The organism is Thiothrix litoralis, from assembly GCF_017901135.1.
GTDB classification, from domain to species: domain Bacteria; phylum Pseudomonadota; class Gammaproteobacteria; order Thiotrichales; family Thiotrichaceae; genus Thiothrix; species Thiothrix litoralis.
This window is the reverse complement of the sequence record NZ_CP072801.1, coordinates 3,905,220-3,962,890: the sequence shown is the minus strand read 5'-3', so window position 1 is coordinate 3,962,890 and position 57,671 is coordinate 3,905,220. Positions and strand designations below refer to the sequence as shown.

At 53.0% G+C, this 57,671-nt stretch carries 55 protein-coding genes (2 of these 55 cut by a window edge); 26 read left to right on the top strand and 29 right to left on the bottom strand.

The window, feature by feature from the left end:
* A protein-coding gene (locus J9253_RS19180; protein ID WP_210222446.1) for an O-antigen ligase family protein crosses the window boundary here: on the top strand, window positions 1–222 show its final stretch. It extends 1,215 nt beyond the left edge of the window; 222 of the gene's 1,437 nt are visible here — the last part of the coding sequence; its start codon lies off the left edge, out of view; the stop codon is at window positions 220–222.
* Window positions 223–565: 343 nt separating this feature from the next.
* Entirely contained in the window at window positions 566–700 is a 135-nt protein-coding gene (locus J9253_RS21215; RefSeq protein ID WP_266097357.1) for a hypothetical protein, read from the top strand.
* A gap of 166 nt (window positions 701–866) precedes the next feature.
* On the opposite strand, the gene J9253_RS19175 is transcribed toward J9253_RS21215, so the two are convergent.
* From J9253_RS19175 to J9253_RS19145, 8 genes are all read right to left on the bottom strand, one after another.
* The gene (locus J9253_RS19175; protein WP_210222445.1) at window positions 867–1,220 is read right to left on the bottom strand and encodes an HVO_A0114 family putative DNA-binding protein; all 354 of its coding nucleotides are present in this window, start codon (window positions 1,218–1,220) and stop codon (window positions 867–869) included.
* Window positions 1,210–1,503, bottom strand: coding sequence for a toxin-antitoxin system TumE family protein (locus J9253_RS19170; protein ID WP_210222444.1), 294 nt, complete (start codon window positions 1,501–1,503; stop codon window positions 1,210–1,212). Before J9253_RS19170 ends, J9253_RS19175 begins: the two co-directional genes overlap by 11 nt.
* An 11-nt stretch (window positions 1,504–1,514) precedes the next feature.
* Window positions 1,515–1,640, bottom strand: coding sequence for a hypothetical protein (locus tag J9253_RS21210; RefSeq protein ID WP_266097356.1), 126 nt, complete (start codon window positions 1,638–1,640; stop codon window positions 1,515–1,517).
* A 124-nt stretch (window positions 1,641–1,764) separates the two neighbouring features.
* Window positions 1,765–2,865: an RNA-guided endonuclease InsQ/TnpB family protein gene (locus J9253_RS19165; protein ID WP_210222443.1), complete on the bottom strand. Its 1,101-nt coding sequence runs from the start codon at window positions 2,863–2,865 to the stop codon at window positions 1,765–1,767.
* A complete protein-coding gene (tnpA, locus tag J9253_RS19160; RefSeq protein ID WP_210222442.1) occupies window positions 2,855–3,115 on the bottom strand; it encodes an IS200/IS605 family transposase in 261 nt (86 codons plus the stop codon). Before tnpA ends, J9253_RS19165 begins: the two co-directional genes overlap by 11 nt.
* Before the next feature lie 93 nt (window positions 3,116–3,208).
* Window positions 3,209–3,364, bottom strand: coding sequence for a hypothetical protein (locus J9253_RS19155; protein ID WP_210222441.1), 156 nt, complete (start codon window positions 3,362–3,364; stop codon window positions 3,209–3,211).
* A 4-nt stretch (window positions 3,365–3,368) separates the two neighbouring features.
* A complete protein-coding gene (locus tag J9253_RS19150) occupies window positions 3,369–4,217 on the bottom strand; it encodes an Rpn family recombination-promoting nuclease/putative transposase (RefSeq protein WP_210222440.1) in 849 nt (282 codons plus the stop codon).
* Between the two features lie 94 nt (window positions 4,218–4,311).
* A complete protein-coding gene (locus tag J9253_RS19145; protein WP_210222439.1) occupies window positions 4,312–5,544 on the bottom strand; it encodes an ATP-binding protein in 1,233 nt (410 codons plus the stop codon).
* 89 nt (window positions 5,545–5,633) lie between these two features.
* On the opposite strand from J9253_RS19145, the gene J9253_RS19140 reads away from it, so the two are divergent.
* From J9253_RS19140 to J9253_RS19125, 4 genes are all read left to right on the top strand, one after another.
* Entirely contained in the window at window positions 5,634–7,175 is a 1,542-nt protein-coding gene (locus J9253_RS19140) for an ATP-binding protein (RefSeq protein WP_210222438.1), read from the top strand.
* A gap of 91 nt (window positions 7,176–7,266) precedes the next feature.
* Window positions 7,267–8,988: a type IV-A pilus assembly ATPase PilB gene (gene pilB / locus J9253_RS19135; protein WP_210222437.1), complete on the top strand. Its 1,722-nt coding sequence runs from the start codon at window positions 7,267–7,269 to the stop codon at window positions 8,986–8,988.
* A gap of 134 nt (window positions 8,989–9,122) precedes the next feature.
* Window positions 9,123–10,355, top strand: coding sequence for a type II secretion system F family protein (locus J9253_RS19130; RefSeq protein ID WP_228291435.1), 1,233 nt, complete (start codon window positions 9,123–9,125; stop codon window positions 10,353–10,355).
* A gap of 8 nt (window positions 10,356–10,363) precedes the next feature.
* Window positions 10,364–11,236, top strand: coding sequence for a prepilin peptidase (locus J9253_RS19125; protein WP_210222435.1), 873 nt, complete (start codon window positions 10,364–10,366; stop codon window positions 11,234–11,236).
* 12 nt (window positions 11,237–11,248) lie between these two features.
* Here the strand turns inward: J9253_RS19125 and J9253_RS19120 are convergent, their stop codons facing one another.
* Window positions 11,249–11,671, bottom strand: a complete 423-nt coding sequence (locus J9253_RS19120) for a hypothetical protein (protein WP_210222434.1) — start codon at window positions 11,669–11,671, stop codon at window positions 11,249–11,251.
* Between the two features lie 74 nt (window positions 11,672–11,745).
* On the opposite strand from J9253_RS19120, the gene ubiE reads away from it, so the two are divergent.
* Window positions 11,746–12,498 (top strand): bifunctional demethylmenaquinone methyltransferase/2-methoxy-6-polyprenyl-1,4-benzoquinol methylase UbiE, encoded by a 753-nt coding sequence (gene ubiE, locus J9253_RS19115; RefSeq protein ID WP_210222433.1) that lies wholly within the window; start codon window positions 11,746–11,748, stop codon window positions 12,496–12,498.
* On the opposite strand, the gene opgC is transcribed toward ubiE, so the two are convergent.
* Window positions 12,444–13,631: an OpgC domain-containing protein gene (opgC, locus tag J9253_RS19110; RefSeq protein WP_210222432.1), complete on the bottom strand. Its 1,188-nt coding sequence runs from the start codon at window positions 13,629–13,631 to the stop codon at window positions 12,444–12,446. The two genes, ubiE and opgC, sit on opposite strands and share 55 nt — an antisense overlap.
* Before the next feature lie 187 nt (window positions 13,632–13,818).
* Here opgC and J9253_RS19105 point away from each other — a divergent pair, with 187 nt between their 5' ends.
* The 4 genes from J9253_RS19105 (at window position 13,819) to J9253_RS19090 (ending at window position 18,280) form a co-directional block, all read left to right on the top strand.
* Window positions 13,819–15,345 carry a glucan biosynthesis protein gene (locus J9253_RS19105; protein WP_210222431.1) on the top strand — a complete coding sequence of 509 codons (1,527 nt, stop codon included), beginning with the start codon at window positions 13,819–13,821 and terminating at the stop codon, window positions 15,343–15,345.
* Window positions 15,346–15,415: 70 nt separating this feature from the next.
* Window positions 15,416–15,859 (top strand): hypothetical protein, encoded by a 444-nt coding sequence (locus J9253_RS19100; protein ID WP_210222430.1) that lies wholly within the window; start codon window positions 15,416–15,418, stop codon window positions 15,857–15,859.
* Window positions 15,856–17,883, top strand: coding sequence for a glucans biosynthesis glucosyltransferase MdoH (gene mdoH / locus J9253_RS19095; RefSeq protein WP_210222429.1), 2,028 nt, complete (start codon window positions 15,856–15,858; stop codon window positions 17,881–17,883). Before J9253_RS19100 ends, mdoH begins: the two co-directional genes overlap by 4 nt.
* On the top strand, window positions 17,858–18,280 hold the full coding sequence (locus J9253_RS19090; RefSeq protein ID WP_210222428.1) for an AAA family ATPase: 423 nt from the start codon (window positions 17,858–17,860) through the stop codon (window positions 18,278–18,280). The genes mdoH and J9253_RS19090 overlap by 26 nt, the downstream gene beginning before the upstream one ends.
* Here J9253_RS19090 and J9253_RS19085 read toward each other — a convergent pair.
* Together J9253_RS19085 and J9253_RS19080 are read right to left on the bottom strand one after the other, a co-directional pair.
* Window positions 18,259–20,439 carry a nitric oxide reductase activation protein NorD gene (locus J9253_RS19085; protein ID WP_210222427.1) on the bottom strand — a complete coding sequence of 727 codons (2,181 nt, stop codon included), beginning with the start codon at window positions 20,437–20,439 and terminating at the stop codon, window positions 18,259–18,261. The genes J9253_RS19090 and J9253_RS19085 overlap by 22 nt on opposite strands.
* Before the next feature lie 9 nt (window positions 20,440–20,448).
* Window positions 20,449–21,285: a CbbQ/NirQ/NorQ/GpvN family protein gene (locus J9253_RS19080; protein ID WP_210222426.1), complete on the bottom strand. Its 837-nt coding sequence runs from the start codon at window positions 21,283–21,285 to the stop codon at window positions 20,449–20,451.
* A gap of 164 nt (window positions 21,286–21,449) precedes the next feature.
* Between J9253_RS19080 and J9253_RS19075 the strand changes: the two genes are divergently transcribed.
* The 5 genes from J9253_RS19075 (at window position 21,450) to J9253_RS19055 (ending at window position 25,996) form a co-directional block, all read left to right on the top strand.
* On the top strand, window positions 21,450–21,980 hold the full coding sequence (locus J9253_RS19075; RefSeq protein WP_210222425.1) for a hypothetical protein: 531 nt from the start codon (window positions 21,450–21,452) through the stop codon (window positions 21,978–21,980).
* 3 nt (window positions 21,981–21,983) lie between these two features.
* On the top strand, window positions 21,984–23,435 hold the full coding sequence (locus J9253_RS19070) for an OmpA family protein (RefSeq protein WP_210222424.1): 1,452 nt from the start codon (window positions 21,984–21,986) through the stop codon (window positions 23,433–23,435).
* Between the two features lie 12 nt (window positions 23,436–23,447).
* Entirely contained in the window at window positions 23,448–23,951 is a 504-nt protein-coding gene (locus J9253_RS19065; protein ID WP_210222423.1) for a Rab family GTPase, read from the top strand.
* Window positions 23,944–24,996 (top strand): HD-GYP domain-containing protein, encoded by a 1,053-nt coding sequence (locus J9253_RS19060; RefSeq protein WP_210222422.1) that lies wholly within the window; start codon window positions 23,944–23,946, stop codon window positions 24,994–24,996. Before J9253_RS19065 ends, J9253_RS19060 begins: the two co-directional genes overlap by 8 nt.
* 100 nt (window positions 24,997–25,096) lie before the next feature.
* Window positions 25,097–25,996, top strand: a complete 900-nt coding sequence (locus tag J9253_RS19055) for a serine O-acetyltransferase (protein WP_210222421.1) — start codon at window positions 25,097–25,099, stop codon at window positions 25,994–25,996.
* 10 nt (window positions 25,997–26,006) lie between these two features.
* Here the strand turns inward: J9253_RS19055 and asnB are convergent, their stop codons facing one another.
* From asnB to msrP, 7 genes are all read right to left on the bottom strand, one after another.
* Window positions 26,007–28,061: an asparagine synthase (glutamine-hydrolyzing) gene (gene asnB, locus J9253_RS19050; protein WP_228291434.1), complete on the bottom strand. Its 2,055-nt coding sequence runs from the start codon at window positions 28,059–28,061 to the stop codon at window positions 26,007–26,009.
* The gene (locus J9253_RS19045) at window positions 28,036–29,100 is read right to left on the bottom strand and encodes an aspartate/ornithine carbamoyltransferase family protein (RefSeq protein ID WP_210222420.1); all 1,065 of its coding nucleotides are present in this window, start codon (window positions 29,098–29,100) and stop codon (window positions 28,036–28,038) included. Before J9253_RS19045 ends, asnB begins: the two co-directional genes overlap by 26 nt.
* A 304-nt stretch (window positions 29,101–29,404) precedes the next feature.
* The gene (locus J9253_RS19040; protein ID WP_210222419.1) at window positions 29,405–30,127 is read right to left on the bottom strand and encodes a cysteine hydrolase family protein; all 723 of its coding nucleotides are present in this window, start codon (window positions 30,125–30,127) and stop codon (window positions 29,405–29,407) included.
* Between the two features lies 1 nt (window position 30,128).
* Window positions 30,129–31,364 (bottom strand): Zn-dependent hydrolase, encoded by a 1,236-nt coding sequence (locus tag J9253_RS19035; RefSeq protein ID WP_210222418.1) that lies wholly within the window; start codon window positions 31,362–31,364, stop codon window positions 30,129–30,131.
* Window positions 31,365–31,446: 82 nt separating this feature from the next.
* Window positions 31,447–32,616: an ATP-binding protein gene (locus tag J9253_RS19030; protein WP_210222417.1), complete on the bottom strand. Its 1,170-nt coding sequence runs from the start codon at window positions 32,614–32,616 to the stop codon at window positions 31,447–31,449.
* Window positions 32,617–32,717: 101 nt separating this feature from the next.
* Entirely contained in the window at window positions 32,718–33,362 is a 645-nt protein-coding gene (locus J9253_RS19025) for a protein-methionine-sulfoxide reductase heme-binding subunit MsrQ (protein WP_210222416.1), read from the bottom strand.
* A complete protein-coding gene (gene msrP / locus J9253_RS19020; protein ID WP_210222415.1) occupies window positions 33,362–34,273 on the bottom strand; it encodes a protein-methionine-sulfoxide reductase catalytic subunit MsrP in 912 nt (303 codons plus the stop codon). The genes J9253_RS19025 and msrP overlap by 1 nt, the downstream gene beginning before the upstream one ends.
* Window positions 34,274–34,392: 119 nt before the next feature.
* Between msrP and J9253_RS19015 the strand changes: the two genes are divergently transcribed.
* Entirely contained in the window at window positions 34,393–35,004 is a 612-nt protein-coding gene (locus J9253_RS19015) for a ubiquinone biosynthesis accessory factor UbiJ (RefSeq protein WP_210222414.1), read from the top strand.
* On the opposite strand, the gene J9253_RS19010 is transcribed toward J9253_RS19015, so the two are convergent.
* Together J9253_RS19010 and J9253_RS19005 are read right to left on the bottom strand one after the other, a co-directional pair.
* Window positions 35,001–35,582, bottom strand: a complete 582-nt coding sequence (locus J9253_RS19010; RefSeq protein ID WP_210222413.1) for a beta-class carbonic anhydrase — start codon at window positions 35,580–35,582, stop codon at window positions 35,001–35,003. The two genes, J9253_RS19015 and J9253_RS19010, sit on opposite strands and share 4 nt — an antisense overlap.
* A 94-nt stretch (window positions 35,583–35,676) precedes the next feature.
* Complete coding sequence (locus tag J9253_RS19005) at window positions 35,677–36,429, bottom strand: cytochrome b/b6 domain-containing protein (RefSeq protein ID WP_210222412.1); 753 nt, start codon at window positions 36,427–36,429, stop codon at window positions 35,677–35,679.
* Window positions 36,430–36,576: 147 nt separating this feature from the next.
* Between J9253_RS19005 and J9253_RS19000 the strand changes: the two genes are divergently transcribed.
* From J9253_RS19000 to J9253_RS18965, 8 genes are all read left to right on the top strand, one after another.
* Window positions 36,577–36,780, top strand: coding sequence for a cold-shock protein (locus J9253_RS19000; protein WP_028490479.1), 204 nt, complete (start codon window positions 36,577–36,579; stop codon window positions 36,778–36,780).
* A 142-nt stretch (window positions 36,781–36,922) separates the two neighbouring features.
* Window positions 36,923–37,186: an RNA recognition motif domain-containing protein gene (locus J9253_RS18995; RefSeq protein WP_210222411.1), complete on the top strand. Its 264-nt coding sequence runs from the start codon at window positions 36,923–36,925 to the stop codon at window positions 37,184–37,186.
* 15 nt (window positions 37,187–37,201) lie between these two features.
* A complete protein-coding gene (locus J9253_RS18990) occupies window positions 37,202–38,032 on the top strand; it encodes a prolyl hydroxylase family protein (protein WP_210222410.1) in 831 nt (276 codons plus the stop codon).
* A 78-nt stretch (window positions 38,033–38,110) separates the two neighbouring features.
* On the top strand, window positions 38,111–38,680 hold the full coding sequence (locus tag J9253_RS18985) for a DUF2058 domain-containing protein (protein ID WP_028490476.1): 570 nt from the start codon (window positions 38,111–38,113) through the stop codon (window positions 38,678–38,680).
* Window positions 38,681–38,713: 33 nt separating this feature from the next.
* On the top strand, window positions 38,714–40,372 hold the full coding sequence (ubiB, locus tag J9253_RS18980; RefSeq protein WP_210222409.1) for a ubiquinone biosynthesis regulatory protein kinase UbiB: 1,659 nt from the start codon (window positions 38,714–38,716) through the stop codon (window positions 40,370–40,372).
* 73 nt (window positions 40,373–40,445) lie between these two features.
* The gene (locus tag J9253_RS18975; RefSeq protein WP_210222408.1) at window positions 40,446–41,882 is read left to right on the top strand and encodes an alpha/beta hydrolase family protein; all 1,437 of its coding nucleotides are present in this window, start codon (window positions 40,446–40,448) and stop codon (window positions 41,880–41,882) included.
* 64 nt (window positions 41,883–41,946) lie between these two features.
* Window positions 41,947–43,944, top strand: coding sequence for a DEAD/DEAH box helicase (locus J9253_RS18970; protein WP_210222407.1), 1,998 nt, complete (start codon window positions 41,947–41,949; stop codon window positions 43,942–43,944).
* A gap of 9 nt (window positions 43,945–43,953) precedes the next feature.
* Window positions 43,954–44,808: an ATP-grasp domain-containing protein gene (locus J9253_RS18965; RefSeq protein ID WP_210222406.1), complete on the top strand. Its 855-nt coding sequence runs from the start codon at window positions 43,954–43,956 to the stop codon at window positions 44,806–44,808.
* 39 nt (window positions 44,809–44,847) lie between these two features.
* Here the strand turns inward: J9253_RS18965 and J9253_RS18960 are convergent, their stop codons facing one another.
* The 7 genes from J9253_RS18960 to J9253_RS18930 form a co-directional block, all read right to left on the bottom strand.
* The gene (locus tag J9253_RS18960; RefSeq protein WP_210222405.1) at window positions 44,848–45,933 is read right to left on the bottom strand and encodes an RNA-guided endonuclease InsQ/TnpB family protein; all 1,086 of its coding nucleotides are present in this window, start codon (window positions 45,931–45,933) and stop codon (window positions 44,848–44,850) included.
* A 149-nt stretch (window positions 45,934–46,082) separates the two neighbouring features.
* Window positions 46,083–48,341 carry a FecR domain-containing protein gene (locus tag J9253_RS18955; protein ID WP_210222404.1) on the bottom strand — a complete coding sequence of 753 codons (2,259 nt, stop codon included), beginning with the start codon at window positions 48,339–48,341 and terminating at the stop codon, window positions 46,083–46,085.
* 121 nt (window positions 48,342–48,462) lie between these two features.
* On the bottom strand, window positions 48,463–49,737 hold the full coding sequence (locus J9253_RS18950) for a hypothetical protein (RefSeq protein WP_210222403.1): 1,275 nt from the start codon (window positions 49,735–49,737) through the stop codon (window positions 48,463–48,465).
* Entirely contained in the window at window positions 49,715–51,715 is a 2,001-nt protein-coding gene (locus J9253_RS18945) for an adenylate/guanylate cyclase domain-containing protein (RefSeq protein WP_210222402.1), read from the bottom strand. Before J9253_RS18945 ends, J9253_RS18950 begins: the two co-directional genes overlap by 23 nt.
* The gene (locus J9253_RS18940; protein WP_210222401.1) at window positions 51,705–53,906 is read right to left on the bottom strand and encodes a FecR family protein; all 2,202 of its coding nucleotides are present in this window, start codon (window positions 53,904–53,906) and stop codon (window positions 51,705–51,707) included. Before J9253_RS18940 ends, J9253_RS18945 begins: the two co-directional genes overlap by 11 nt.
* A gap of 124 nt (window positions 53,907–54,030) precedes the next feature.
* The gene (locus tag J9253_RS18935; protein ID WP_210222400.1) at window positions 54,031–54,834 is read right to left on the bottom strand and encodes a DUF4340 domain-containing protein; all 804 of its coding nucleotides are present in this window, start codon (window positions 54,832–54,834) and stop codon (window positions 54,031–54,033) included.
* Window position 54,835: 1 nt separating this feature from the next.
* Window positions 54,836–56,218, bottom strand: a complete 1,383-nt coding sequence (locus J9253_RS18930; RefSeq protein WP_228291433.1) for a GldG family protein — start codon at window positions 56,216–56,218, stop codon at window positions 54,836–54,838.
* Between the two features lie 147 nt (window positions 56,219–56,365).
* Here J9253_RS18930 and J9253_RS18925 point away from each other — a divergent pair, with 147 nt between their 5' ends.
* A complete protein-coding gene (locus tag J9253_RS18925; protein ID WP_210222398.1) occupies window positions 56,366–57,517 on the top strand; it encodes an RNA-guided endonuclease InsQ/TnpB family protein in 1,152 nt (383 codons plus the stop codon).
* Window positions 57,518–57,562: 45 nt separating this feature from the next.
* Here the strand turns inward: J9253_RS18925 and J9253_RS18920 are convergent, their stop codons facing one another.
* A protein-coding gene (locus tag J9253_RS18920; RefSeq protein ID WP_210222397.1) for an ABC transporter permease crosses the window boundary here: on the bottom strand, window positions 57,563–57,671 show its 3' end. 653 nt of this gene lie beyond the right edge of the window; only the last 109 of its 762 coding nucleotides appear in the window; its start codon lies off the right edge, out of view — the gene reads right to left on this strand; the stop codon is at window positions 57,563–57,565.

The following is a 57,671-nucleotide window of genomic DNA, read 5'->3' as shown; positions in this document are numbered from 1 at the left end:
GTACAGCGCTTCAGACTCCCAATAGAACTAAGCAGTTTATTGCTTATACCCGTCCTTTCATTGGCTATCATCACAACAATCCAGTGGATCAATATCGCACAATCGAATCAAGGACTTAGCTCTGCATTTACACCACGCTTTTGGCTGAATGGAAAAATCAGCCAAGATAATGAATTTCTCAATCCAACTCAAACAAAACGCCACAACGTGGTTTTAAGGTAATCCTCCGTCGCCTCAAACCCCGGCTCCGTACCATTGAACGCCCGCATCTGCGGAATCACCCTAAAACCAGACGGCGGAAGCTGTGCGCAAGCAATTCGGCGGGTTGTAGAAAAAAGGAATTGGGGGATCGTTCAGGGCGCGATAAATCGCACCCCTACGGTATTTCCCGGTAGGGGCGTGATTCATCACGCCCTCAAAAGTCACACGTTCATTCGCATTTCTGGCAGAATGTCAGCCGCATGATGAGTGAAGACCGAATATGACCAACACGGGCAATCACCTAAAAAGGGTGTTTTGTCCGTTGTTCAAACAGAGTCCATAGCATTGCCGCTACACTCACCCCATGCAAACCAAAGACATCACCAGCAAACAGCTCCTCAAACGCATGGCAGCAGACCTCGCCAACCCGCTGCTCAAGCTCGACATTGACCCGAAAAGCGTGGAACTGCTCAAAATCCAACACCAACGGGGGGAATAATGCCGAGGCGCAACCAGACATACGTAAAATCACATTGCGGACGCCTGAAATTCCTGTTATATGAAGACGAACGCGGTTTCGAGACGACAAAACCATTGCCGAAAAAACCGGCTTACCGGAGGAAGAAGTCAGCAAGCTCAAGCTGCACTGATGGCAGAAAAAGTATTCAAGCAGCTAGTTGCAGGTGGGTTTCAATGCTATCCCAAGGTACACAAACCCGCCCCTCTTCATCCTTCCCGATAAGGCCACACTCCATCAATGCCTTCACATCCGTATGCGTATTTTTGTAATCACGCTTCAAGATTTCCGACAGCTTTTTGATGCTTTGGTGGCCTTGTTGGCGCAACACCGTCAACAATTCCCAACGCTTGGGCGTCAGATAACTCAAAAAACCTGCCATTGACTCAAACGTCAGTTTATTGACCGGCTGTGCAGATTTACCACTTTCCCATGCCTCAATGACATCCACAAAATCATCGTCGATATTGCCGATGCTGATAAAGAGTGTGTTATTTAGCATCTTGTCGTACCTCTTGAATATCAGCGTAAAAATCACTGACTAGCTGCCGAATACCTGTAAATGAATAAGGATACTCAATTCCGCCAATGTGCTTATGGTCGCCCTTAGGCCGTTCATTATCGTAACCGACTATCCTCTGACTATTTTTCCCATAGAAAAAACGGTATTTATAGGAATGCTCACTCCCCAACACTGGCTTAGGCAACTCCCATATCACCATTTCACGAATTGCACCATCGTCGTAGCGGGCTTTACGTTGTAAAATCAGTTTCGCTTTACTCATTGTATGGCAGTCTATACCATACATGAAATACCCGCAAGCTCAAGCTGACTATCAACGGATAGGTTCAGGGTATCGGCGATAAACGCCGCATCCAAGCCTTTGTCAGACAAGGCAAGAATGACCTTGCGTTGCTCCATTCAGTACAAATTTATCCAATCGGTTCTTCTTTCGCTTGCCGCAAACCTTGCCTGTAGCCTTCTTCTCCCGCCGCTTCAATCATGTTTTTCAGGTCTCGGTAGTTTCTTGACATCCTCCCCACGGCTAAAGCCGGGGGATTCCTCCTGCGAGACGGCAATGTCCTGCCGTGAGAATGTTCCGGGCTGCATTGACATCTCTGTCGTGCAGCTCCCCACAGTCGGGGCATGTCCATTCTCTTATTCCAAGTCCTGCTCTACCTTTCGGACTGTTGACGGAAATGCTTCCGCAACACGAACAGGCTTGGGTACTGTACGCTTCGTTGACTTCGAGAAACACGCCTTGCATCGCTTTCGATTTTGCATCAAGTTGTGTTTTCAGCATTGACCACCCGGCATCCAATACAGACTTAGCCATATTGGTTTTGACGAGTGCCTTGCTGCTGACGTTGCCGACAACGATTAATGAATTTTCACGCACCAGCTTGGTGGTGAACTTGTGCAGGTGGTCAGCCCTGCGGTTTTTAACCTTAGCGTGAATAGCCTTGACGCGCTTCTTTTTGTTAGCGCGTTGAGCTACTGCCAGTTGCTTTTCAGCGTTGCGGTAGAACGGCTTTGATTCCAGTTTTAAACCGTTGCTACAAGTGGCAGTGTCTTTCAGACCAAGATCAATCCCGACTTCACCGCGCCCTGCGACTTCAACAACGGGAACTTGCACCACGACATTGAAATACCAACGTCCACGGGAATCCTCGGTGAAAGAGCCAGACCTGAAAGCGTATTGTGACAAGCCGTAACTGTCCCACACTTTGAAAAAATGTTTGTTGTAACGGACTTGTCCGTCCTTCCACACAGCAGCACCTGATTTGAAAGGAATCCAGCCCAGTGAACGACGGCTACCGCCAGACACACGCCAGCGTAGCTTGTCCGTCTTGAATTGCTTGCGGGCTTTAGCGTGGGTGGCAATGACTTCTTGAATGGTTTGCGAGTGCAATGTGAAGCCCCGTTCGCCATTGAAACCCTTCATGACCTTTTGCAGATCGAATGCCGTGAAGTGGTTACGAATCCAACCAACACCCGGAACAGGAACATAGCTGTAGTCTGCGGTGGTTGCATTAGCTTCATTCCAAACTTGGTTACACTCGAATGCCCACTGCTTTAGGACAGCAGCGTGCTTGTCCTTGACGCGGACTTTGAGTGTTTTCAGGATGGTGGCGTCAGCTTCCAACTATGCTTCTGCCCTTGATCTGTTTCACCAATCGGTGAATCCTGTATTGAGGGTCAACCGCAACCAAGAGATGGAAGTGATCGCCGTCCCCTTCCATCTCAAGGATGGTGGCGTTGCGTTCTTCACAAACGTCACTCACTATTTGCTTGAGAGCCACCTCAATTTCTGATGACAGTACCCTGCGGCGATACTTAGTACACCATACAACGTGGTACTTACAGTCGAAAGCGATGTTACCATTTTTTTCCATGTGCAATATTATACAGGCTTAAGCTATCTAGTGCGGCACGTATTTTGTTTTTAGCATAAGACGCTTATATCCCCATGCCTAAAGGCAGGGGCATTACGCGAATTTTGGTAAATTACTTTCGTAGACGTACCGCTCCGCTGGACTGAATTGGTCAACCACAGCATCATCCTGAATCTCAAAGTCGGTCAAGGTTCTCAGCAACTCCATTGTGCGCTTGGCAGACTGCTCCTTGTAGGCTTGTATATCCATCTGTTCACCTTGCACTTTCGATTATCTTTTTCACAACATCCAGCGGCAAAACCAGGTTCTTGGCAATGAACTCAGCATCAAAACCATTGCCAGCAATCGCCGAAATGGAACGCTGCCGCTCAAGATTGATACCTTCATCCAGTGTGGTGTCGATCACATTCTTCAAATCACGGTAATACTTCAAACTGTCTTCGTAAGCTTGACGTTCCGCCGGATTGAAACAGGCAATCTGCGCCGCCTCAAACAACTTGAGAAAGATTTCCCCTTGCAATACAGGCGGAATTTCCTGCAATTCATGCAAGTGCTTGAAGATATAAAACCACTTGTCCTGATCCGTCTGCAACTCTGCTAACGTTTTCTCGAAATACGGCAGCGTCAGGTAAATAAAGGTGAGTTTGTCGTAAAAAACATGCCCGCTTTGATTCTTGAGCTGAATAAAATGCATGACCTGCTTTTCCGCTGCCTCCCGATCTTCCTCAAACGTGAAATCAAGGATGCCAACAGTATACACCGCCGCCAGCTTGTAATCCCAATCACCCCGCTGCGCCTGCTCCTGAATCGGGAACGTGGCGTAATACAAGCTACGGTCTTTGAAATAATTCTGCTTGGCCTTCTGCAATTCGACAATGAAGCGTTCACCCGTCAGGCTAACGCAGCTCAAATCAAAGATAGCCTTACGGTCAAGGATGCTCGCCCCTTGCTGTTCATTACGGGTGTACTGCAAATCCTGAATCTGGTGTTTCTCAGGCAACAAGGTATTGAGAAAACTGATCAACAGCTCCTTGTGCGGCTCCTCCCCAAACAGCTTCTTAAAGCCAAAATCGGTGAAGGGATTGACGTACTTATCCTGCATAACAACGACCACGAATGATGACGATAAGGCAAGTGTAGCAGACCACCCAAAACCATACCGTAAGAACGGTACGTCCCTCATGCACTCGAATAGCTCATGATCGCCACAACGTCGTCTTCAAATAATCCTCTGTCGCCTCAAACCCCGGCTCCGTACCATTGAACGCCCGCATCTGCGGAATCACCTTGGTACGGATGCCCATCCCCCGCGCATCCACATACCCATAATCCCGCAACACTTCCACAATGATCGGGTTACGTGGTGAACGTTGCCCCGCCTTCATCTTCTCGATAGTCATGGAATTCTGCAACGCACCAGGGCTAATGATTTCAAGCCGGTCGGCATACACCCCAACCTCAATATCCACAAAGCGTGTCCAGTCACGGTGGGCGCAAGCGTTAATGACCAACTCCCGCAACGCATTCAACGGGTACATCCACCCCCGATCACGCCGCAAACTATTCGCATCCAACACATCACTTTCGTAAAAGATGAAAGGCCGCAGCACCGACAACAGTTTTTCAACCAAGCCATCCTCAATAATGGTGCGATTGCCTGCCTTGTCGTATTGAATACGCCCCAGCAATGCCACATCCAATGTTTCATCCAAACGCGCCTGATACGTCTTTTCCACCCCATCAAACACCATCACCCGAATACCCGCCTGCCGCAGATAACGACGCGGCTTGATACCAAACAACACCAAGCCCGCAATGGTACACATCACCTCACCCGTCGATGCCTGCACCAAAAACCCCAAGCCCAATAAACGTTCCTGCCAATCGGCGCGTGACTGTGGTACATCAGGGTCATTGATCACGGTTTGGATGTAGTTTTGCAATTTTGCCTGATCCAACGTTTCCATGGAGGTTCCCGGCACAGGCATCACTTCGGTATGCAACATCCCACCCAAGGCATAAAGCCGCGCCTGCTGTTCCCGCGTCGCCAGTTGCGAAGTGCTGCCAACCCGTAGGTAAATATCCTCCCGTCCCGAATGACGCACGACATAAGGCTTAGAAATTCCTTGGGTAAAACTGATCACCGCGACCCGCTTACCACCTTGCAGACTGATTTCCTCATAAAATGGCAGCATCATCGGGTGGATTTTATCCCGGAAAACATTCATCACCCACTCTTCCAACCCTGCCCGCTGGATTCCAGACACCGAGCCATCATCCTCGACCCCCAGTAGAATGCGCCCACCCTGAAAATTCGCCAAAGCCACCACCTCCCGTGCCAATTGCTCTGGGCGAATGTCATCCCGCTTGAACTCCACCCCGGAATTTTCACCGTTGGCTAATAACTCCAATAGCTCATCTTGCCGCATTGTCTTCCTGTTCCCATTCCCACCGATACCGTCCAGTCTAGCCCAACTGTGCTATCCTGTCCCCATGCACCCTGTAGAGCGGATCCACCATGTTGCAAAAACTCCCCGTCGGCATCCAAACCTTTGAGGAAATCATCGGCAAGGACTACTTGTACATCGACAAAACTGAAGCCATTCACCGCTTGATCATGAGTGGCAAATATTACTTCCTTTCCCGCCCGCGCCGCTTTGGAAAATCACTCACACTCTCTACTCTCAACGCCATTTTCAGCGGCAAACGCGACCTATTCAAAGGTTTGTGGATTGAAAATCAGCGGGACTGGAGTGACATTCACCCCGTTATTCACCTCTCCATGAATAAGCTGAACTACCAAGGGCGGGGTTTGGAGGAAGTGTTACGCCAAGCCTTACTGGACTTAGCCACAGAACACGGTATACCCCTCCCCCCCGATATGATGCTCAAGGACGTATTTTCCAACCTATTGAAAGCATTGGCAGAAAAATCGGGCAATGTCGTGCTGCTCATCGACGAATACGACAAGCCGCTGATTGACTACCTTGACGACATTCCACAAGCCAAGGCCAACCAGCAGGTGATGAAAACCTTTTACTCGGTGATCAAGGACAGCGACCCCTATCTGGAATTCTTCCTGATCACGGGCGTATCCAAGTTCAGCAAAGTCTCGGTCTTTTCCGACCTGAACAACCTCTACGACCTGACCCTAGACCATAAAGCTGCCACCCTGACCGGCTACACCCAAGCCGAACTGGAACATTATTTCACCCCCTACTTCCCCGCCGCTGAACAACGCCTAAAACTCAGCCATGACGAATTGCTGGCGAGCTTACGCCACTGGTACAACGGCTACTCGTGGGATACAGAACACTTTGTTTACAACCCCTATTCCATCCTCAGTTTTTTCAGTGCCAATGCATTTCGCAACTTTTGGTTTGAATCCGGCACGCCCACGTTCTTGCCCAAACTGATGCGCCGTGACGGGGTATACCAAGTGAGCGAAATGGAAGTCGATGAACTAGCACTCGGCAACTATGACATTGAACGCTTACAACTTGCCCCGGTACTGTTCCAAACAGGGTATCTCACCCTGAAAAGCCGCGACGAGTACGGCCTCTACCACCTTGACTACCCCAACCGCGAAGTACAAGCCTCCATGTCGATGTACTTGCTAGCGGAATGGGCGCACGAAGAGCCAGCCAACACCACGCCACTGGTGGTAAAACTACACAAAAGTTTCCTGAACAATGACTTACCCACGGTCATCGACATCATCAAAAGCATCTTCAAGAAAATCCCCTCACAGATTTTCCTCAAAGAAGCCGAAGCCTATTACCATAGCCTGATTTATTTGGTGTTTTTTTACCTTGGGCAGTACACCGAAGCGGAAGTTAATGACAGCACCGGGCGTATTGATTGCGTGGTGAAGACACCGACACATATCTACATTATCGAGTTCAAACTCAATAAAAGTGCCAAAGCCGCACTCAAGCAAATAAAAGACAGGGATTACGCAGGCGCGTACCGCACTGATCCGCGCCCCAAAATGCTGTTAGGCATCAACTTCAGCAGTAAAACCAAAACCGTGAATGACTGGCTAACAGAAAGTGCCTGAACACACTTAATGAATAAATTCATTTTATAGACGCTTTCGACGCGCTATCATGCTGATTACAGGTTTAATAACGATACCATAAAGCTGATCCATGATTCCCATGACATCCTCCATCCCCTTGCCGGGGCTAGCCAGACAATTGGTCGTGCAAGACTTGCTCGACAAGGAACTGGCTGCCCAAGCTGTGCAAAAAGCACGGGTAGAAAAAGTGTCGCTGGTCGAATGGCTCATCCGTTCCCGCGTGGTTTCCACTCAAGACGTTGCTTATGCCGCTAGCTTGGAATATGGCTTAAGCATGGTCGATCTCGATCAGGTCAATATCACATCCCTAGTCAACACCCTGCTAAGTCAGGATCAGATGCGCAAACTCAATCTGATCCCCCTGTTCCAACGCGGCAAAAATCTGATCGTGGGTCTGGCAGACCCCACCTACCTGACCAATCTGGATGATGTTAAATTCGCCACAGGGCTGATTCCCGAACCTGTGTTTGTGGAATTCGACAAACTGCACCGCTTCCTAAACGTTGATGATGGCATGATGGGGAGCGCCAACGCCCCCACCTCCGGCAAAACATCATCCTCAGCGGCTAACGCTCCTGCTGCCAAAGAAATTTCCCTCGATGTCCGCGACCTTAAAACCAAGGACGATGAAGACCCCGCCATCATTGAATTCGTCGACAAGCTGTTGGCACACGGTATCAAATCCAAAGCCTCGGACATCCACATCGAAGTTTTTGAAAAAAACATGCGCATCCGCTACCGGATAGACGGCATCCTGCAAGTTGTCGCTACCCCGCCCAACGACTCCGCGCAACAACTGATTTCACGTATTAAGGTACTGTCGCGAATGAATATTTCCGAACGGCGCGTGCCGCAAGACGGGCGTATCCGCTTCACCGTCAGTGACCAGAAAAAGATCGACTTCCGGGTCAACACACTGCCCACTCTCTTCGGCGAAAAGGTGGTCATGCGGATACTCGACTCCTCCAACGCCACGCTAGGCGTGGAAAAGCTGGGGTTCGACCCTAAACAAAAACACGATTTCATGAAGGCGCTGGAAAAACCCGACGGCATGATTCTGGTAACAGGCCCGACCGGTAGTGGTAAAACCGTCACCCTGTATACCGGCCTCGGCATCCTCAATACCCCGGAAAAAAATATTTCTACCGCCGAAGACCCGGCTGAAATCAATATGCCCGGCGTTAACCAAGTCAACGTCAACGCCAAAGTCGGCCTGACCTTTGCCGAAGCCTTGCGCTCCTTCCTGCGTCAAGACCCAGACATTATCATGGTAGGGGAAATCCGTGACCTGGAAACGGCTGAAATTTCCATAAAGGCGGCACAAACCGGGCACTTGGTATTATCCACCCTCCACACCAACAGTGCCCCGGAAACCCTCACCCGTTTGATGAACATGGGCGTACCACCCTTCAATATCGCCTCTTCGGTACACCTGATCATTGCCCAACGCCTTGCCCGACGCTTGTGTGAGAAATGCAAAAAAACATCTGATGTACCCAACGAGGTCTTATTGCAAATGGGCTTCAAGTCTGAAGAATTATCCAACCTAAAATTGTATGAACCCGTCGGTTGCTCGGAATGTTCACGCGGTTACAAAGGCCGGGTGGGGATTTATCAAGTCATGCCAATTTCAGGGGATATGGGGCGCATGATCATGAACGGCAGCAACTCGATGGAAATCGCCGAACAAGCACTCAAAGAAGGCATTCTGGACTTGCGCCAATCGGCCTTGAATAAAGTACGCCAAGGCATTACCTCGCTGGCAGAACTGGAGCGTGTCACCTCAGACTAACAATGCTGGAGGCAGACACTGATAGCCGATTATCCATAGGGCAGTCTTTCCAGCGCTTTCCTGTGTTAGACTTGCCCCTATTATAAAAATAACGCAGAGTCATCGACATGCAGAGCAAAACCCAAAGCAGAACCTTGAACAAGTCAACGCAGACCAAGGCAACACCCAGTGCGCCGCAAGCGGTCTACAGTTGGGAAGGCGTCAACCGCAACGGCGTCAAGATGCGCGGGGAAACCCAGGCGGTAAACCCCAACTGGTTACGCGCGGAACTACGTCGCAAAGGCATTAATCCGGGGCGCATTTACAAAAAACCCAAACCCTTATTCAAACCGGCGATCAAACCAGCGGATATTGCCCAGTTTGCCCGCCAGCTTACCACCATGATGCGCTCTGGTGTCCCGATGGTGCAGTCACTCGAATTGATGGCTTCCGGTGGTGACAATCCTTCGGTGCGTGACCTTGTAAAAAAACTAACCGCTGACATCGAAGGCGGCGCCAGCTTGGGAACAGCTTTGTCACGTCACCCCAAATATTTCGACAAACTGTTTGTGAATCTGATCAAGGCCGGTGAACAAGCGGGTACACTGGAAACTATGCTGGAAAAAGTGGCTACCTATAAAGAAAAAAGTGAAGCCCTCAAAGCCAAGGTCAAAAGCGCCATGATGTACCCTATCATCGTTGTGGTGGCCGCAACCGTGGTATCGGCTATCCTGCTGATCTGGGTTATTCCGCAGTTCAAGGAAGTCTTCAGTGGTTTTGGTGCTGACCTGCCCGCGTTCACCCTGTTGGTCATTTCCTTCTCGGACTGGCTGGTTGCCAACTGGTGGATGCCGATCGTTGCCTTTGTGGCTATTGGCACCAGTTTTAGCCAAGCACGACAACGATCCCCGGCATTCGACCGCTTTGTGGATAAAGCCTCGTTAAAAATACCCATCATGGGTAATATCCTCAACCTGTCCGCCGTGGCACGTTTTGCCCGTACCCTGGCCACCATGTTTGCGGCAGGTGTACCACTGGTGGAAGCGATGGACTCGGTAGCCGGTGCCACCGGCAACGCCCTGTATGAAGAAGCCTCGCGCCGCATTCAGGACGATACCGCACGCGGCGTACAGCTCAATACTGCCATGATGACCACCCAGTTATTCCCCAATATGATGGTACAAATGACCCGCATTGGTGAAGAGTCCGGGCGGTTGGAAGAAATGCTGGCGAAAGTCGCCGATTATTACGAAGCACAGGTAGACGCCTTGGTGGATACCCTTGCCAAACAGATTGAACCGCTGATCATGGCGGTACTGGGCGGTATTGTCGGCAGCCTGGTAATCGCCATGTACCTGCCCATCTTTAAACTTGGTTCGGTCGTTTAGGAAAACACATGGAACTCATTTATTTACTCAACACCAGCCAGGTCTGGCTGGTCAGCGTGGTTGGGCTGTTTTCACTGCTGGTGGGCAGTTTCCTGAATGTGGTGATTTACCGCCTGCCGATTATTCTGGAACGCCAATGGAAAAGTGACTGCAACGAATGGTTGGAAAAACAAGCAGGTGAGGATACCGGGGATTTCAACCTAGTCGTGCCACGTTCACAATGCCCTACTTGCGGTCACAAGATTACTGCACTGGAAAATATCCCGGTACTGAGCTACCTGTTCCTGCGGGGCAAATGTCGCGGTTGTAAAACCCCAATCTCCATCCAGTACCCGCTGGTGGAAATGGCGACTGCGGTACTCTCCATGTTGGTGGCATGGCGGGTAGGCTACAGTTTTGAACTGCTGGCCTTATTGGGTTTCACTTGGGTATTGGTGGCATTGTTCATGATCGACGCCCAAACCATGCTGTTACCCGACAGCCTGACCTACCCGCTGTTATGGGCAGGGTTGCTGCTCAATCTGAATGGCATGATTGTGCCGCTGCCTGATGCGGTATTGGGTGCTGCCTTCGGTTATCTGGCGTTGTGGTCAGTGTTTCACCTGTTCCGTCTGATTACCGGCAAGGAAGGCATGGGTTACGGTGACTTCAAATTGCTGGCGGCACTCGGTGCATGGGGGGGCTGGCAAATATTGCCTTTCGTCATTTTCGCCTCATCCGCGTTTGGCGCAGTGTTTGGCATTTTGTGGATGCTGGTTAAACGCAACAGCGAAAGCCTGCCGATGCCGTTTGGTCCATGGCTGGCAATGGCAGGCTTCGTGGCAATCGTTTGGCGCACGGAAATATTGGCGTGGATGACGCCTATCTTCATGCCCAACTAACATCACGCGCAGTTAGCGGATGTAACGGCACATCGGCGGCGCTTGCCCCACAATACGGTGGATGCGCGGCGGATGTTGTGCCACCGCATGGCGTTGCGGTACGTAATAGGCATACATTTGCACCGGACGGGCGGGCGCACGCACTAAAGGGGTACGCTTTAGCGGTGCTCGCCGCTGGAAGCTGTGCGGCACGACCCGCGCCGAACGTTGCCAGCCACTGGCCTGATTTGCCTGATGGCGACCACGCTGGTAGTTCAACGGACATTGCTGCCCACAGGACGCTTTTTCAACTTCAACGTGATAACGCTGAATACGCACAATCGGTCGGCTTTCATTCGCCCGCATGGTGCGCATATCGTCGATACCACCTGTCCACGCTTGGGCGGATGGAACCGCTAAAATCGTCAACCCCAAACCCGCTATCAACTTTTTCATAAACTGACTCCATGTAGAAATGGCGTTTGCCTGTTACAATGCCTGGAAACTTGAATCACACGGAAGCATGTCGCATGGCAGAACAGGAACAAACCACCCATTTCGGTTTTCAACAAGTACCCGTTGAAGAGAAAGCTAGTCGGGTTGCCGGGGTATTTCATTCAGTAGCCGATAAGTACGACGTAATGAACGACGTAATGTCATTCGGCGTCCATCGGCTATGGAAACGTTACACGATTGATGCAGCGGGGGCGAAGCGTGGTAACCGCGTACTGGATCTGGCAGGCGGCACGGGCGATCTGGCCGCGAAGTTTGCGCGGATCGTCGGGGAAGACGGTGAAGTGATCCTGTCCGACATCAATGCCTCGATGCTGGAACATGGGCGGGAACGCCTCACGGACAAAGGGATTGGTGGCAATGTGCGTTACGTGCAGGCGAATGCCGAATGCCTGCCGTTTGCCGACAACCATTTCGACATTATTACGATAGCATTTGGGCTACGCAATGTGACGGATAAGGATAAGGCTCTACGCTCCATGTACCGTGTATTGAAACCGGGCGGGCGGTTGTTGGTGTTGGAATTTTCCAAGCCGGTACTTCCCGGCCTGTCACCGCTTTACGACCAGTATTCGTTCAAATTTCTGCCGATGATGGGCAAGCTGATTGCCAACGATGCGGAAAGTTACCGCTATCTGGCAGAATCCATCCGTATGCACCCGGATCAGGCCACCCTCAAGGGCATGATGGAAGTCGCCGGGTTCGAGCGTGTCACCTATACCAATATGACCGGCGGTATCGTAGCGTTGCACAAAGGCTTCAAATTCTGAGCCTTCGCCTGTTTCTTGCGCTGCAAATAGGCTTTATGCCACAGCGCAGGCAGGCTTAAACTGGCAAGGAAAAACACCAGAACCACCCATTTTTGGTTATCAGTCAATGCCCACGCGCCCCAACGGAACGGAATGTAGCAATACAACACCACCAAATGGTAAGCAAACACCTGTAAGGAATGTTGCCCCAAAAACGCCAGCCAACGCCCCGGCAATGCCAGCCATTTAAACACATTGTAACGCTGGTGCAGGCTGATTATGCCCGCAATCACCACCACAAACGCTAGGAAATTCACCAACCGTAACCATGCCAAATTGTCACGCGCAATGTGGCGGTATTCCTGAAACCACGCTGCCACAGGCGACAGGTCATGAGGAATATGACCATGGCGTTGCCCATACAGCACCACCACGACTGCAAAACTGACCGACCACATCCAAGCATTCACCCGCAACCACGAGCCATTACCGGTACTCTTGCTACTAAAGCGTAGGAAACCAAGCACCATACCCAGTACAAATATCAGTTGCCACGCCATGAAGTCAAATGCGCCAACCCTGACCATAATGACCTTGGGCAACAACGTCAGCAAATCACGCCCCCAACCATATTGCGCCGCCAGCCAGAAACTAACGCTTCCCAGCAACACCATGGCCACCCCAATAAGCTGGTATTGCAGCATCAAGCGTAACGCAAAGGGGGCTGCCAACATGAAGGCAACATACATGGGTAACACATCTAACATCGGTGGCTGATACACCAATAACAGGCCGGACAGTAAACCCCGCGCAGGTTCCGCCTGCATCTCCTTGGCGAAACTCGTCCAATACGCCCCCGACCATTGCGTCGCTACCGTGAACACAAACACCGCCAACAATACAAGCAAATGGTAGAGGTAAATCGTGCCAGCACGCTGCCAGATGCGCTGTTCCAGCACCTGCCCGCCAACTGTGTAGTAACGGCTGTAGACCAAGGCGATCAGCATCCCGGACAGGAACACAAAGCCCTCTGCCGCGCTCACATAACCGGCAAATTCATACAGATGCTGAAAAACTGGCTCGCCAAAATGGTCGGATGCCATAATAATCAGCATCAAGCCTCGGAGTATATCCAGCGAAACGTCACGGTTCATGTAATGCTATGTCCTCGCCTTGCGGGCTGCTTGTTATTTCGGGTCGAACTATACGACCAAGTGACGGATATGCCAACAATATACCGCTGGACGCAACCTGTATTCTGCACTAGAATTTCTTTCCCAAGTCCCTTGATCACTCTTGGCAATCCACTCAGCACATAGCGTTCCTCGGTATCTCACCATCATGAAATTCAACCTCCCTGTCTGGCTCCTGTTTGTTGCACTGCTAATGCTGGTCAGCCTGTCCGTGCGTGCCGACGACGGCTGTTTCGCACACGCCAAACAAGTGGCGGAACAATTATCCAGCAAACCTTTCGTGCAAATGCCGATGATGCAGGTCGATACCGGACGCATCACTTACGACCATTACCAGCACATCAAGTTCAAAGGGAATCAGACTTTTTGGCGTGATGAAATGTTGCCATTCCAGCTTGAATTCATGCACCCTGGAATGCACTACATTCGTCCTATCGACCTGTCTGCATGGGAAAATGGCGCAGCCACCCCCATCAAGTTTTCCAGCAAGTATTACGATTACACCGAAGTCAAAGACTTACATCTAGAACAGGATGAAGACAAAATGGGTTTCACTGGCTTCCGTATTTTAGCAAAACTGGGCGGGAAAGATTCGAGCTATACCGAGACATTAGTCTTTCAGGGAGCCAGTTACTTCCGTGCTTTGGGGCTGGATCAGAAATACGGTCTTTCCGCCCGAGGTCTTGCTATCAATACCTCGCAGGAAGGGCAGGAAGAATTCCCCGATTACACCCAATTCTGGCTAGAAAAACCCGCCAAGGATGCCACCCAACTGGTGTTCTGCGCCTTGCTGGATTCACCTTCCACCACAGGTGCAACCCGGTTTGTGCTAACGCCCGGCAAAACCACCGCGATGGAACTCGACACCCAGCTTTACCCACGCAAGGACATCAGCGAAATCGGCATTGCCCCCTTGACCAGCATGTTCTTCCACGGCGAAAACTCCCAGCAACACTACGGCGACTACCGCCCGGAAGTGCATGATTCAGACGGCCTGATGATCCAGCAAGACAAAGACTGGACCTGGCAACCGCTGGTGGAAGTGCCTTATTTCAACTTCCAGTCCACCCCGGTCGACAAACTCTCAGGGTTTGGCCTGATACAACGCGACCGCGACTTCGACCATTATCAGGATCTGGAAGCGTGGTATCATGCCCGCCCTAGCGTGTGGATTGAGCCACTGGATGATTGGGGCAAAGGCAGCGTCCAGTTGCTGCGCTTGCACACCGAATCCGACATTGTTGACAATATCGTGGCATACTGGAAAAGTGATGCAGGACAAGCTCTCCGGCATTTCCGCTACCGCTTGTCATGGCGCTCGGATGAACCACCCGCCCACACCCTAGGCAAAGTGGTTGCCACGCGTGCCACCAACAAAGCCGTGGATAGTTTGCCCGGTCACCAAGGCCGCATCCGCTTTATTGTCGATTTCAATGATTTACCAAAGCTGGCAAAACCCCCGGTAGCAGAGGTAATATTAAACGGAGAGGTTCAGACCAAACCTGCCGTCGTACAGGAAAACCCCTATGTACAAGGCTGGCGGGTGATTGCCGCCGTGTTCCCGGAAACGTGTGACAAGCCCATGATGGCAACCATCCGCCTGACAGACGGAGGAAACTCTGTGAGTGAAACATGGTCTTACCCTATTCCCGAGTCATTGTGCAATGCACAGTGACCCAGGCAGTTCAATAACAACAACACAAAACATATTGACGTTAACAACCCTCACGAGGATTGAGACACAAATGACTGAACAACTAGCACAAACCCCATCCAGCCTGACAACGCCAGACTCGGCAGCTTCCAACAACACGTGGGTATTGGCAAAAAAACGCGCCAACGACTACCTGAAACTGCACCGTCTACCCGAAGCAGAACGCGAACACATGCTGGCTCGCATCACCAACAAACTGGCACGCGCCGGGTTGTTTAGCGAGCAAGAACTCATCCAATTGTTCATCAGCACCGCACAGGAAGAACTCGCCCTGATGCAAAGCGACGCCAAAGATGCAGCTTGCTGCCAAGGTAAAAAGCCCAGCGAATCAGCCAGCACTGTCCCGGAAGAACAGGATGCCAAAACCGACCGCACCCAGACCGGCCCGCGCTTTGAACGCAGCAGCATCCGCGTAGCGCCCCTGCAAGCGATTACCCTGCTACCCACATCGCGCCAACGTTTCGGCACTAAATGAGCCAGCACAGCGGTCAAGTCACTTGGCAGGAAACGGCCAAGCGGCGGCGAGTGGCCTTTTTCTCAGCCATTGGTTTGTTAACCGGGTTAGCAACCTTTTGGCTGGGAACCAACCTGCCCAGTGAACTGGCACTTATCTGGCAAGTGCTGGTGCTGCTTCCTTTTGCCGTGCTCTTTTTGTGGCTGGCATTGGGTTTCATGACCGCGATAGCGGGCTTATGGGTATTGAATTTCGGTGGGCAAAACCGCATTGCCAGTGCGCCCAGCTCGCCCTTGCCCCAATTGCAAACGCTGGAAACCACCGCAATTTTGCTACCCATTTACAACGAAGACATTGCCTACGTTTACGCTGGGCTACAAAGCATTTATCAGTCACTGGAAAAGACCGGGCAACTGGAACATTTCGAGTTTTACATCCTCTCCGATTCGGACGACGCCAGTAACTGGCTGCGCGAAGAAGCCGCATGGTCAGCACTGTGCCGCACCGTCGGTTCCACCGAGCGCATTCACTACCGCCGCCGCAAACACCGCACCAAAAAGAAAAGCGGCAATGTCATGGACTTTTGCCGCCGCTGGGGCAAGCGCCACCCGTATATGGTGGTGCTGGACGCTGATAGCCTGATGACCGGCGACGCGCTGGTGCGGCTGGTCGATGCGATGGATCGTAACGAGCGGGTCGGCCTGATCCAGACCCCGCTGTACACCATCGGGCTGGATACGCTCTACGCTCGCGGGCAGCAATTCGTCAACCGCATCTACGGCCCCATTTTCTTCGCCGGGTTGCATTGGTGGTGGCTGGGTGAAAGCCAGTACTGGGGGCACAATGTCATTATCCGCACCCAAGCTTTCATGGGACATTGCCACCTGCCCAAACTCCCCGAAGGCGGCGCATTGGGCGGGGAAATTCTCAGCCACGATTTCGTCGAAGCTGCCCTGCTAAACCGTGCGGGGTGGGAAACCTGGCTGGCCTACGACATGGAAGGCAGTTTCGAGCGCCCACCACCAACGCTGATGGATTCACTCAAACGTGACCGGCGCTGGTGTCAGGGTAATCTGCAACATTGGCTGATCATTTGGGCACATGGCATCCCCAATTTACATCGCTTCCTGCTGCTGGGTGGGATCATGTCCTACATCAGCTCACTGATCTGGCTGAGTTGGCTCGCGGTGCTGACCGCCATTGCAATCTTTTACCCCAAACTGACCCTTATTCCCCTGACAGCAGGCAATACCGCGCTGTTAAGCCTGACGCTCATCCTGCTATTTTTCTACAAAACCTTTGGGATAGCACAAGCCATCCGCAAAGGTACGGTGAAACGTTTTGGTGGAATATTGGGGCTAAGCGGCAGCATCCTCATGGAAACCTTCCTCTCCATGCTGACCGCGCCAGTACGCATGATGTATTACAGCAAATTCGTGGTGCAAATCCTGCAAGGCAAACGCGCCGTGTGGGGAACCCAGCAACGCACGGGCGGCGGGCTGGCGTGGGCAGATGCCGTGCAGGAATACCGCTGGGTCAGCCTGACCGGAGCCGTTTGGGGTTTGGTGCTACTCACCTTCAACCCGATGACCTTCCTGTGGATGTCGCCTGTGATCGCCGGGCTAGTATTGTCTGTACCCTTGGGAATGCTGACCAGCCTGCAAACCAGCTTAAAAACCAACCTATTCCGCACCCCGGATGAGGTTGCACCCGACTTTATCCTGCAAGCCTTTGACAAGAACTACGCGGAAATGCTCGCCAACCCGTGTATGTCCACCCGCGACCTGTTCATCCGTGTACTGGTTGACCCACTCGCCTTCCGCCAGCACATGACCTACATCCCGCAACGTTCCAACGTACCGGAAGGCACCCGTCAGCAACGCGAAGAACTGGTCAAACGCCTGCTGGAAAAAGGCCCCGGCTCGATTTCCAATAGCGAACGGCTAGTGATTCTGGAAGATTCCGAGATGTTGTGCCAGTTGCACACACAAGTTTGGCAATTGCCGGAAACGCAATTTCATGAGCATTGGATGTCGAAGTTGTAGCGTAAATATCAGCCGCGACTACGATTTCTTTTTCCGTGAATACCCACGCCATATCATCATTGATGAAGCCCAAGAAGCCCCTGAATTGTTCCGTCACCTACGCGGTGTGATTGATGCCAAACGGCATGAAAAAGGGCGTTTCATCCTGACCGGCTCCAACTACCCTGAATTGTTACAAAACGCCAGTGATTCGCTGGCGGGGCGCATTGCCATTGTTGAAATCGGCACATTGAAAATGAACGAAGTTCTCCGGCAACCATTGCCGCCGTTTTACCGTATTTTTGAGCAGCCCCTGACGAGTGATACACTGGATTATCTGAAAAACAATCAAAATGCAGTTACACAGAATTCTTTACAGTCTCTCTCTACGTCAGGTCAGGTCGTTAACCTGCGATAAATATCCGCCACCTTCAACGGCAATTTCTTCACATCATCAATTTCCACCCAATTAGCGTGACCGTACATGTGCGGCAAATAATCCTTGCCGCGCTGGTCGATGGTGATGCAAAACGGGTGAATCCCGGTACGCCGCGCTTCAAACAAGGCTTGGCGCGTATCCTCAATCCCATACTGCGTATTGTAGATGTCGAAATAATCTTCCGGCTTGCCATCCGAGAGCGTAATCAGCAAACGGGTTTTGGCATCCACCCCATTCAATTTTTCGGTCAAATGGCGGATAGCCACGCCCAGCCGGGTGTAATCTTTCGGTGTAATCCCCGCGATCCGCGCCTTAGTTTGCGCGTTGTAAGGGTCGTCAAAACTCTTGATGCGGTAAATCTCGCAACGCTTGCGCCCAATCCCCGAAAAGCCGTAAATCGCGTAACGGTCGCCCAGCTTTTCCAGCACTTCGCACAACATTACCAGTGCTTCGCGCTCCGCATCGTTAATCCAGCCCTTGGTGCTGCCGCTCATGTCCACCATGAACATCACCGCCATGCTGCGATCCGCACGGTGCATGTGCTGGAACAACTTATCACTCATTTCGCGCCCATCACGGCTATCGGCCAAGGCTTCCACCAGCGCATCAATATCCACGTCATCGCCCTGCGACTGGCGTTTCAGCAAGCGGTTTTCGTCGCGCATCGCCTCGAAGGTACGCCGTAAATGCTTGATCATGCCCTGATACTTGTCCAGCACCTTATCCACAAACACCGGGTCGCCGGGGCTGATCTCCAGCTCGCGCAACACGCACCAATTCTTGCGGTAATGCTGGCGGGCGAAATCCCACTCACGGTACAGAAATGCGCCATCTTCGTGGTAGATGCCTTTCCAGACATCCTCAATATCTTTTTCTTCTTTTTGGTACAAAGAGGGGTCGTATTCGCCGGGGCCTGCTGCCACCAACATTTCCGGCGGCACATCACCCCAGTCGAGCATGATGGAGGTAATAAGCTGTTTCACCTCTTCGGGCGGCGCAATCGGCTTATCATCCAGCACCAACTCCATGCCCTGACCTTCAGGCACTTCCCGCAACTCAAACTCCGGCGGCGCAACCTCCTTCTTCTCTTCCTCTTCTTTCTTCTCTTTATTATCTTCCCTCTCCCCTTCTTCCTCCCCCCGCATCTCTTTCGCCAACTCCGACAACTTCACCCGCAACAGGATTTTTTCCCGCTCCATCCGCGCCAACCGACAGGCAGTAACGGCTTCAGGGTTTAACTGGGTTTGATAAACTGGCTGTGGAATGGGCAAACCCAGCACCTGCGGCACCAATGCCAACACATCATCAACGGTAGCCGAGGGCGTATGCAATACGCCCCTACACGTCGCCCAAATCCCCTGTAGGGGCGTATTGCATACGCCCTCTTCCTCCCGCACCTCATCCAAGCGCAATTGTTCAATCCGCTGCATATCACGCCACAACCCCGGCAACTCGCGCTCCATATACGCCTCCAGCCGCAGGGTATCGAGCGCATGAAACGCCGCCAACGCCTGCTCCTTATCCGGGTAATCCGTAAACGCCGTGGTAAAATCCACCCGAAAACTGCCAAAGCGCGTTTGCGCCCACATAAACGCCACCTGCGCCTTGCACAGCAGGAAGTTATCCTTGGACTTAACCAATTTCGCAGTAATATTCGGCAAAAACAACGTTTCGCTGTCGGTGTAAACCGTATCACCCTGCGCCAGTTTCAAACGCCGCCCCGACAGGCCACACACGAAAGTCGACAGGATAGACTCCACCTCCGCAAAGGTAATGCCTTCCGCATGGGCATGGGCATGTTCCAGAAAGGCATCGACCTGCTGAATCACCAATAACGCCGGGCGTAAACCTTGCTGGTCAAAGGTATCCGCCGCATGGACTGCCCACGCCTCAATGACACGGCGTTCCAACCGATCCAGCGCTTCGACCACGCGGATAATGAATTCGTGGCTAATGTAGACATTGGTCGTCAACAAACGCATCGCCCAACCAAGGATGAAGTCTTGCGTATTCCGATCAAGGTTGACCAACACTGCTACCAGCGGATCAACTTTCAACCAAGTGAATTCAACCTCGTACAGCTCTTCAAGCCGTTCCAGTAAGATTTCCTGGGAATAGGGTTGTACAGATGCTTTCAAACCCGCCTCCTAGAACAGTGCGCCGATCAGCTCATTAATGGCAGCAATCATGTCGCTGTCATCGGTCAAAGCCAGCGCAATCGCCCCTTGGCACGCTGCCCGTGGTTCAACACCTTTGGCAATGAGTTTGCCCGCGTGTACCAGCAACCGAGTCGACGCGCCCTCTTCCAGACCATTGCCTTTGAGGTTGCGGGTCATATCCGCCAGCTTCAGCAACTTGTCGGTAATGGCCTCATCCAGTCCGGTTTCGTGAATGATGATCTGGCGTTCCAGCGACGGTTTCGGGTAATCAAATTCGATTGCCACAAAACGCTGGCGGGTGGATTGCTTCAACTCTTTCAACACGCTCTGATAGCCGGGGTTGTAGGAAATCGCCAGACAAAAGCTATCCGGTGCTTCCAGCAACTGCCCCAACTTATCAATCGGCATAATGCGGCGGTCGTCTGCCAAGGGGTGAATCACCACCATCGTATCCTTACGCGCTTCAACGATTTCATCCAGATAGCAAATGCCGCCGGTGCGCACGGCACGGGTCAACGGGCCATCCACCCACACCGTTTCGCCCTGCTTGACCAGATAACGCCCTACCAGATCGGAAGTCGTCAAATCATCGTGGCAAGATACCGTCACCATCGGGCGTTGCAGCCGCCACGCCATGTATTCCATGAAACGGGTTTTGCCGCAGCCCGTCGGCCCCTTCAACAACAAGGGCAGATGATTGTCGTAAGCAGCCTCAAACAAGGTAATCTCATTCCCCACGGGGACATAGTAAGGCTCTTTCTCAATAAGATAAGTCGACGGATCGTGAATAAGGGCGGTATTGCCTGAGTTAGCGGTATTCTCCACTTATGACATACTCCTGTGGTTGATGGCATCAGAACGTGTGATCATAACAGTTACAAGAGTTGTACGGGTATTGCCAATAACCACACATCAGGAAAACTGGCAGACAACAGCGTGCAATGGTAACGTCTTGCCCATTCCTAATAAAAATAATAGCGGCTAAAACCATGACCACAACCATGACCACCACAGAAGCAGAGCTTGAATTCGCCCCGCCCGTGCCAGACAAAAACCTCGACATGGTGCGCAATATTCTGTTCGGCGAACAAGCGCGTGAAAACGAAAAGCGACTGGCGAATCTGGAACGTTTCGTCAAAGTCTGGACCAATTCGGTGCGTGATGAAATGCGCAAGAACATGGACAGCCTCAACCACGAAATCCACATGCTGCAAGACTTGCTGGATCAGGAAGCCAAAGCCCGCATGGGTGATGGTGCCACCTTCCGCAAGCATTTCGAGCAAAACAGCAAAGGCATCGAAAACCTGCAACGCCAATGGCAGACCAGTGCAACCGACCTGAACCGGCGCATTGAAGAAGAGACCAAACTGCTCAGCCAGATCATGGAAGAACAACGCCTAGATCTGCTGAACCAGATCAAACAAACGTCAGAACAACTGCGCCAAGACAAGGTAGACCGCAAAATGCTGGCTGCCCTGCTGGATAACGTTAGCCATCAGCTTGCTGGTGACAAGGCGTAAGCCATGCAAGGCACGCCGGATATTGCGCAGCTACGCAACCTGTTATTTGGCAAGGATTACGAAGCCCTGCTGGCCTTGAAAGCGCAATTTGAAGATTCCGAGCAATACAGCGCCCGTATTGCCAGCGTTATTGCCGAAGCCATCACCCGCCGTGAAGCGCATGACGGAGCCATTTCAACTGCCCTGATGCCCACGGTCGAACGCTCGTTGACCCACGCCATCAGCAGCAACCCCAAACGCTTTGCGGATGTGTTATACCCGGTCATGGGTCCCGCCATCCGCAAATCTATCCAGCAAGCCTTGAACGAGGCACTCACGACATTCAACCAGTTGCTGGAACAAAGCCTGTCATTGCGCTCATGGCACTGGCGTTTCGACGCTTGGCGTACCGGGCAAAGTTACGCCCAGATTGCCCTGCTCAACACCCTGATTTACCAAGTGGAACAGGTATTCCTGATCCATCGGGAAAGCGGATTATTGCTGAACCACCTCGTCTCGGAACACGTCCACAGTAAAGACCCTGAAATCATCTCCAGCATGTTGACTGCGATTCAGGATTTCATCAACGACTCCTTTGCCACCGAAGGCGATGGCGATCTGGATACCCTGCAACTCGGCAAATTGACCGTACTGATCGAACACGCCCCCCGTGCAGTGCTGGCCTTGGTAGTGCGTGGCAGTGTGCCGGGTGAATTACGCCACTTGCTCGCGGAAACCTGCGAAACCATTCACCAGCAATACGACCACGCCCTCCAGACTTACCAAGGCGATGCCAGCCCGTTTACAGGCATCGAATCCCTGTTAAACGATTGCTTGGTTAAAAAGCATAAAACCAAGGAAAAGTGCCATCCGTGGCTAGCCTATACCCTGTTGCTAACCCTCTTGGGCGCATTGGCGTGGTGGGTTTACCAATATGAGCAACATCAGGCACTCCTGATCCAACAGGCCGCCGAAGTTGAACAGGCACAACAAATTGCCCTGCAAACCCTGACCCAGCAATTACAGCAGCAGCAAAGTCAGCAAGCTGCCTTACAAGTATCATTGCAAACCTTGCTGGATCAACAGCAGCAACAAACCGCGCAACAGGCCAAACAAGCGGCTGACAACGCCGCCACTATTGCGGCTCTGAGCCAACAGATAGAAGCCGCCAGCCATACCTTTGACAAAGCCCAGACCGATATTGACCCTAAGCACCCCGGTATTGTCACTCTCAGTAAAGACATTCTGGCCTTACTGCACGCTGCTCAACAGGCTAACAAGACCCTACAAGTCATCATACTGGGTCATGCGGATGGTAGCGGCTCCGTCACCCTCAACCAGCAAATGTCGCAGCAACGCGCCGATAATTTGCGCAATGTCCTCATACAAGCGGGCATTCCTGCCTTTGTGCTGGCAGCCCACAGCTCCAACCAAAAAAATGAACGCAGCACCCATTACCGGGTAAGCCTTTACTAGAGAGGGATACGCATGATCCAACAGAAAATATGCCTGCTAGGCTCCTTCTCGGTAGGCAAGACCAGCCTGATCCGGCGCTACGTTGATAGCCTGTTCAGTGATAAATACCTGACCACGGTCGGTGTCAAAATCGACAAAAAAAGCCTGCAAGTCGGTGACAAGGAATATTCCCTCATGCTGTGGGACATTGCCGGGGAAGATGACTTTACCAGCATCCGCACCGCTTACCTGCGCGGCATGGCCGGTTACATTATCGTGATCGACCCTACCCGCCCGCATTCCTACGAAACCGCCTTGTCCATCCACGACATGGTGAAAACCAACGCTGGAATCTTGCCTGCCGTCTTTGCCCTCAACAAGGCCGATCTGAAACCGGCATGGCAACTGGACATTCCCCAACACCAGCACCTGCACCAACTCGGCTACCCCGTGGTCGAAACCAGCGCCAAACAAGGCTTAGGTGTTGAAACCCTGTTCCTGCAATTGCTCCAGCAAGAGGGGCGTTCACATGGATAAGCTGCTCTCCAGCATTTGCTGCTCCCTGAACATCGCGGTATTTTCGCGGCAAAATACCACACAGTTCCACCTGATCTCCGGCACACCTGACTGGCTGGTGTTTTTCCTTGGACAATCCTCACCCGAGCATTGCTCCCTGAGCGACACCTTCCCCTACCTTACCTGCTTCACGGAAGATGCCGAAGCGCATTGGCAAGCCCAACAAACCACCCCGCTCGCTTCTGGCGTGTGGATCGAAACCGACGAACTCGGCAATGAAGTGGCGCTCGAAGCCAGCGTCCTCTGGGTCAACGGCGAAGCCATCCTGCTGTTGCAAAACCTTGGAGAAAGATACCGACAAGAAGTCAGCCACCTGCAACAATTGCGCGAAGGCTTGCTCACTCAGGAAAAACTCGAAAACGAAGTGCAAAAGCGCACCCTGAAAATCAAACAACGCGAAGAAGAAATCGCCATCAAACTGGTCAGTCTTACCAGCTATCGCGATGAAGAAACCGGCGCACACGTCAAACGCATTGGCTTGTACGCCGCCGCCATGGGCAAAGCGCTGGGTTGGGAAGCACAACAGATTGACGACATCCGCATCGCCGCCCCCATGCACGACATTGGCAAGATCGGCATTCCCGACCGCATCCTGCTCAAAAAAGGCAAACTCACCGAAAACGAATTCGCCATCATGAAGCGCCACACCGAAATCGGTGCAAAAATGCTGCAAGACTCCAATATTCCGGTACTCGACATGGCCGCCGACATCGCCCTATGCCACCACGAAAAGTGGGACGGCTCCGGCTATCCGCGCGGCTTGGTGGGTGAAGAAATCCCCGAATCCGCCCGTATTACCGCGATTGTGGATATTTACGATGCACTGGTACACGAGCGTGTCTACAAAAAAGCCATGTGCGAGCAAGAAGCCCTAACCTTGATGGAAAGCATGACAAGTTCGCATCTCGACCCCAACCTGTTCAAGATTTTTATCGGGCTATTGCCGGTGATGCGACGTATCCGTCTGGAAGTGAACGAGATCGGGGATTTGCTGGTTTCTTACTGATGTCATGTCCCATAGGTCATGACAGCTACCCTTTGTTTAAAGCACGGGTTATCCTTGGAGGCATATTATCAACCCTTGCTCTATCGGGACTTGACACTTAATGATTCAATCAAAACATGATTATGATTTTTACCTGGAATCGGACAAGGTTGCTTTGAACATTCCAGAGACATCTTGGAGTACAGAGAGGTATATTGATGAAAAATACATAATATGGAATTTTGAAAAATTATTAAGAAAATTAGAATATTACATGAACTGCAAACCACTTCAGAAATCCTATATCCAATACCTTAAATGGAAATTCTACAGAATGGGGCGGCAGCTTGGATTTTCCATACACCCTAACGTTTTTGGGCCAGGTCTTTCGATTGCCCATACCGGAACACTCATTGTTAATGGCAATGTCAGGGTCGGTGAAAACTGCCGAATTCACAACTGTGTCCATTTGGCAACACAAGCCGGTTCCGATAACGCTTGCCCAACGTTGGGGAACAACATATTCATTGCCCCAGGAGCCATCGTATTTGGAAAAATCCAGATCGCTGACAATATCGTAATAGGCGCAAACTCGGTCGTTAATACCTCTTTTCTGGAAGCAGGCATCACCATTGCCGGAAGCCCAGCTAAAAAGGTCAGTAACGCCGATTCATCCCAATATTTTGGCCACGCCACAAAGACCATCAGAGCCAAAGGCTCTGCGCAAATACTGGAATGCTCGAGCAGCCATCTAATAGTCCAGAATACAGGCTCCCACTCATGGACTAAAGATACGTTCTTGCGAATCGGGGTAGTCTCAGATCGTTTATCCCATTGTTACCATCACAGTTGGATAAATCAGAATCGCGTTGGCACTTTCCGTGAGCAAACCGTGCCACCCGGCGGTACTGCAACTTTTATATTTGAGATGTCCCCAGGTTCCGAGACCTTTCAATTGGTCATGGAACATATATGCTGGGTTCAAGGTACTCAATTCACAGTAGAAAAGACCAGCGAATGATTAATTATTGCTAGCAAACTCGCCAACCCAACGCTTCCGCCCGCGCCGCCGCCTGTTGCGGCACATTAGTCGCCACGAAGTGATGATGCAAAATCTGCACACCCAGCAGGTGATTGATAATCGCATCCATCTGTACCTTGTCGGCCACCGTGGTTTCCGGCTGATCGTGGCGGGCAAATAGCGCTTGCACCCCGGCCTTGTCCAGCAAACCAGCCGCGTCAATCGCTTCATCTGACAGGTACTTATCCGCCAGTTTCATCATTTGCTGCCACTTGGTGTCGTCGGTGTGTGCCGGTGGAGCCATGAAGGCGAATTTCTCACGTTTGTAGAGCACTTCCGGCAACAAGCCTTTCATGGCTTCACGCAGCACGTATTTCTCGATCTTGCCCTTGATACGCAATTCGGGGGGAACCTGCACCGCGACAGCCGCCAGATGATGATCGAGGAATGCCGGGCGGGCTTCCATCGAATTCGCCATGTCGACGCGGTCGCCACCCCAAGTGAGGATTTGGCCTTCCAGCATGGTCTTGATCCACACGTATTGTGCTTTGTCGAGGGCGTGGCGGCCTTCGAGTTGTTCCTTGTCGAGGGTAGCAGCAATGGCTTTGCCCGGCTGGTAATCCTTGAGGGTTTCGCGGTATTCGGGGTGCAATAGCGCGGGAACCAGCGGGCTGCACGCCAGCCACGGTTGCAGACAGCTTGGGGTGAAACCGACCACCTCATCCAGATATTCGTCGTCAACCTGATCTTTTGCCAACATTGCACCCTGCACCAGTTCGTTGCTCTGTTGCAGCAAGGCTTCCCATTCGGCGCGGTCTTCCGGGCGCATGTCTTCCAGACCGTGCAAGAACATATCGCGGCGGAAAGCGGGGTAGCCACCGAACAGTTCATCCGAACCTTCGCCGGTCATCACTACCTTGTAGTTCACTTTGTTGACGTGCTGGCTCATCAGGTATTTGGCGACTGCCAACGTGTTGTAGACAGTGCGCTCGGTATGCCACAGGGTTTGTTCCAGATAACCGTAGAGTTCATTGCCGGAAAGCCGCATCACATCTTGTTGTGCATCAGTCGCTTCCGCCATTGCGGTGGCAATCGGGGTTTCGTCGTAACGGGCGTCGTCAAAACCGATGGTGAAGGCTTTCACCGGATTCTGGCTGACGGCAGAGGCCAGCCCGAGGATGGCGCAGGAATCAATCCCGCCGGACAAGTAGCAACCGACCGGTACATCCGCCACCATGCGTGCTTCCACTGCCTGCAACAGCGCAGTGCGGATATTGTCGATGTGTTCGTTTTCGTCCCACTCGGTGGGGCGTTCACTTTTTTTCGGGAAATCCAGATCCCAGTACTTCCATTCGGACACAGCCAGCGTGCCGGTGTTACGCTGGATTTTCACCACGTAACCGGGTTTGACCTGATGGATGCCTTCGAATGCAGTCGTGCCGGGAACCATGGTCTGCATCAACTGGTGGTACAAACCTTCCGCGCTAAATTGACGTTTCACCACCGGGTGCGCAAACAGTACTTTCAGCTCGGAACCGAATACCACGCCCTCATCGGTCAGCGTCCAGTACTGCGGTTTGACGCCGAAACGGTCGCGCACCAAATACATGGCATCTTCGGCGCTGTCGTAGAGGGCGAAGGCAAATTCGCCACGCAGCTTGGGCAAGGTTGCTGCCAGCCCTTCGCGCTGATACAGGTGCAGGAGGATTTCGGAATCGCTCTTGCTGGTGAAACGCGCCCCACGAGCGGTCAGTTCAGCGCGGATTTCCTGAAAGTCGTAAAATTCACCGTTGTGCGCCATCAGCACCTGCTTATCCTGCGACACGAACGGCTGCCGCGCGCGATTTTCATCCAGATCAATGATGGAAAGCCGCGCATGGCAAAAGCCGACGCCCCTGCCTTCCAGCGCTTGATAGCCGAAACCATCCGGCCCCCGGTGATACTGGATAGCCGCCATGTTAACCAGCAGTTGCGAGTCGATTGCCTGTTGTGGATTGCTGTGAAAAATTCCGCCGATACCGCACATAATGCCTTCCCCCTCAGATAACGTCCATGACCCGTTCACCGCGCTGTACCATGTAGGTTAGCAGCGCCTTGCGCACAAATACTGCCCCGCGTGCCTGCGAGAAATACCAGTTGTGCGGGGTGGCATCGAGGTTGGTTGACAATTCTTCCCCTCGCGCCAACGGGTGCAATACGATCGCACCGGCTTTGAGCGGTGACGCCTTGCTCAGCTTGAAGCGGTTGCCGAAGGTTTCGTAGTCGTCACCCATCCACGCAATCGCGTTGATGTAGACCACATCCAGCGCCGGTAATACTGCTGGCAAATCAGTGTAAGTGGTGATCTTCAGACCCGCCGCTTCCAGACTTTCGCGCTGGCCTTCGGCAAAAAGGGCTTGCTCGCGCTTGTCGTGAATGATGCTGACTTCGCTGAGCATATCCGGGAAATGTGCAATGATTTTCAGCAAGCTGCGCACGGTACGCATTTTGCCGGGCACACCGATAATGCCGATGTGGATGCGTTTTTCCGCTGGCAAATCGCGCTCGATCAACTCAGGTCGCCATTTGAAAATGGTGTACAAATCTGCCATTGCTTGGGTCGGGTGTTCATCAATCCCGTTGCCCGCATTGATGATGGGGATGCGCAAGGTGTTCATCATACGGTGTACGGATTCCGCCTGTGAATCACGCAACACCACACAGTCGCCGTAGTTGTTGAACATTTCCGCCACGTCTTCCAGCGATTCACCCTTGGCGATGCCGGTGCTGGAACGGTCGGTAATCGACATAATGTCGCCGCCCAGCCGATGCCAAGCACTTTCAAACGACAAGCGGGTGCGGGTACTCGGCTCGTAGAACGCACTGATCAGCACCTTGCCCTGCAAAGCAGCGCTGAAACGCTCAGGGTTACTTTCGTACTTGGCTGCCAGTCGGAACAGTTGCAGCAACATCTCGGAGGAAAACTGGTCGATGGAGACCACATGCTGATTTTCCAGCGGCTTGAGAAAGGCACCATCTTCGTGAATGGCTTTCAGCAATGCCTTCGGGTGAGCAGCACCGTAAACATCGGGACTATGGCGCTCAAAGTTGACTGTGCTTACCATAATGTTTTCCTAATGAAAGACGCAACGACCGTTACCCAAAAGGTCACGTTAACCAGTGCGGTCAAGGCTGAAATAGAAAGAGGGAGGTTTTCACCCCAAGCTAGCTGGAAGTAACAGCTTTTTTTGAAAAATATCATCACAACATTGCTCAGCAGCCATACCATTTTAGTGGCAAGCCAATGATTCCTATATATTTTCTAGAAAACAGGTGGAAGTAATTTTTCACACCCTAACAGGTCTTCCCCTGAAATTCAAAAAATCAAGGGCATATTTAAGGCATATTTGAAGAGCGCAAACCGCAGAATTAAGCCAGTTTTACCGTCTCACCGATGACTTCATCCGTCGTCAAAATCCGTGCATAACGGTCACGCATGGTCGTTACGGTCGCGTGTTCCAACTCTGGCGTCACCGTCGCCACCCCATCCGACACAATCGTGACGTAAAACCCCAGATCACAAGCATCACGGGTAGCGGTGGATACACATTCGTTGGAATACACCCCACAAATTACCAAGGCAGTCACCCCCAGATTACGCAGCACGTATTCCAGATTGGTGGAATTGAACACCCCGCTGGCGGTCTTGTTGATAATGATTTCATCGCCAATCGGCGCAACTTCTTCCAGAAACTCAGCCTCTTTGGAACCCGGTGCCGCGTGCAGCCCCAAGCGCCGATGCCCCGGCCCCCGGTCGCGCCCATTCTTGGTCAATGACTGGATGCGGGTGTGAATGACTTCCAGCCCCGCCTCACGGAACGTATCCTGCAAACGGCGGATATTGGGCAACACCATGGTTTCCAGCCGCCCGAAATAATACTCCTGCGATTCAGGAGGCAGACCCGCCATATCATCGTCACTGAATAGACCGTAACCGCGTTTCGCATCCAGATACTGCACGTCGATCACCAGCAGCGCGGTGTGGTGCTGGCGCAAGGATTCGATGAAACCTGATTTTTGGGTAATGGTTTCGCGGTAGCTTCCGATTAAAGGGTCAGGAAAAGCCGCTGAGGGTTGCTTGCTATCAGTCATATCAACTCGCTAGTTTGATCAGGGTATTCAACAACAGGTTGGTGCCTGCTTCGATGTCTTTGAAGGCCGTCCACTCATGGGGTGAATGGCTTTTGCCGCCTTTACTGGGCACGAAAATCATCCCCGCGTGGGTCACGCTGCTGATGGTCTGGCAGTCATGTGCCGCGCCGGAAGGCATTGCATGATACGCCAGCCCCAATGCTTCCGCCTGCTGACGGACGGTTTCCACTACCCATTCGCTGCACGGCGCGGGTGGCAGTTCACTGAGGATCACGAAATTTTTCACCAAGTCGTGCTTGCGGGCGACGGCGAATAGGGTGCGCTGGAAAGCATCGCCCAATTGCTTCATGACCTCCGCATCGGTATCGCGCACTTCCAGCGTAAACACTGCCTTGCCGGGTACGACGTTGGCTGCACCGGGGAACACTTGCAGCTTGCCGATGGTGGCGCGGCTGTGGCAGGTTCCGTATTCATCCAGCACCCGCTGCAACTGGCTGGCGAAGTCCACCACGCCTTGCAAGGCATCGCGGCGCATGTTCATTGGCGTGGTGCCTGCGTGGTTGCTTTCGCCTTCCAGCGTGATTTCCCACTTGAACAGGCCGGTAATGGCTTGCACCAGACCGATGGGGCAATTCATGCTGTCCAGCACTGGCCCTTGCTCGATATGCAGTTCAACGAAAGCGTGCAGGGTTTTGCGGTCACGTTCCGCCAGCGGCATTTGTTGCGCGTCGAAACCGGCAGCGGCCATCGCGTCAGTCAGGGTGACGCCGTTGAGGTCGCGGGCGGCGAGAATCACGCCGGGGTAAAGCTGCCCTGCCAGCGCCTGCGAGCCGAGCATTCCACCGAAACGGCCTTCTTCATCGGTGAAGGCTATCGCTTCCAGCCCGTGCTTGAGCGGTATGTCCAGCTCCTTGATGCGCTCGACGCATTCCAGCGCGGCAAGCACCCCGAGTGCGCCGTCCAGATGACCTGCGCCGGGCACGGAATCGAGGTGGGAACCGGACAGGACGCGGGTCGGCAATTCAGGTTTCCAGCAGGCGCTGATATTAGCGGCGGGGTCGGTGCGCAGTTCCAGCCCAGCAGTGGTGATTTCATTGCCCAACCAGGCGCGGGCTTCGAGATCGGCGGGGCTGAGCGCCATGCGGTAAACGCCGCCGTCACCCTTGCGACCGATGTCGGCAAGGGTCTGGATGCGGTGTTGCAGGCGGTTGGAGTTAATCGTGTGTTGTGCAGGCATGGTTATTCTTTATGAATGAAATCAGTTTTTACCATACCGGAGGCTGGGAGAATTTGCCAATTTGCAGGCATGACAGAGGCATCTACACTAAAAAATCCACACCCTGCCCTGACGTCAGCAAATTGAATACCCGCGTCTGTTTCACCTGATGGGTTTGCTCGCCGTTATACAACACCAACGCATCTGGCAGACAATCGGGGGATGTCGCCCGGAACGACTCAATCCCCTTCAAAAAAGCGCTGGAAAACGTCGCCGACGATTTAATTTCGATGGGTAACAAGCCATTACGCTGACGGATCAGCAAATCCACCTCATTGCCCTGCGAATCGCGGTAGAAATACAAATCCGGGCGCAATCCCCGGTTCAAATGTGCCTTGAGAACTTCCAGAATCATCAGATTTTCGTACAGGTTGCCGCGCAAGGGGTCACGCGCCACCTGTTCCGCTGACTGGATGCCCAACAGGAAAGCAGCCAGCCCGGTATCGGTAAAATACAATTTGGGCGACTTGATCACCCGCTTGCTGATATTCGCAAAAAATGGCGGCAACTCGAACAGGATGTATGACGCTTTCAGCACACTGACCCATTGCTGGATCGTGGTGGATGACACCCCCACATCATTGGAAAGCGAGGCGTAATTCACCACTTGTCCAACACGTCCCGCCAGCAACACCAGAAATTGCTGAAAACGGCTCAAATCTTTCACATTCAGGATTGCCCGCACATCCCGTTCCACGTAAGTCTGCAAGTAACCATTGAAGAAACGATGCGGCTGCAACTGCTGACTATGCAAACGCGGGAATGCCCCTTGATGGATCAGGTCAAATACATCCCACTCCGCCTGTACTTGGCGCACCTCTTCCAATGCCAGCGGCAACAAGGTTAGCAAAGCCGTGCGCCCTGCCAATGACTGACTAACCGCCGTATGCAAATCAGGCTGGTGACTTCCGGTGAGGATGAACATACACGGCTGCTGCGCCTTGTCCACAATGCCTTGAAGGTAAGAGAGCAGCATCGGCACACGCTGGATTTCATCCAGAATGGCGCCGTTGGGCATCTGCGCCAGAAAACCCCGTGGGTCGGTTTCAGCGGCAAGGCGGGTATCGGGGTCTTCCAGCAAATAATACGGCTTGTCAGGGAAACACTGTTGCGCCAACACCGTTTTGCCAGACTGACGCGGGCCAAAGATAGTGACAACAGGGTATTCGCGGCTACTTTCCAGCAGTTCCTGAGTAATACTACGCTTGATCATGGGCATGATTCCGGGGAAACGAGACTTATAAAGCAATAGCTTAGCCCTCATCCTTGCAAATCTCAAGTTAAACCTTTGATTTGCAAGGATGGTATTGACGACTAACTACGCCGCAACATTCCCGGCAACTCCAAACGCCACGCCCCTTTCTTCTGCAACCAACGAAACACCCGTTCCCCCAGCAAAATTGCCAGCAATACGCTGTACAATAACGGCATAGCCAAGCGCGACTTGGATTCTGCTAACCACCAGAAATGCAGCACCCCCAGCATCGTCAGCGGGTAAATCAGCGTATGCAGCCGCTGCCAGTTACGCCCCAGCTTGCGCATAGCCTTTTTGAACGACGTCAGCGCCAACGGTGTCATCAGCAGGAAAGCCAGCATCCCCACCGTAATAAACGGGCGCTTGAGGATGTCTTTCCAGATTTCCCCCCAGTCATAAAACTGATCAAGCCACAGGTAGCTGAACAGGTGCAAAGTGCCGTAAAAAAAAGCGAACAGGCCGAGCATACGACGTAACCGTACACCTTGAACCCAGCCTGTCGCCCGCCGCAGTGGAGAAATCAGCAGCGTTAAAAGCAAAAACCGCAACGTCCACTCCCCCAGACTGCGGGTAATGGTTTCAATGGGGTTCGCGCCCAGCTCATCTTGCCATGCCCCCCACGCCAACCATACCAGCGGCATCAAAGCCAGCACGAACACGGCAGGCTTGAAGACCTTGGTAAAATAGGGTTCGCGGACTTGCATCAGAAATTCTTCCTTAAATCCATGCCGCTATACAGGCTTGCCACCTGATCGTAGCCGTTGAACATCAAGGTCTCGCGCTTGCGGAACTCACCGATCCGGCGCTCACGTTTCTGGCTCCAACGTGGGTGATCCACCTCTGGGTTAACGTTGGAATAGAAACCGTATTCGCCCGGTGCAGAACGCCCCCAACTGGTAGCCGGTTGCTGTTCCAGAAAACTGATTTTGACGATGGACTTAATACTTTTGAAACCGTATTTCCACGGCACTACCAGACGCAACGGTGCGCCATTCTGGTTCGGCAGGTTTTTGCCGTACAATCCGGTCGCCATGAAAGTCAGCGGGTGCATGGCCTCATCCATGCGCAAACCTTCCGCATACGGCCAATCGAGCACGCTACGCTGTTGCCCCGGCATCTGCTTGGGGTCAAACAAGGTTTCAAAGCGCACGTATTTGGCCTTGGAAGTCGGGTTAAAACGTTTCAGCAAATCCGCCAGCGGGAACCCCATCCACGGGATCACCATCGACCAACCTTCCACGCAGCGCAAACGGTAAATGCGCTCTTCAGTGCTGTGGGGTTTGAGGAGATCTTCCAACGTCAGTTTGCCGGGGTTTTCGCATTCGCCATCCACGGTGATGCTCCACGGCGAAGTCTGCAAGGAACCAGCATATTCCGCCGGGTCACTTTTGTCGGTGCCGAACTCGTAGAAGTTATTGTAAGTAGTCACATCTTTGTAAGGCGTTTGCTCCTCATCAGTCGAAAAGGTGGACTTGGCTTGTGCCATCAACGGCAAGCCACTAGCCCCCAGCAAAGCGATGCCCCCCAAGGTTTTGAGGAAATCACGACGACGCTGGTAGATCTCAAAATCAGTCACATCGTTATCGGTCATATCGTCTGGGCGTTTGATTAACATGATTGGCACCTTCGGCATAAAGTTATTATGTATAAAGCCATTACGCACCAAGAAGCGGTTTGGATGCAAATAACCTGTAAGAAAGGTATGCTCTCAGCATACTTTGAGAGGAACCTGACATGCTATTCGCCGCTCTGACCGCCACCCTTGAAACCGCCTTCAATACTTGGCTAACACTGGACAAAGCCAGCCACGGCAACGCACTGGCACGCTTACAAGCCATGCAGGGTAAGCTCATTTGCCTGCACATCAGCAACCCTGACCTGAAACTGTATTTTCTGCCCACGGCGGACACTGTGCGCGTCACCACTGCGTATGACGCCGCGCCAGATGTCACCATTCAGGGTTCCGCTCTAGCTTTGATGCGGCTTTCCACCAGCGAAGACACCGGCAAAGCCATGCTGGAACAAGGGATTAAAATCGACGGTGACATGGGGTTAGGCAACCGTTTCAGCCAGATTTTGCGCGAAATCGACGTGGATTGGGAAGAACTGCTCTCACGGGCGGTCGGCGATGTCGTAGCACATCAGATGGGGCAATTGGCACGCGACACCAAAGGCTGGCTGGACAGTTCCGCCCATGCCATGCGTCTCAATACCCGCGAATATTTGCAGGAAGAAGCACGGCTACTCCCCGCTGACGCCGAAATCCGCAGGTATCTGGATGCAGTCGATACGCTGCGGATGGACGTGGATCGGCTCGATGCCCGCCTCAAGCGGCTGGAAAACTAAGCTACGCGACCGGCGGCGGTCACTGCTGGCACTTCCACCAGCTTGCCGGTTTTGCAGTCGTAGATGTAGCCATAAATGGGAATATCCGCCGGAACCATCGGGCTGTTGCGGATGCGTTGCACATCTTCCAGCACGCTTTGCTCCTGATTGCTGATGGTCAACCACTGGATGAATTTACCATCATTCGTGCCTGCCCCAACACCACTGTCGTGCCAACCGGACGCATCCACACTCGAGGTTTTCAGGCTGCTCGCCAGCAGATTGCCCATAATGTCATTGTTGAAGGTTTCCATCCCGCAATCGGTGTGATGGATAACGAACCATTCCCGTGTTCCCAGCAATTTGTAGGAAATCACCAGCGAACGGATCGCATCATCGCTAGCCCTGCCACCCGCATTACGGATGACATGCGCATCGCCTTCTGCCAAACCTGCATACTTCGCAGGGTCAAGCCGCGCATCCATGCAAGTCAGGATAGCGAAACTCCGCCCCGGTGGCATCGGCAGATTGCCTTTGTCTCCAAAATCAGCCACATAATCTGCATTCGCAGCCAGCACTTCTTCTAGCACCTTGCTCATCGTCATCTCCTCCTTCGGTTGTAAAATCTTTTAAAAGACTATAGACCGAAGTAGCGTGCCTCACTAGAAAACACGCAGAGATTGCTTGAATATCTTAGCGCTTGGGCATTTTTTGAATGCTATCAATGGAAACATGCACGATGGAAGCCTTACCCACCGCTGCCGCCGGATTCGCCGCCTTGACCCCTTCCTGCTTCTCCACATGGAAATAACGGTGGCCATTGATCATGCCCGAAATCGCCGCACCCTTGCCCTTCAAATCGTGCAGGAATGCCGCCAGCACATGCGCCACGGTGAGAATCAGAATGATCCCCGCCAGCCCACCATGCAGCTTGAACATCGACATTCCCAGCAAGGTACTCGCTGAATTATAAAACAACCCAATCACCGCCGTGACGATCAAGAGCAGCAACCATCCAGGGTAGAGCAGTTTCCAGAAAGGGTTATGCGCATACCAGTTCGGCAGCGGAAAACGCGCAAAACTGAGGTAAAACAACAGCATCTGCTTCACCCCTTCCCATTGCGCCTTATCCGGCAAGAAAGCACTCCAGTGGGCGCTACCCGGCAACAGGAACATCAGAATTACCCGTGCCACTACCGTGATCAGCAGCAACTGCCCCACAATCATGTGCCAGTCACGCCAGAACTCATAATCGACATTGCCGTGCTGGATAGCCCACGCACTGGCAAATAAGAACAGCACACCTGCCGCCATCAACCAATGCGTTAAACGTACCCAACCTGACCAGACCAACACGTACCGTATATTTTCTTGCTGCATTTCAGCCTCGCTCATGCACCCATTGTGGAAAATCAGTTTATCAGGAATCCAAAATAATAGTGGCATTCAGCGGGCGATTAGCCTAACCTCGCCATAGCTACAGATATTATCCTGGCAGTTTCAATAGTTCCCTCCGGTTACTTCACGAATACCTCCCCATTACCTGTAAGCACCAATGCATCTATATATACCTGTTTTTAAAGGAACACACTCATGGCTACAGGCAAAGTAAAATGGTTTAACGACACCAAAGGCTTCGGCTTTATCTCTCAAGACGACGGCGGCCCAGACGTATTCGTACACGTCAGCGCTATCCAAAGCCAAGGTTTCAAGACGCTGGCAGAAGGTCAACCCGTCAGCTTCAATGTAGAAAAAGGCCAAAAAGGCCCGCAAGCTACTAACGTCGTTCCCCAATAAGCTTTCAAGCCTATCGCTTATTCAATATCCGGGCTGGTTTCCCTCCGCTAATTGCGGGAACAGGACGCCAGCCCGTTTCCATTGGGCTTTCGCTTTGCCCACTCCTGCTATCACGCACCCACACCATTCGGGAATCATAACCATGAAAACACTCTTCATCGGCAACATCGCGCCCCAAACAACTGAAAAAGAACTCCGTGCTTTGGTCGAAGAATACGGCACTATCCGCAAGCTCGAAATGCCGCGTGACATCTTCACGGGCAAATGCAAAGGTTTCGCTCTGATCGACATGGAAGGCCACGAAGCGCGTGCAGCCATGGCAGGCTTAACGGGCAAAACCTTCATGGACAACCTGTTAAAAGTCACGGATGATAAGCCTAAATCTAAGGGTCGGGGACGCCGTTAATATCAGGAGGCAATAATGTTGGCAGTCGATCAAGAATGGAAAGCCTGGTTGGATGAAAATTTGGCGCGTCGCTGTGACCCCGCCGAGTTGTACCGCACGATGCGCACCCACGGCTTTACCGTTACTACCATTCAAGCCTTGATGGGGGATGCCTACCCCACCGGCATTGATAGCACCGAGCCACCTCCCCCAATGGATTATCAGGCCATCGCAAACGTCTTGGCACGCGAGGGCGCACAGCCGCCCGCGCAACGTTTTGACACCGACCTGCTTCAGTTGTACACGATTCCCGATTTCCTCACACCCGAGGAATGCGAACGTGTCATTGCCATCGCCAAAGCCAGCTTGCGCCCCTCTCTCGTCACGCACTCCAATGGCGATGACGCCTTCCGTACCAGCGAAACCTGCGATCTGGACAGGAGTGGCGATGCTTTCGTCAAGTACATCGACGAGAAAATAGCCCAGCGCTTGGGAATTCGCGTGCCTTATTCTGAAGCGATTCAGGCGCAACGCTACAGCATTGGGCAAGAATTCAAAGCCCACCATGACTATTTCTCACCCTATCTAGATGTCTATGAAAAATTTGTCGGCGACGCAGGGCAACGCACCTGGACGTTCATGATCTACCTCAACGACACCCCCAAGGGCGGCGGCACGCACTTTTTGCACCTTGACCACACCTTCTACCCCAAGCAAGGCATGGCAGTCGTCTGGAACAATCTCCAGCCCGATGGCACGCCCAACCGCAATACCATGCACCACGGTATGCCGGTGGAAGCAGGTGAAAAAGTCATTATTACCAAGTGGTTCCGCGAGAATGCCTACGGGCCGATGTTTTACGACTGATCCCAGTGAGCTGCTACCCGCAAACACGCTGACAAATGGTATACTCTCGCCATCATTGTTCACCGGATGGATTCCCACATGGCATCACTCAAAGACCAACTGCTCAACGCTGGCCTGATCGACAAATCCAAAGCCGACAAAGCCGAACAGGAACTGCGCAAGCAAGCCCACCAGAAAACCGCCAATGCACAGAAAAAAGCTAAAAAAGCGGGCGAAGTCATCGTCGATGAAGCCAAATTACTCGCCGAAAAAGTCTTGCAGGAAAAAGCCGAACGCTCCCGCGAACTGAACCGCATCCAACGCGAACAGGCAGCGCAAAAAGCCATTCAAGCCCAAATTAAGCAACTGATCAGCCTGAACCGCATCGACCGCCAACGCGGCGATATCGCCTACCAGTTCGCCGATGGCAGTAAAATCAAAAAGATATACCTCACGACAACGCTGCAAGACCAACTGGCCTACGGCATTATCGTGCTGGTCAAATTTGGTGATGGCTACGAACTCGTACCTAAACAGGTCGCCGAGAAAATCGCCCAGCGCGACGCCGCCTGCATTCTGGTGCAAAACGCGGGTAGTACCGAAGCATCTGCCGTAGAAGAAGAAGATCCTTACGCGGATTACAAAATCCCGGATGATTTGATGTGGTAAACTGCGCCGCTTTCCCCTGATTGATCTAAACGCATGAAATCCATCACCCGCCTGTTGCGCCTGTGGACCATCAACCGTGTCTTTATTCGCCACGGGTTGGATGAACTCATCTTCAATATTCCCTTCCTGCGCCCGATTGCGTTCATTTACCACCTCTCACCGTGGAACTGGGGCAAACAGGAAAACCGCCCACGCGGGGAACGCATCCGCCGCGCACTCGAAGATTTAGGGCCGATCTTCATCAAATTTGGGCAAATGCTATCCACCCGCCGCGATTTGCTACCGGACGACATCGTGACGGAACTCACCCGTCTGCAAGACCGCGTGCCACCGTTTTCCAGTGCAGAAGCGCGGCGCATGATCGAAAAGGCTTACGGCAAATCCGTCACCGAAGTCTTCCAACGCTTTGAAACCGACCCGATGGCCTCCGCCTCCATCGCCCAAGTCCATGCCGCGCAATTGTGGGATGGCAAAGAAGTCGTCGTCAAAGTACTGCGCCCCGGCATTGAAAAAACCATCGGCCAAGATGTTGAATTGATGTACATGATGGCGGAATTGCTGCAACGCTACTGGAAAGAAGCCCGCCGCCTGCGCCCAGTAGAAGTGGTCGCCGAATACGAAAAAACCATTTTCGACGAACTCGACCTGATGCGCGAAGCCGCCAACGCTAGCCAGATTCGCCGCAATTTCGAGGGCAGCACCACCCTGTACGTGCCCGCCATTTACTGGGACTACACCCACCCCAACGTGATGGTGATGGAGCGGATTTACGGCATCCCCGTCGGCGACATTGAGCAGCTCAAAGCCCACAATATCAACTTCAAGCGCCTCGGCGAACTGGGTGTGGAAGTGTTTTTCACCCAAGTATTCCGCCACAACTTTTTCCACGCCGACATGCACCCCGGCAATATTTTCGTCAACGCCACCGACCCGCAAGAACCACAATACATGGCGGTGGATTTCGGTATCGTTGGTACGCTGTCCCCTGCCGACAAACGTTACCTTGCGGAAAACTTCTACGCCTTCTTCCAGCGTGATTACAAGCGGGTCGCAGAATTGCACGTGGAATCCGGCTGGGTTCCGCCGAGTACGCGGGTAGACGAATTTGAATCGGCGATCCGCTCGGTGTGTGAACCGATTTTCAACCTACCGATCAAGGATATTTCCTTCGGGCAATTCTTGCTGCGCCTGTTCCAGACCGCGCGGCGCTTCAATATGGAAGTGCAACCGCAATTGGTGCTGCTGCAAAAAACCCTGCTGAACATCGAAGGGCTGGGGCGTCAGCTTTACCCCGATCTGGATTTGTGGTCGACCGCCAAACCCTTCATCGAACGCTGGATGGATGAGCAAGTGGGGGTACGCGCCCTGTTCAACGGCGCAAAAGTCAACCTGCCCAAACTGCTGGAAAACCTGCCGTACATGCCGAATATGCTGCACGACATCATGCAGCAAACGGTACAGCAAAAACTCAAAATGCAGTGGGAATCGCAGCAACTGGAAGCCTTACGCAAGGAAATGCGCCAATCACAACGCAGTAACCGGCTGGCAATTGTCGGCGGGAGTTTGCTGATTACGGCAACGTTGACTGCTGGTTCGGCGCTGCTGCCTGCGGTGCTGGGCGTGTCGTTGTTGAGTTGGGGGATGGGAACGGCGGGGTTGGGGTTGTTGGGTTATAGCTTATTTGCCCGATAAATAAAAAATTTTAACTTATCATTCAAATAAGTTATACTTTTAATGTCAATTGGCTACCTTGGAGTTTATTCCCATGCCTTGTTTTATCCACCGCAACCTGTTACGCCCAGCCAGCTTGCTGCTAGCCAGTGCCCTGTTGATAACCGCCTGCGGTGGCAATAGCAGCCCTACCAGTACCACCGATACCAGTACCACCGATACCAGTACCACCGATACCAGTACCACCGATACCAGTACCACCGATACCAGTACCACCGATACCAGTACCACCGATACCAGTACCACCGATACCAGTACCACCGATACCAGTACCACCGATACCAGTACCACCGATACCAGTACCACCGATACCAGTACCACCGATACCAGTACCACCGATACCAGTACCACCGATACCAGTACCACCGATACCAGTACCACCGATAGCCTGCCTCCCATCCCGGTACGTATCACCAATGCACGCGGCGCTCTACTGGACGGGCAACTGGTCAAAACTAATACTGTGCAGGAAAGCACTGCCGCGCTCAGCGACCCGGCAGCGAAAGCACCCGCAGTTATCCCCGTCTACGATGTCAAACAATACCGCGTCACCTATCAGACGCTGGATGGTGACGGCAATCTGAGCACCGCTTCCGGCATTATCGCTGTCCCGCAGAAACCGGCTGGGGCGAAAAGTCCGCTGCTAAGTTTTCAGCATGGTACGGTATTCCACAATATCGAAGCGCCCAGCAATGACACCGTTGCGACCTCGCCGGTCAATATTATTGCCTCGCTCGGCTTTGTGGTCATCGCTGCCGACTACATCGGTTACGGCACATCGCAGGGTAAAGATCACCCCTACCTGCAAAAAATCCCGTCTGCCGCTGTTGTCACTGATTTCATCGTCGCCGCCAAACAATGGCTGGCTGAACAACGTCAGCCGCTCAACGACCAACTGTTCCTGACGGGCTATTCTGAAGGTGGTTACGTTACCCTCGCCGCCCAACAGGCGCTAGAAGCGGCGGGCACGCCGATTACCGCCAGCGTTGCCGGAGCCGGGCCTTACGACCTGCAATACACCCTCGATGAATTGCTCAACCCCAAAGCCTTGCTGGCAGCCGCTGGTGGCGCACTCGGTTTAAGCCGCCCCGCCATTGCTGCCAAATACCCCGGCAAAGTCGACGAAGCCACCGTAGACTTGCTGATGTACATCCTCATCCCCAAAGAAAGCGACATCAAGTTCAGCAAAACCTTCCTGATGGACTGGATGGCAAACGACTATGACACCATGAAAAACAACAGTCTGTACGACTGGCAAGCCAAAACCCCCACCCGCCTGACCCACGGGCGTGACGACGTAACCGTACCGTTTGGCAATTCCACCCGCGCCCTCGACGGAATGCGGGCAAAAGGCACGGCTGACATCGAACTGGACGAATGTTTCGCCATTCCTGCCGACCATACCGGTTGCATCAAACCTTACGCACAAGTCATGACCCAATACTTCAGCACCTTCGCAAAGGATTTGTAGAAAGGCATTTATCTTGAGTGGAAACTGGCGCATAATGCCCGGTTTCCTCCTCACCGTAAGCCCCATGTCCTCAGAAACCAATACCATGCCCGCGTTCGCCGAATTCGGCCTTGCTGCCCCCGTGCTGCAAGCCGTCCTAGATCTCGGCTACGAAACCCCTTCAGCCATTCAAGCTGAAACCATCCCTTATTTGCTGGAAGGCCGCGATGTCCTCGGACAAGCACAAACCGGCACAGGCAAAACTGCCGCCTTCGCCCTACCCCTGCTCTCACGTCTGGACATGAGCAAGACCGGGCCACAAATTCTCGTCCTCGCCCCGACTCGCGAGCTGGCGATTCAAGTTGCCGAAGCGTTCCAAAAGTACGCAGGCAAGCTCCCCGGCTTCCACGTCATGCCGATTTACGGCGGACAAGATTACCGTACCCAATTCCGCCAACTGGAACGTGGCGTACAAGTCGTGGTCGGCACACCGGGTCGCGTCATGGATCACCTGCGCCGTGGCTCGCTCAAGCTCGATGGCTTGCAAGCACTGGTGCTGGATGAAGCCGATGAAATGCTGCGTATGGGTTTCGTCGATGACATCGAGTGGATCATGGAGCAAACCCCGCCAACGCGCCAAATCGCGCTGTTCTCGGCGACCATGCCACCTGCGATTCACCGCATTGCGCAAAGCTATTTGACTGACCCTGCCGAAGTCAAAATCAAGGTTAAAACCACCACCGCCGACACCATCCGTCAGCGTTACTGGATGGTCAGCGGCTTGCACAAGCTGGATGCGCTCACCCGCATTTTGGAAGCCGAACCGTTTGAGGCCGTCATCCTGTTCGTGCGCACCAAAAACGAAACCGTGGAACTGGCTGACAAACTGCAAGCGCGTGGTTACAACGCTATCGCCCTCAACGGTGACATTGCCCAAAACGTGCGCGAACGCACCATCGACCAGTTGAAGAAAGGCAAAATCGACATCCTCGTCGCCACCGACGTCGCCGCTCGCGGTCTGGATGTGGAACGCATCAGCCACGTCATCAACTACGACATCCCGACCGACACCGAATCCTACGTTCACCGTATCGGGCGAACCGGGCGTGCCGGGCGTAGCGGTGAAGCCATCCTGTTCGTTTCCCCGCGTGAACGTCATTTGCTGCGTAACATCGAACGCGCTACCCGCAAACCGATTGACCTGATGGAATTGCCGTCCACGGAAACCATCAACAACCTGCGGATTGCCCAGTTCAGCCAACGCATCACCGACACGCTGGCAGAAGAAGGTCTGGATTTCTTCTCGCAATTGCTGGAAGGTTACGAGCGCGAACACGATGTTCCCGCCATCGAAATCGCCGCTGCTCTTGCCAAACTGCTGCAAGGCGACTCGCCTTTGTTGCTGGAAGAAAAGCGTAACCACCCGGCCTACAACCCCAATGCAGAACGCGAACGCGATCAGGATCGCTCTGGCAAGCGCAAATCCAATGCTGCCAACTCCGCTTTCAGCAGTGATGAAGACACCATTCCGATGGAACGCTTCCGCATTGCCGTCGGGCGTACTCACGGCGTTAAACCGGGCAATATCGTCGGCGCGATTGCTAACGAAGCCGGTCTGGATAGCCGTTACATCGGTTACATCGAAATTCAGGACGATTGCAGTCTGGTAGACCTGCCCGCAGGAATGCCCAAAGACATCCTGCACGAGTTGCGTACTGCACGGGTTGCCGGGCAAATGCTCAATATCGAACCAGCCGGTGAAGCCGCTGCCGATTACTCCCCGAACCGGAGCAGTGGCGGCGGCGGTGGTGGCTCACGTGGTGGTCAACGCCGTGATGATCGTCGCCCCCCTCAGCGTCGTGATGGCCCACCGCCACGCCGTGACGGTGCTCGCAGCGGCGAACGCCCTGACCGCCGCCCACGCAGCGAAAAGGAACGGGCCCCGTTTGCAGCCGGTGAAAAACCACGCTTTGCCGACGACAAGCCCAAGTTCGGCGGTGATAAACCACCCGCCCGCAAGCCCACCATCAAGAAAGCAGCACCGAACAAGGACAAGGGCAAACCCAAGCGCCCTGCGCCCTAAGTAACGCTGATGAAACGCTGTGCCTTTCTCAGCATGGCAAGCCTGGAGCAATTCGTCTGCTACGACGAATTGCTCTACGCCCCACTGCAACGCTACGGCTGGCACGTTGAAGCCGTCGACTGGCGCGATCACAGCATCGACTGGAACCAGTTCGATGCCGTGATTATCCGCTCCTGCTGGGATTATCAAAACGACCCCGTACAATTCCTCGCCGTCCTTGACACCATCGAACATTCCACCGCCCGGCTGGAAAATCCACTGAACGTAGTACGCTGGAATCTAAGCAAAACCTACCTGCGCGAACTGCAAGCCAAAGGCATCCCGATAGTCCCAACGGAATGGCTGCATGGGCTGGAACTGACAGCACTACCAACACTGTTTACACGCTGGCAAACCGATGAAATCATTATCAAACCCGTGATTAGTGCCACCGCACAAGACACGTTCCGCCTGACACCGACTGCCCTTGAGCAGCAATTCCCCTACCTGCAAACGCTGTTTCAGGAGCGTGATTGCATGGCGCAACCTTTCATCCCCAGCATCGTTACCGAAGGTGAATTTTCGCTGTTCTTTTTTGGGAATGAATACAGCCACACGATTCTGAAAACCCCCAAGTCGGGCGATTTTCGCGTGCAAGAAGAGCACGGCGGACACTTACAAAGCGTCGAGCCGGAAGCTGTATTACGGGAACTGAGCCGTGCTGCGCTTGCCGCCATCCCCGCGCCGACGCTTTACGCTCGCGTCGACTGGGTGCGCACCGCAAACGGTTTTGCGCTGATGGAGCTGGAACTGATTGAGCCGTCGCTGTATTTCAATATGAATGCGACAGCCGCCGAACGCTTTGCGCGGGTGTTTGCACATTGACATCCTCCCCTCCCTGAAGGAAGGGGATTCCTACTGCATTCAGCTAGATAGCTGACTGACTTCGGTGGGTTCCTGCTTCACAGAGCGGCTTAAAGCCGCATCTCCACAGGCTAACAAGCGGTATCCCCGCTCTAAAACATTGATCGCGCCGACATGATCGGCGTGATTTTCATAGTGACATTGCACACACACAAACCGCGCTTGCGTCTGACGATTGTCCGCCGCTACATGGTGACATTCGGGGCATTCCTGACTGGTATAATGCGGCGGCACGGCAAACAACATCCCGCCCTTCCATACCAGCTTGTAGTCGAGTTGCCGTCGAAATTCGCCCCAACCTTGATCGAGAATGGCTTTGTTTAAGCCGGATTTCTGGGCAACGTTCTTGCCGGGGTTTTCTGCCGTGCCTGCCACTGACTTCGACATATTACCGACCTGCAAATCTTCGATGAACACGAGCGCGTGGTTTTGGCTGAGCGTGGTCGTCGCCTTGTGCAGGAAATCGCGGCGGGCATTGGCGATTTGCGTGTGAATTTTTTGAACGTTGGCTTGTGCTTTTTTCCAGTTGTTGCTGAACTTTTGTTTGTGCGCCATGCGCCGTTGATATTTGGCGAGTTTGGCGGCTTTGGTTTTGAAGCTGTTGCTCGGTTCGAGGTACGTACCGTCGGAGAAGGTGGCAAAACGGGCTATACCCAGGTCGATGCCGATGGCTGTCGTGGCTTGAGAGGCGATTTTTTCCACTTCCCGCTGAGTTTGGATGCTGACAAACCATTGGCTACCCTTGCTGGAAACCGTGACATTGCGCAGTTCTCCCAGCACATCGCGGCTGTTGCGGTAGCGTATCCAGCCGAGTTTTGGCAGAAAAATTCGGCTATTGCCTGGGTCGAGCTTGATTTGTTTGGGGTCGGGGTAACGGAAACTGTCACCGCTGCCTTTGCGCCATGCTGTCAGGTGCTTGGCCATTGCCACGTAACCGATGAATTTTTCACCCGCTTCATGATTGGCTTGCTGCAACGCTAACGCCCTGTTGTACACGAAGCGACCCGAACCCGCGTAACGGCGCAGATGACTCTGCGTCTCACCATTGGGCATGAGTTCGTATTTGAAGGCTTGTAGTCGTTGCATCTTCGGAGTGTAGCTAAACAAGAGCGGCTTGAGTGGGTATTCTGCGTTAAACTGCGCGGATTATCCGACAAAACTACCGAACATAGGGCGGCTTCGCCACCCGCGCTATCCTCCCCGACCTGAAGGACGGGGTTTGCCGCGCAACCTGATCAAGGGCTCGTCCAGTTCAGGACACCATCAGCACTTAACTGTGGGGCAATCTGGTGGGTAAAGGTATAGGCAGCAGCATTATTACCTTCCCCAACAGTGCCATTCAATTGCGTCTGGGGAATAGCGCCATCATCACGCAAGGTGCCATTAGAGTACCTCCCTGTGGAAGTAATGCGCCCGGTGTAGTCAGGTGACATCAGGGTAAAGCCTGTGTCGTAGGTGTTACGGGTTGCGCTGACCGTCAAATGGGCATTATCCAGCGTAGCGGCGGTCGTTTTGCCAGCATTGTTGACCCGTGCGTCGTAACTGCCCAAGGCAAAGCTAACATCGCGCTGCTCCGGCAAAAGTACCGTTTGCTTCTGCTCGACACCAATGACAGGCAAGCTGGCATTGGACTGTTGGAGCAGTTGCGTGTAACTGCTGTCAACTTGTTCGCTGAAAGAGGTTGTGCCATCGACCATTACCGCTGGGTCATATTTACCCCAGTTGACGGTTGGTGTCGCTGATGCCACAACAAGCGCTGGCTTTGTTTGTACCACTCGCTGTACCACTGGGGTGGACGAGATGACTGCAAGGGGCGCGGACACGGCTGTCGTTGATATTACTGTTTTGGGAGGGTCTGGCACAACGGTTACGGTTTCAGCACGCGACGGTACAGCAGCAGGGGTTACAGCGACGGTTGTTACTACCCTTGGAGTTGCTGGAACGGGTTCAGCACGCGACGGTACAGCAGCAGAGGTTACGGCGACGGTTGTTACTACCCTTGGAGTTGCTGGAATGAGTTCAGCACGCGACGGTACAGCAACAGGGGTTACGGCGACGGTTGTTACCTTGGTGTTTTCGGGTACGGTTTCGGTAGCTGGTATCACAAAAGTAATCGCGGCCACTTGGGATTTTTCTGACACCACTGGCTCAGGGTTAATCGCAACCGGGGGCGTTACAACGGCTGTTATCGCTTTAGGTTTTTCTGGCGTTGGTTCAACGACGACGGGTGTTATAGTGGTGGGCGTTGCTACAGCAGGTGTTATCTCGGTGTTTTCGGGTACTGGCACAACAGCGGGCGTAGTGGGTGTGACCGGTGACGTAACCGGCGTAACCGCTACGCTGTTACTGGACGACACCAAACTTTGCTCGGCGTTGGTAGTCGTCGTGGTGGTGCTTCCTGTTGATTCTGGCACTTGACCAAGCAGGGATTGTTGTGTGCTTTCCAATGTAGCAGAAGCGACCACTGTAGACGAAGCAACACTTTTTGGTTCAGACATAACGGTTGGTGCAGACGTAACCGTTGGCGTAGTCGCAACGGCTAGGCGGGTATCTGCTGATGGGACAGCACTGGCTGGCGTGGATTCGACGGTACTCACCGTTTTGTCGGGCAAAATAGCATCCAGCGGGTTACGCTCATCTGCGGCTACCGTGCTTGCTACCGTAGTGCTGTTTTGCGACTCAGATTCGGTTTTAGTGGCTGTATTAGAGGCGTTAGTAGACTCCGCAGGCTTTTCCGGTGATGTCGCTGCTTGCTCAGATTTTTCTGACGTTTTGGTGTCTTTTGCTTCTTTTGCTGGTGGTGCTGCTACTTTGTTTTCAGTAACAGGAATCGCCGTGGCGGGCAGCAAAATCGGTTTTGGCGCATTAGCCCGCACGACCAATGCTAAACCACGCTGCCCTTCCGACAAGTGTTCGCCACCCGCACAAGCACCCAAGCTGAAACGCTGGCAACTGCCGCCCAACTTAGCAATGGAAATCTCGCCAGAATGTACGGTCACCCACGTTTCGTCATTGCTAACCTTAACCGTGTATTCCGTACCCAATACCGCAATTGCCGCCAGCGGTGAGTTCAAACGGTAGTGTTCTTTAGCAGCTTCGCCGCCGCGCCCGGTCGTGCTCGTTACTTCGCCATCCAGCAAAGTTTTGCGTATCTCGGTTGCACTGGGGTCGTCAGGGTCGTAGGAATATTTATTAAAGATAAAAACACTGCCGGGGCCGAGCTTCTCAATACCACCGTCAATCATCATCAGGTTGATTCGACTGCTCTCTTTGACCTGTATACGACTGCCGTCAAAAATCTCCATCGATACCGCTAAGGGTAAGACGCTGCCATCCGCTGTGGTGACCTCGGCCTGACCTAAGAGATAAGTCACTTTACCAATCACATGTGGTGAGTTGACTTCATCCGCATATGTATAGGAGGGTAACGCCTGTATCCCCAGCAGTGCTAACGCACACACCAGCCATACTAGATTTCTTATACTGATTTTCATCCATGTCTCTACATAATAAACACTCCGGCATGAGCATTTCATGACATTTAAACATGGTAAAAATCCTATTTGAAAATCGTATTTATTTATTACCTATTTTCTATAAGGAAAGCTAAGGGCATTAGAAATTGGTTTCAAAACTAATCCCTACGGAATTCCCCGCTGGCTGGTCAAATAACGGCACTTCCTTGTCCTGCGTTTGACCATACTGGTAACTGACTTGCAGCTTGTTGTTACCGATTTTCTTGCCCAAGCCCAGCTTGATGCCTTTGCTCAACTGAGTCCGGGTGCTTTCACCGTACAGTTTAGGGTCAAACGGTTTAGCATCGAGCTTGTATCCGATACTAGCTCCCACACTAGGCTGCCAGTCCGCCAACAACGGCTTGCCCTTCCACTGCCCTGAAAGCTCCACTTCCCGCCGATCACCACCGGGGCGTTCATCCAGTGCATGGTCGATTTCCAGGCGTGCCCGCACACCGACTTCGCCCCCCTTGGGCAACGGTTTACGGTGTTCCAACGCCACATTGGCTACCAACGCACTATAAGCGGCGCGTTCAGGATAAGTAACGAACTCCAGCCCCGTGATCCAATCTGTCTTGCTTACACTAGCCGGATTACCCATTTTTTGTGGCACACTGGCTGCCAACGGCTGGTAATGCGTCGCACCGATACGTTGTTCCACATCCCCCGCATCATTACGCACCATACTCAAATAAGCGCTAGCCACTTTACCCGCTGCTAAAGCCTCTTGCCCAGTAACGGCAAAACCCGTGACGCTAAAATCGGGTTCATCGGTATATTCCTGACGGGAAGCGGTCAGTGCCAATACCTTGCGCCCACTCTCATGAGCAATCCGGTAGGTTCCCTGCACACCGACAAAGGCTGAAGACAACGGCAAGTTACGTTCATCCAGCCGTCCTTCCACCCACAGACCGTTGAAAGGGCTAATAATGCTAATACGCTCATGGCGGCTGCCCTGATTCACATTATCCAAATAACCGGCGGACACCTGTACGTGCGACGTTTTTGTGGTTGCAGAAATGGTTAATGGCTGTGCCGCATCACTGTTCGCAGCAACAGGCGGGCTGCGGCGATTACTGACCGCAGATTTCTTCCCCGGCTGACAAACACCGGCCTGAAACAAGCCCAGTAACTGATTGAGAAAGGCTTGTTGTGGCTGCAATGCCGGTTGCTGCGCCAACGTGCGAATTTGCTGGCTAAGATTATCCAATCGCGTGCTATCACCTTGCATACACGCGCTTTCTGCCTGCTGAAGCAAACCCTCAATATTGATCTCTGTCGGAGCTGCCACTGCGGCTACCGTACTCAATACCCAGCCAGCCGTCACACTACAAAAACCCGTGATGTACTGTTCACTCTTCAGCCGTATTGCCATCCTGCTCGCTCCTGTTATCGTGGATCAGCGTATAAACGCCCACTGTCTCCTGTCTTCCCTTCAGGGCAATATTACCACGACTCACCAAAGGCCATTGCTTAGTCAATAGTTCGACTGTCTGTTTACTGACCACCAAATATTCGTGCAGTTCCCGCGCCAGTGTCTGCAAACGTGCGGTCACGTTCACCGCATCCCCAATCGCGGTATAAGCATGGCGGAAGCGGGTTCCCAAATCCCCCACGACTACATCACCCGTATGCACCCCGATACGCACCTCAATCGGTTCACCTTCCAGCAAACTACTGCCTTCCGTGTTGAACTGCTCAATGGCTGCCATCATACCCAGCGCTGCCGCCACGCCGCGATCAGCATGGTCAGCCTGTGGAAACGGTGCATTCCAGAACACCATCACCGCATCCCCCATGTATTTATCAACCGTGCCCTCGTGCTGGTGCGCTACAGCGGTGAGACGCTCCAGAAGTTGCTGGGTCAACTCAGCCAATACTTCCGGCGAAGTGCGCTCTGCCCGCTGGGTAAAATTGGCAATATCGGCAAACAGCAACGTCAGACAGCGCTTGCTGGGCAACATCAAGTCACTGCGGTTGTCAGTCACGATGTGCTCGACCAGTTGCGCTGGCAGATAATCCTTAAACAGCTTGCGTAAGCGCCCGGAGGTACGTTGCGCCATCCACCATTCCAGCGGCACCTGAATCGCCAGAAACGCGAGGAACAACGCCGCCGGGTGCATCGGCACAAACCAGCTCTTGTCCACCCATCCCCAGAATCCAAGCCCCAGCCAGCCAACCGCTAGCAACAGTGGCACTAATACCACTGTACCTGCGCCTACACCGTACACCAACAAGAAATACAGCCCGGCCAGACCACAGAAGCCGATAACCCATGACCACACGTCCAACGAAAACCCCGGAATACCCGCCTCTTCTGACAGTAACCATTCCAGCATTTGCAGGTGGACCGTCATGCCCGCCGCATTCGCTTCCAACGGCGTCGGGTGCTGGTCTCCCAACATGGGCGCATTACCACCCAAGACCACCATACTATTCGGCAAATACTTGGCAATACCGGGGAGGACTTTACGCTGCAAAACATCACTCGCTAGAATCGCGCTAATATCTTCACGATTTACTCGGTAAGGGACACGCCACAACCCGGCTTTGTCCAGCAAGAACTGGACATCCCCACCCTCGCCCATCAAATCACCCAAGCGCAAAGTCTGCCCATTAGCACTAGGTGTCACCGCTACCGTATAACTACCATCCATTTGGCAACGCAGCATTTCCAACGCCAAAATGGGGTACAGCCGCCCGGCATACCGGATGAGTGGCGGCACTTGCGTCACCATACCCGATACCGGATCTTTTACCGGGGTGACGTGCCCAATACACTTGGTCTTAACCAATTGATCATTCAGCCCAGCATAACCATTCGCCTCCGGTAACACGGCTGCGGCCGTTGCTTCAGACGGCGCAATGCCAGCAGAAATATTGCCCGTCACCAAGGCATTTTTAAGTGGTGAGAAATCGAACGCTTGTGGAAGCACCAGAGGGTATTGCTGTGACAAGGCCAATAAAGCGTCATTACCTTCCTTATCACGGGAATACGGCATGGCAATATCCACGCCCACGACACCGACTTTATAATCTTCAAACAGAATTTTTAATAAATCAGCATAACGTTGGCGTGACCACGGCCACCCCTCACCGTATTCTTTCTCAACAAATTCAATGCTTTTGTTATCAATCTGCACCACAAACACCAAGGGAGCTTTCGGCTCAGCGATAGCGACACCCCAGCGTTGGTAGGCATTCCAGACACGGTTTTGCCAACTGCTGTACACCTGCAAGGGATCATGCTGTTGTACCAGCAGCAAAACGGCGGCGATACCCAACAGCACCAGCAGTCGCCCACTTTTACGCACCAGCGCAAGTAACCATTTGGGGAAAAGATCAGTTGCCAACAGTAACCACCTCAGGCATAACCACCTCAGGCATAATCACTTCAGGTGTAACCACCACTGGCTCAGCAGCCAATGTTCCTGCCCAACTCAACGCGCCACTTGCACTTAACGTCGGGTCAATTTGGTGGGTAAAGGTGTAAGCAGCGCCCACCTTCTCACCCAATACGCCTACCGCACCGTTAATCGTGGTTTGTGGGTTCGTGCCATCATCTTTCAATAGGCCGGTGGCTCCCCCATACGTCCCCGTGGCTTTCACAGATCCCACATACTCGGGTGAGTTCAAGGTAAAGCCAGTATCAAACGTATTGCGGGCTGAACTAACATTCAAGGTAGCATCCGTGATGGTGGCGGTCGTTTGTGTGCCAGCAGTGGCGTTACGTACACTCGCCTCATAGCTATCCAACAGGAGTGACACATCACGCTGCTCAGGCAGGGTAGGACTAGCCACTTTCAGACGCTCAATGGTGTTATCACCAGCCACAGTACCCGCGATAAGCTGCTCGTACTGGCTGCTGACCAGATCGCCCAAGGTGGCGGAATCCCCGACGATGGTAGCGGGGTCATATTTGCCCAAACGCACTACCGGCAACGACGTACTAACCGCTGGTTCAGGCGTGACGACGGGTGGCGGTGTCACCACAGGAATCACTTCACCAGCATCCGTTGTAACGGTTGAACCGCCCTTGTTGGACTCCAGCAAGTCATTACTCGCACCGCCCAATGACGTGCTTGTGCCGGTACCTGATGAAACCAGCAAGGAGCTGCCACCAATGGGAGATGAGCTGATGACAGACGTTGTTACCGGCGTTGTTACCGCAGACGTGCCTGTCGTCAATACCTTCCCTGAGTCACTCTCCAGAGTGGATGTCGGTGTTTGCAGTGTCGTGTTACCAGAGGCAGAGGCAAGGGTATTGGTCGCTAGCGGCGGCACCGTTGCAGCGGGCACAGCAGGCGTTGCAATACTTGCGGGTGCAGATGCCTTTATTTCGGCAGACACAATAGTTGCCGTGGCCAACGCATCACGCTCATCAACTTGGGGCGTCACAGTGGGTGTTGGGGTGAGCGGCGCGGGTGTGTTGGAAGCCGTTTTTGTAGTGGTATCCAACTCAGCCAATGCATTACGCTCATCAACCGTTTGGGTCACTTCTGCCGTCTTGGTATCAGTCGTTTTATCCTTGGTTTTGTCAGCAACCACTTTCTCAGCAGTTGTTTTGTCCACCACTTTTTCTACCGTTTTATCAGCCAATTTCTCGGTGGTTTTTTCAGTCGTTTTTTCCGTCGACTTGTCTGCAACTTTTTCCGCCGCTTTTTCGGTGGACTTTTCAGTCGCTACTTCCGTTGCTTTCCCATCAGACTTGGTGGAGGCTTCAGCAGTTTCCTGCTTGTCAGCTTTCTTGTCGGCAGCCGTTTTATCGGCTTTCGCATCGGCTGTTTTGCTGGTTTCTTCCGCTGGTGCAGCTTGTACCTGCGTTTTGCTCTTGGGTGGTGGCTCAGAAACAGGAATCAGGATAGGTCGTGGTTCATCCTTACGCACAACCAAGGCCAAACCGCGCTGGTCTTCTGACAACCGTTCACCGCCCGAACACACCCCCAGCCCCGAACGCAAGCAGCTCCCGCCCAGCTTGGCCATGGAAATTTCCCCGGCAATGACCGTTACCCGCGTTTCCCCCTCACTCAGTTGCACGGTGTATTCTGTTCCCAATACCGCAATCGCTGCCAATGGTGAGTTCAAACGGTAACGCTCAGGAGCATAGTGGCCTGCCGCCCCTGTTTTGGTTGTGATCCCACCTTCGGTGAATTCTTTGCTGACTTCACTCGCACCCGGATTGTTTGGGTCATATTTGTACTTGGTGAATGTCAGGGTGCTGTTCGCTGGCAGTTTTTCGGTTTCGCCATCCACCATCAGCAAGTTCAACTTGCTGTGGTCTTTTACTGAGACGGTGCTGCCTTCAGAAATCTCGGTTTGCCTAGTGATGGGTTCGACAATACCATCAGCCAGCGTCAATTCTGCCTGTCCCAGTAAATACGTAACTTTACCGATAATATTCGGCGCTGCTGCCGTAGTAGTCGCTGTAGCGGTTTCTGTTTTGGTTTCTGTTGTTTTGGTTTCATCCGCCAAAATGCTGTGCGAGGGAAGCATCAGTACGCCGACTAACGCCAAAGCCCCAAAGAGTGACATTGTATGTTTCATGCTGTTTGCCCGTGAATTTGCCCGAACGCGCCCTGATGATCTTTGATCAATTTTAAGCCCACTGTTATTATACATCCTTATGATAAGTTACGCACACACATATCTTGAGAATGATGACACAGGTCTATTTAGCTGGGAGTAAATGACGCCATTGCGTCTCTGCCATCACATAACGTACCCCTGAGACAATATTCGCCAAAACGAGTTCCCCATCACTCGATAATAAATCCAACACGATCTGACTGCCGTCATCCAGCGTCAGGGTGATTTGGCCTTTACTCATTTCCCCCGCATACGCTTCAACCCGGATAGCGTCTGCCGATTGCCAATTCTGGAGCACATCCGCAGCCTTGGCGTTGAAACCTTCCGGCAAGGATACCGCCTTCACATTACGCCCTTCCGGCACCAGTTTGTTGGCAAGCAAGGCTGTCGCCTCCCCCGTCAATAAACCAAACACCGCTTCTGATACCAGTTGGATTTTGCCTGCGTGCAGCAGGTAGCGGCTGCGGGAAATCGGGTTTTCCGTACCAAACAACACGGTTTGGTCGTTGAAGGCCACCCTGACCTCGCCCGGTTCCAAGCCGTACTGCTTTAAATCCTTACCTGTAGCATCGTAGCTACCCGTCACGGTTTCATCCAGCAAGGTAAATAACTGGCTGATGCGCACAGGGTTGGTATCCCCCTGTTTCGGCTCCAGCATCCGCCAGCGTTCCCCCTCGCGCGCCAGCCGGATAATATCGGGCTTGGCACTGCCCGGCTCACGGGTAATTGTCACGCGGGTAATGTCTGCCCGCGTCAAGCTCAGCAAGGTTTCCGGCAACTTTACCGGCTGGTTGGACTGCCACCACGCCGCAGCGCCCAGCCCCCCCACCAGCAGTAACAGTGCCAAATTAAGCCATAAACGCCGCGTCTGTGTGGTATGACTCATTTCAACGTCTCCGCCTGCGCCACCAAATCCACACACCAGCCAGCAACAAGCCGAGCGGCAGTACGAACAGGAAAAACGTCCCCAACACAAATCCCCCCGTTTCACTCAAATCCAGCTTGGTATCGGGAGCGCGGATCACTGGCACTTCCAGCAAATTGTCATCCGCACTCAACCAGTTGAAGGTATTGGTAGCCAGATCAAGGTTTGCCCCAATCCCAATGAAGCTGTTAAGCATGAAATCGCTGTCGCCGATCACCACCACCCGTTGGCTGCGCGTAGCCGAAGCCAACTCACGGGTCAGCGTGACACCAAGCGGAATCGGCCCTTCCTCATCGCCACTGCCCTCCTCAAATCTCACCGCACCTTCCAGCACCCCACTGCTTTCCAGCCAACTGCCCGGCAAGGTATTGAGGAATTCTTCTGCCTGCCAGTCCAACGCGCCATCCTTATCCCCCGCATTAGGCGCACGGGCAACCATGGTCGCAAACGGAAAAATAGTCTGTTTACCGGCCATCTTTCGCACAATTTCAGATTTGCCGTAATCCACCACCGGCACGACTGCCGGATGATTAATCCCCAGCAAGGCTTGTAATTGCTCGTTGGCATCAATCACCGTGCCATCATAGATTTGCAGGCCAAGCAATTCCTCCAACGGTTGCAAACCATGCAAACCGCCGGGGTCTTGCAACCACAACAAGTTACCGCCCTGTTCCAGGTACTTTTTCAGCACCTCCACTTCACCGGGCAGAAAATCCTGCTGGGGCGCTGCAATCACCACAAAACTGGCATTCTGCGGCAGCATCTGGGTACGCACCAGATTGTAGGGCTGGATCAGGAAACCGTTGCGTTGCAGATTGGCCACCAATTGCGACATGCCGGTGGACTGGTCAAGCAAGGGTTGGCGTTCGCCGTGCCCTTCCAGAAACACCACCAGACGTTCCCCGCCCCGGCTCATGCGTTGGATAGCGCTGCCGATGGTGGCCTCACTGGCGGAATCCATCACTTCACTACGCTCACCGAGGTGAATGGCAAGCTGGCCTGCGTGATCAATCCCGTCCTGTTTTGCCCGCGCCGGGTCAAGGTCGGGGTTAACAAATTCCAGCACAATATCCGGCCTGACCCGCTGATACTTACCCACTAACTGCTTAAGTTGCTCCTGCAAAATGGGGTTATCGGGAATATAGGCAATGAACTTCAGCGGCTGATCCAGCGTTTTCAACAAGGTCTGGGTCGGCACTGACAAGCTGTTACGCCCATCATACGTCCAGTCCGCCGCGAACTTGAATTCGCGCCCGAAAAAGCCCAGCAAGCCGATGACCACCACGAATAACACGTAGAAAATCGCATTTTGCACCCCCACCAAACGGTGGGCATTCTTACTCATCTTCATCAGTCGTGCGCGAGATACCCCTGCCTTTAGGCATGGGGAGGGATAGCGCGTCGGCGACAGCCGACCCTCTTCTCGCTCCTCCGTTTGGTTTGCTATCTTCGGTTGTTGACTCTTCACGAAATATACGATATTTTGTGAATAATGAAAACTAAACGCGCCTACCAATTCCGATTCTACCCAGACCAACAACAAGAAACGTTGCTGGCTCAGACGTTCGGTTGTGTGCGCTACGTTTACAACAGCATCTTGCGTTACCGCACGGATGCCTACTATCAGGCTCAGGAAAAAGTTGGGTACACGAAAGCGAGTTCCCAACTGACTGCCATCAAAAAACTGCCTGAAGCTACTTTCCTGAACGACGTTTCCAGTGTTCCGCTGCAACAATGCTTGAGGAATCAGCAAACGGCGTTCAAAAACTTCTTTGAAGGTCGGGCAAAATACCCTGTCTTCAAATCTAAAAAGCACCGCCAATCGGCTGAATTCACGTACCGCGCGTTCAGCTACCGTGACGGTGAATTGAAACTGGCGAAGTGCGATAAACCGCTGAATATCAAGTGGAGTCAGGCACTTCCGGCTGACCCCACCACGGTTACTGTTTCCAAAGATCAGGCCGGACGCTATTTTGTGTCTTGCTTGTGTGAATTTGAACCCACGCTGTTGCCCGTCACCGATAAAAAGGCAGGCATTGACGTGGGCATCAAGGATTTGTTCGTTACCTCTGACGGTTTTAAATCCGGTAATCCCCGCCACACCGCACAACACGCGGCTAAACTCGCGAAGTACCAACGCCGTCTTGCCAAGAAGACACTCGGCAGCAAGAACCGGTTGAAAGCTAAACGCAAGGTCGCCCGTGTTCACGCGAAAATTTCCGATGACCGTTCGGACAACTTGCACAAGTTGTCCCGCAAACTGATTAACGAGAACCAAGTGGTTTGTGCTGAAAACCTCGCCGTGAAGAACATGATTAAGAACCCAACGTTAGCCAAGCACATTGCGGATGCAAGTTGGGGTGAGTTCACTCGCCAGCTTGCGTACAAAGCTGGCTGGTACGGGAGGACATACGTTGAGATAGGGAAATTCTTCCCGTCCACTAAACGCTGTTCCTGCTGTGGGTTCGTGAAAGAAAACATGCCGCTGGACGTGCGATCGTGGGAGTGCCCCGAATGCGGCACAACCCACGACCGTGACGTGAATGCAGCACGTAACATTTTAGCCGCCGGGCTGGCGGTGTTAGCCTTTGGAGAGAATGTTAGTGGCGATGGCATTTCGGTGTCGTCGTCCTGTTCTCGGTGAATTAGGAATCCCCCGGCTTTAGCCGTGGGGAGTAGTCAAGCGTGCTTACCCCTGTAACCGATCATTGTCGAGCCTACGAATAGTCAGGATCAAAAACCCGCCAATAAACAGCAAGTAGTAAACCAGATCACTGCTATCAAACATGCCGCCCACA

Coding starts and splice junctions, on each gene's coding strand:
- J9253_RS21215 (WP_266097357.1), top strand. CDS start 566: ATGCAAACCAAAGACATCACCAGCAAACAGCTCCTCAAACGCATGGCA.
- J9253_RS19175 (WP_210222445.1), bottom strand. CDS start 1,220: ATGCTAAATAACACACTCTTTATCAGCATCGGCAATATCGACGATGAT.
- J9253_RS19170 (WP_210222444.1), bottom strand. CDS start 1,503: ATGAGTAAAGCGAAACTGATTTTACAACGTAAAGCCCGCTACGACGAT.
- J9253_RS21210 (WP_266097356.1), bottom strand. CDS start 1,640: ATGGAGCAACGCAAGGTCATTCTTGCCTTGTCTGACAAAGGCTTGGAT.
- tnpA (WP_210222442.1), bottom strand. CDS start 3,115: ATGGAAAAAAATGGTAACATCGCTTTCGACTGTAAGTACCACGTTGTA.
- J9253_RS19155 (WP_210222441.1), bottom strand. CDS start 3,364: ATGGATATACAAGCCTACAAGGAGCAGTCTGCCAAGCGCACAATGGAG.
- J9253_RS19150 (WP_210222440.1), bottom strand. CDS start 4,217: ATGCAGGATAAGTACGTCAATCCCTTCACCGATTTTGGCTTTAAGAAG.
- J9253_RS19145 (WP_210222439.1), bottom strand. CDS start 5,544: ATGCGGCAAGATGAGCTATTGGAGTTATTAGCCAACGGTGAAAATTCC.
- J9253_RS19140 (WP_210222438.1), top strand. CDS start 5,634: ATGTTGCAAAAACTCCCCGTCGGCATCCAAACCTTTGAGGAAATCATC.
- pilB (WP_210222437.1), top strand. CDS start 7,267: ATGATTCCCATGACATCCTCCATCCCCTTGCCGGGGCTAGCCAGACAA.
- J9253_RS19125 (WP_210222435.1), top strand. CDS start 10,364: ATGGAACTCATTTATTTACTCAACACCAGCCAGGTCTGGCTGGTCAGC.
- J9253_RS19120 (WP_210222434.1), bottom strand. CDS start 11,671: ATGAAAAAGTTGATAGCGGGTTTGGGGTTGACGATTTTAGCGGTTCCA.
- ubiE (WP_210222433.1), top strand. CDS start 11,746: ATGGCAGAACAGGAACAAACCACCCATTTCGGTTTTCAACAAGTACCC.
- opgC (WP_210222432.1), bottom strand. CDS start 13,631: ATGAACCGTGACGTTTCGCTGGATATACTCCGAGGCTTGATGCTGATT.
- J9253_RS19105 (WP_210222431.1), top strand. CDS start 13,819: ATGAAATTCAACCTCCCTGTCTGGCTCCTGTTTGTTGCACTGCTAATG.
- J9253_RS19100 (WP_210222430.1), top strand. CDS start 15,416: ATGACTGAACAACTAGCACAAACCCCATCCAGCCTGACAACGCCAGAC.
- mdoH (WP_210222429.1), top strand. CDS start 15,856: ATGAGCCAGCACAGCGGTCAAGTCACTTGGCAGGAAACGGCCAAGCGG.
- J9253_RS19090 (WP_210222428.1), top strand. CDS start 17,858: ATGAGCATTGGATGTCGAAGTTGTAGCGTAAATATCAGCCGCGACTAC.
- J9253_RS19075 (WP_210222425.1), top strand. CDS start 21,450: ATGACCACAACCATGACCACCACAGAAGCAGAGCTTGAATTCGCCCCG.
- J9253_RS19070 (WP_210222424.1), top strand. CDS start 21,984: ATGCAAGGCACGCCGGATATTGCGCAGCTACGCAACCTGTTATTTGGC.
- J9253_RS19065 (WP_210222423.1), top strand. CDS start 23,448: ATGATCCAACAGAAAATATGCCTGCTAGGCTCCTTCTCGGTAGGCAAG.
- J9253_RS19060 (WP_210222422.1), top strand. CDS start 23,944: ATGGATAAGCTGCTCTCCAGCATTTGCTGCTCCCTGAACATCGCGGTA.
- J9253_RS19055 (WP_210222421.1), top strand. CDS start 25,097: ATGATTCAATCAAAACATGATTATGATTTTTACCTGGAATCGGACAAG.
- J9253_RS19045 (WP_210222420.1), bottom strand. CDS start 29,100: ATGGTAAGCACAGTCAACTTTGAGCGCCATAGTCCCGATGTTTACGGT.
- J9253_RS19040 (WP_210222419.1), bottom strand. CDS start 30,127: ATGACTGATAGCAAGCAACCCTCAGCGGCTTTTCCTGACCCTTTAATC.
- J9253_RS19035 (WP_210222418.1), bottom strand. CDS start 31,364: ATGCCTGCACAACACACGATTAACTCCAACCGCCTGCAACACCGCATC.
- J9253_RS19030 (WP_210222417.1), bottom strand. CDS start 32,616: ATGATCAAGCGTAGTATTACTCAGGAACTGCTGGAAAGTAGCCGCGAA.
- J9253_RS19025 (WP_210222416.1), bottom strand. CDS start 33,362: ATGCAAGTCCGCGAACCCTATTTTACCAAGGTCTTCAAGCCTGCCGTG.
- msrP (WP_210222415.1), bottom strand. CDS start 34,273: ATGTTAATCAAACGCCCAGACGATATGACCGATAACGATGTGACTGAT.
- J9253_RS19015 (WP_210222414.1), top strand. CDS start 34,393: ATGCTATTCGCCGCTCTGACCGCCACCCTTGAAACCGCCTTCAATACT.
- J9253_RS19010 (WP_210222413.1), bottom strand. CDS start 35,582: ATGAGCAAGGTGCTAGAAGAAGTGCTGGCTGCGAATGCAGATTATGTG.
- J9253_RS19005 (WP_210222412.1), bottom strand. CDS start 36,429: ATGCCACTATTATTTTGGATTCCTGATAAACTGATTTTCCACAATGGG.
- J9253_RS19000 (WP_028490479.1), top strand. CDS start 36,577: ATGGCTACAGGCAAAGTAAAATGGTTTAACGACACCAAAGGCTTCGGC.
- J9253_RS18995 (WP_210222411.1), top strand. CDS start 36,923: ATGAAAACACTCTTCATCGGCAACATCGCGCCCCAAACAACTGAAAAA.
- J9253_RS18990 (WP_210222410.1), top strand. CDS start 37,202: ATGTTGGCAGTCGATCAAGAATGGAAAGCCTGGTTGGATGAAAATTTG.
- J9253_RS18985 (WP_028490476.1), top strand. CDS start 38,111: ATGGCATCACTCAAAGACCAACTGCTCAACGCTGGCCTGATCGACAAA.
- ubiB (WP_210222409.1), top strand. CDS start 38,714: ATGAAATCCATCACCCGCCTGTTGCGCCTGTGGACCATCAACCGTGTC.
- J9253_RS18975 (WP_210222408.1), top strand. CDS start 40,446: ATGCCTTGTTTTATCCACCGCAACCTGTTACGCCCAGCCAGCTTGCTG.
- J9253_RS18970 (WP_210222407.1), top strand. CDS start 41,947: ATGTCCTCAGAAACCAATACCATGCCCGCGTTCGCCGAATTCGGCCTT.
- J9253_RS18965 (WP_210222406.1), top strand. CDS start 43,954: ATGAAACGCTGTGCCTTTCTCAGCATGGCAAGCCTGGAGCAATTCGTC.
- J9253_RS18960 (WP_210222405.1), bottom strand. CDS start 45,933: ATGCAACGACTACAAGCCTTCAAATACGAACTCATGCCCAATGGTGAG.
- J9253_RS18955 (WP_210222404.1), bottom strand. CDS start 48,341: ATGAAAATCAGTATAAGAAATCTAGTATGGCTGGTGTGTGCGTTAGCA.
- J9253_RS18950 (WP_210222403.1), bottom strand. CDS start 49,737: ATGGCAATACGGCTGAAGAGTGAACAGTACATCACGGGTTTTTGTAGT.
- J9253_RS18940 (WP_210222401.1), bottom strand. CDS start 53,906: ATGAAACATACAATGTCACTCTTTGGGGCTTTGGCGTTAGTCGGCGTA.
- J9253_RS18935 (WP_210222400.1), bottom strand. CDS start 54,834: ATGAGTCATACCACACAGACGCGGCGTTTATGGCTTAATTTGGCACTG.
- J9253_RS18930 (WP_228291433.1), bottom strand. CDS start 56,218: ATGAGTAAGAATGCCCACCGTTTGGTGGGGGTGCAAAATGCGATTTTC.
- J9253_RS18925 (WP_210222398.1), top strand. CDS start 56,366: ATGAAAACTAAACGCGCCTACCAATTCCGATTCTACCCAGACCAACAA.